The 57,671-nt window shown below is 61.0% G+C and carries 43 protein-coding genes, 2 tRNA genes and 3 rRNA genes (1 of these 48 running past the window's edge); 31 read left to right on the top strand and 17 right to left on the bottom strand.

All coding sequences use genetic code 11. The annotated features are described in order from the left end of the window. From CUJ91_RS24280 to rrf, 7 genes are all read left to right on the top strand, one after another. On the top strand, nucleotides 1-574 hold the 3' portion of the coding sequence (locus tag CUJ91_RS24280; RefSeq protein ID WP_114157352.1) for a magnesium chelatase ATPase subunit I. It extends 539 nt beyond the left edge of the window; only the last 574 of its 1,113 coding nucleotides appear in the window; the start codon falls outside the window, past its left edge; it ends in the stop codon at nucleotides 572-574. Between the two features lie 98 nt (nucleotides 575-672). Continuing rightward, a complete protein-coding gene (locus CUJ91_RS24275) occupies nucleotides 673-1,272 on the top strand; it encodes a vWA domain-containing protein (RefSeq protein WP_044021377.1) in 600 nt (199 codons plus the stop codon). A gap of 448 nt (nucleotides 1,273-1,720) precedes the next feature. After that, nucleotides 1,721-3,253: ribosomal RNA gene (locus CUJ91_RS24270) — 16S ribosomal RNA — on the top strand. Between the two features lie 72 nt (nucleotides 3,254-3,325). Beyond that, nucleotides 3,326-3,402: transfer RNA gene (locus CUJ91_RS24265), tRNA-Ile, on the top strand. A 53-nt stretch (nucleotides 3,403-3,455) separates the two neighbouring features. Beyond that, nucleotides 3,456-3,531: transfer RNA gene (locus tag CUJ91_RS24260), tRNA-Ala, on the top strand. Nucleotides 3,532-3,884: 353 nt separating this feature from the next. Continuing rightward, nucleotides 3,885-6,767: ribosomal RNA gene (locus CUJ91_RS24255) — 23S ribosomal RNA — on the top strand. A 224-nt stretch (nucleotides 6,768-6,991) separates the two neighbouring features. Further along, nucleotides 6,992-7,105, top strand: a 5S ribosomal RNA gene (rrf, locus tag CUJ91_RS24250). The 16S, 23S and 5S rRNA genes sit together here with 2 tRNA genes alongside, the layout of an rRNA operon. A 75-nt stretch (nucleotides 7,106-7,180) precedes the next feature. Here the strand turns inward: rrf and CUJ91_RS24245 are convergent. Genes CUJ91_RS24245 through CUJ91_RS24235 form a run of 3 tightly spaced genes read right to left on the bottom strand, consistent with a single transcriptional unit; the run spans nucleotide 7,181 to nucleotide 11,701 of the window. After that, nucleotides 7,181-8,392, bottom strand: coding sequence for a lipocalin-like domain-containing protein (locus CUJ91_RS24245; RefSeq protein WP_114157351.1), 1,212 nt, complete (start codon nucleotides 8,390-8,392; stop codon nucleotides 7,181-7,183). Continuing rightward, a complete protein-coding gene (locus CUJ91_RS24240) occupies nucleotides 8,392-10,965 on the bottom strand; it encodes an FtsX-like permease family protein (RefSeq protein WP_114157350.1) in 2,574 nt (857 codons plus the stop codon). The genes CUJ91_RS24245 and CUJ91_RS24240 overlap by 1 nt, the downstream gene beginning before the upstream one ends. Further along, entirely contained in the window at nucleotides 10,952-11,701 is a 750-nt protein-coding gene (locus tag CUJ91_RS24235) for an ABC transporter ATP-binding protein (protein ID WP_114157349.1), read from the bottom strand. Before CUJ91_RS24235 ends, CUJ91_RS24240 begins: the two co-directional genes overlap by 14 nt. 599 nt (nucleotides 11,702-12,300) lie before the next feature. Between CUJ91_RS24235 and CUJ91_RS24230 the strand changes: the two genes are divergently transcribed. Together CUJ91_RS24230 and CUJ91_RS24225 are read left to right on the top strand one after the other, a co-directional pair. Further along, a complete protein-coding gene (locus tag CUJ91_RS24230; protein WP_114157348.1) occupies nucleotides 12,301-13,854 on the top strand; it encodes a complex I subunit 4 family protein in 1,554 nt (517 codons plus the stop codon). A 158-nt stretch (nucleotides 13,855-14,012) separates the two neighbouring features. Next, nucleotides 14,013-14,405: a carboxymuconolactone decarboxylase family protein gene (locus CUJ91_RS24225; protein ID WP_087750799.1), complete on the top strand. Its 393-nt coding sequence runs from the start codon at nucleotides 14,013-14,015 to the stop codon at nucleotides 14,403-14,405. A 6-nt stretch (nucleotides 14,406-14,411) separates the two neighbouring features. Here CUJ91_RS24225 and CUJ91_RS24220 read toward each other — a convergent pair whose 3' ends face one another. From CUJ91_RS24220 to CUJ91_RS24210, 3 genes are all read right to left on the bottom strand, one after another. Further along, nucleotides 14,412-15,101 carry an HAD family hydrolase gene (locus tag CUJ91_RS24220; RefSeq protein WP_114157347.1) on the bottom strand — a complete coding sequence of 230 codons (690 nt, stop codon included), beginning with the start codon at nucleotides 15,099-15,101 and terminating at the stop codon, nucleotides 14,412-14,414. 74 nt (nucleotides 15,102-15,175) lie between these two features. After that, nucleotides 15,176-16,684, bottom strand: coding sequence for a cytochrome-c peroxidase (locus CUJ91_RS24215; RefSeq protein WP_374710158.1), 1,509 nt, complete (start codon nucleotides 16,682-16,684; stop codon nucleotides 15,176-15,178). 100 nt (nucleotides 16,685-16,784) lie between these two features. After that, complete coding sequence (locus CUJ91_RS24210) at nucleotides 16,785-18,578, bottom strand: phospholipase C (protein WP_006052204.1); 1,794 nt, start codon at nucleotides 18,576-18,578, stop codon at nucleotides 16,785-16,787. Nucleotides 18,579-18,982: 404 nt separating this feature from the next. On the opposite strand from CUJ91_RS24210, the gene CUJ91_RS24205 reads away from it, so the two are divergent. Next, nucleotides 18,983-19,999: an SDR family oxidoreductase gene (locus CUJ91_RS24205; protein ID WP_114158047.1), complete on the top strand. Its 1,017-nt coding sequence runs from the start codon at nucleotides 18,983-18,985 to the stop codon at nucleotides 19,997-19,999. Between the two features lie 139 nt (nucleotides 20,000-20,138). Here the strand turns inward: CUJ91_RS24205 and CUJ91_RS24200 are convergent, their stop codons facing one another. After that, nucleotides 20,139-20,504 (bottom strand): BON domain-containing protein, encoded by a 366-nt coding sequence (locus tag CUJ91_RS24200; protein ID WP_006052202.1) that lies wholly within the window; start codon nucleotides 20,502-20,504, stop codon nucleotides 20,139-20,141. Nucleotides 20,505-20,840: 336 nt separating this feature from the next. On the opposite strand from CUJ91_RS24200, the gene CUJ91_RS24195 reads away from it, so the two are divergent. The 5 genes from CUJ91_RS24195 (at nucleotide 20,841) to CUJ91_RS24175 (ending at nucleotide 25,836) form a co-directional block, all read left to right on the top strand. Further along, on the top strand, nucleotides 20,841-21,167 hold the full coding sequence (locus tag CUJ91_RS24195; protein WP_006052201.1) for a hypothetical protein: 327 nt from the start codon (nucleotides 20,841-20,843) through the stop codon (nucleotides 21,165-21,167). A 595-nt stretch (nucleotides 21,168-21,762) separates the two neighbouring features. Further along, complete coding sequence (locus tag CUJ91_RS24190; RefSeq protein WP_006052200.1) at nucleotides 21,763-22,944, top strand: quaternary amine ABC transporter ATP-binding protein; 1,182 nt, start codon at nucleotides 21,763-21,765, stop codon at nucleotides 22,942-22,944. Continuing rightward, entirely contained in the window at nucleotides 22,937-23,839 is a 903-nt protein-coding gene (gene choW, locus CUJ91_RS24185; protein WP_006052199.1) for a choline ABC transporter permease subunit, read from the top strand. Before CUJ91_RS24190 ends, choW begins: the two co-directional genes overlap by 8 nt. A gap of 8 nt (nucleotides 23,840-23,847) precedes the next feature. After that, the gene (locus CUJ91_RS24180) at nucleotides 23,848-24,846 is read left to right on the top strand and encodes a GlxA family transcriptional regulator (RefSeq protein ID WP_053860604.1); all 999 of its coding nucleotides are present in this window, start codon (nucleotides 23,848-23,850) and stop codon (nucleotides 24,844-24,846) included. 45 nt (nucleotides 24,847-24,891) lie between these two features. After that, entirely contained in the window at nucleotides 24,892-25,836 is a 945-nt protein-coding gene (locus CUJ91_RS24175; protein WP_114157346.1) for a choline ABC transporter substrate-binding protein, read from the top strand. Between the two features lie 89 nt (nucleotides 25,837-25,925). On the opposite strand, the gene CUJ91_RS24170 is transcribed toward CUJ91_RS24175, so the two are convergent. Continuing rightward, nucleotides 25,926-27,008, bottom strand: a complete 1,083-nt coding sequence (locus CUJ91_RS24170) for a GlxA family transcriptional regulator (protein WP_006052196.1) — start codon at nucleotides 27,006-27,008, stop codon at nucleotides 25,926-25,928. 316 nt (nucleotides 27,009-27,324) lie between these two features. On the opposite strand from CUJ91_RS24170, the gene CUJ91_RS24165 reads away from it, so the two are divergent. From CUJ91_RS24165 to CUJ91_RS24140, 6 genes are all read left to right on the top strand, one after another. Continuing rightward, complete coding sequence (locus CUJ91_RS24165) at nucleotides 27,325-28,719, top strand: L-serine ammonia-lyase (RefSeq protein WP_107710905.1); 1,395 nt, start codon at nucleotides 27,325-27,327, stop codon at nucleotides 28,717-28,719. 66 nt (nucleotides 28,720-28,785) lie between these two features. Next, nucleotides 28,786-30,030, top strand: a complete 1,245-nt coding sequence (locus tag CUJ91_RS24160) for a sarcosine oxidase subunit beta family protein (RefSeq protein ID WP_006052194.1) — start codon at nucleotides 28,786-28,788, stop codon at nucleotides 30,028-30,030. A gap of 44 nt (nucleotides 30,031-30,074) precedes the next feature. Next, nucleotides 30,075-30,389 (top strand): sarcosine oxidase subunit delta, encoded by a 315-nt coding sequence (locus CUJ91_RS24155; protein ID WP_006052193.1) that lies wholly within the window; start codon nucleotides 30,075-30,077, stop codon nucleotides 30,387-30,389. Next, nucleotides 30,386-33,388, top strand: coding sequence for a sarcosine oxidase subunit alpha family protein (locus CUJ91_RS24150; RefSeq protein ID WP_114157345.1), 3,003 nt, complete (start codon nucleotides 30,386-30,388; stop codon nucleotides 33,386-33,388). The genes CUJ91_RS24155 and CUJ91_RS24150 overlap by 4 nt, the downstream gene beginning before the upstream one ends. After that, entirely contained in the window at nucleotides 33,378-34,034 is a 657-nt protein-coding gene (locus CUJ91_RS24145) for a sarcosine oxidase subunit gamma (RefSeq protein ID WP_114157344.1), read from the top strand. The genes CUJ91_RS24150 and CUJ91_RS24145 overlap by 11 nt, the downstream gene beginning before the upstream one ends. Nucleotides 34,035-34,098: 64 nt before the next feature. After that, nucleotides 34,099-34,362, top strand: coding sequence for a hypothetical protein (locus CUJ91_RS24140; protein WP_006052190.1), 264 nt, complete (start codon nucleotides 34,099-34,101; stop codon nucleotides 34,360-34,362). A 112-nt stretch (nucleotides 34,363-34,474) separates the two neighbouring features. Here the strand turns inward: CUJ91_RS24140 and CUJ91_RS24135 are convergent, their stop codons facing one another. Then, nucleotides 34,475-35,404, bottom strand: coding sequence for a LysR family transcriptional regulator (locus tag CUJ91_RS24135; protein ID WP_114157343.1), 930 nt, complete (start codon nucleotides 35,402-35,404; stop codon nucleotides 34,475-34,477). Nucleotides 35,405-35,408: 4 nt separating this feature from the next. On the opposite strand from CUJ91_RS24135, the gene CUJ91_RS34935 reads away from it, so the two are divergent. Both CUJ91_RS34935 and CUJ91_RS34930 read left to right on the top strand, forming a co-directional pair. Continuing rightward, nucleotides 35,409-36,392 (top strand): MBL fold metallo-hydrolase, encoded by a 984-nt coding sequence (locus CUJ91_RS34935; protein WP_244231080.1) that lies wholly within the window; start codon nucleotides 35,409-35,411, stop codon nucleotides 36,390-36,392. Beyond that, nucleotides 36,349-36,825, top strand: a complete 477-nt coding sequence (locus CUJ91_RS34930; protein ID WP_244231079.1) for an alkyl sulfatase dimerization domain-containing protein — start codon at nucleotides 36,349-36,351, stop codon at nucleotides 36,823-36,825. Before CUJ91_RS34935 ends, CUJ91_RS34930 begins: the two co-directional genes overlap by 44 nt. Here the strand turns inward: CUJ91_RS34930 and CUJ91_RS24125 are convergent. Then, nucleotides 36,768-38,285 (bottom strand): winged helix-turn-helix domain-containing protein, encoded by a 1,518-nt coding sequence (locus CUJ91_RS24125; RefSeq protein ID WP_153067646.1) that lies wholly within the window; start codon nucleotides 38,283-38,285, stop codon nucleotides 36,768-36,770. The genes CUJ91_RS34930 and CUJ91_RS24125 overlap by 58 nt on opposite strands. A 316-nt stretch (nucleotides 38,286-38,601) precedes the next feature. Between CUJ91_RS24125 and CUJ91_RS24120 the strand changes: the two genes are divergently transcribed. After that, nucleotides 38,602-40,020, top strand: coding sequence for an MFS transporter (locus tag CUJ91_RS24120; RefSeq protein WP_114157341.1), 1,419 nt, complete (start codon nucleotides 38,602-38,604; stop codon nucleotides 40,018-40,020). 66 nt (nucleotides 40,021-40,086) lie between these two features. On the opposite strand, the gene ampC is transcribed toward CUJ91_RS24120, so the two are convergent. The 5 genes from ampC to betI form a co-directional block, all read right to left on the bottom strand. Beyond that, a complete protein-coding gene (gene ampC / locus CUJ91_RS24115; RefSeq protein WP_114157340.1) occupies nucleotides 40,087-41,265 on the bottom strand; it encodes a class C beta-lactamase in 1,179 nt (392 codons plus the stop codon). 184 nt (nucleotides 41,266-41,449) lie between these two features. Then, nucleotides 41,450-43,426, bottom strand: coding sequence for an alkyl/aryl-sulfatase (locus CUJ91_RS24110; protein ID WP_114157339.1), 1,977 nt, complete (start codon nucleotides 43,424-43,426; stop codon nucleotides 41,450-41,452). 200 nt (nucleotides 43,427-43,626) lie between these two features. Then, on the bottom strand, nucleotides 43,627-45,312 hold the full coding sequence (gene betA, locus CUJ91_RS24105; protein WP_114157338.1) for a choline dehydrogenase: 1,686 nt from the start codon (nucleotides 45,310-45,312) through the stop codon (nucleotides 43,627-43,629). Nucleotides 45,313-45,322: 10 nt separating this feature from the next. Then, entirely contained in the window at nucleotides 45,323-46,792 is a 1,470-nt protein-coding gene (betB, locus tag CUJ91_RS24100; protein WP_114157337.1) for a betaine-aldehyde dehydrogenase, read from the bottom strand. 41 nt (nucleotides 46,793-46,833) lie between these two features. Then, a complete protein-coding gene (gene betI / locus CUJ91_RS24095; RefSeq protein ID WP_006052183.1) occupies nucleotides 46,834-47,421 on the bottom strand; it encodes a transcriptional regulator BetI in 588 nt (195 codons plus the stop codon). Between the two features lie 241 nt (nucleotides 47,422-47,662). Between betI and fdhA the strand changes: the two genes are divergently transcribed. The 4 genes from fdhA to CUJ91_RS24070 all read left to right on the top strand — a co-directional run bounded on the left by fdhA (nucleotide 47,663) and on the right by CUJ91_RS24070 (nucleotide 51,214). Further along, entirely contained in the window at nucleotides 47,663-48,862 is a 1,200-nt protein-coding gene (fdhA, locus tag CUJ91_RS24090; protein WP_029971749.1) for a formaldehyde dehydrogenase, glutathione-independent, read from the top strand. Nucleotides 48,863-49,022: 160 nt separating this feature from the next. Beyond that, on the top strand, nucleotides 49,023-50,243 hold the full coding sequence (locus tag CUJ91_RS35275; protein ID WP_374710159.1) for a hypothetical protein: 1,221 nt from the start codon (nucleotides 49,023-49,025) through the stop codon (nucleotides 50,241-50,243). 286 nt (nucleotides 50,244-50,529) lie between these two features. Then, nucleotides 50,530-50,697, top strand: coding sequence for a hypothetical protein (locus tag CUJ91_RS35220; RefSeq protein ID WP_310400418.1), 168 nt, complete (start codon nucleotides 50,530-50,532; stop codon nucleotides 50,695-50,697). Between the two features lie 70 nt (nucleotides 50,698-50,767). Continuing rightward, nucleotides 50,768-51,214 carry a DUF4279 domain-containing protein gene (locus CUJ91_RS24070; protein WP_114157336.1) on the top strand — a complete coding sequence of 149 codons (447 nt, stop codon included), beginning with the start codon at nucleotides 50,768-50,770 and terminating at the stop codon, nucleotides 51,212-51,214. Between the two features lie 70 nt (nucleotides 51,215-51,284). Here the strand turns inward: CUJ91_RS24070 and CUJ91_RS24065 are convergent, their stop codons facing one another. Next, complete coding sequence (locus tag CUJ91_RS24065; protein ID WP_029971746.1) at nucleotides 51,285-51,632, bottom strand: hypothetical protein; 348 nt, start codon at nucleotides 51,630-51,632, stop codon at nucleotides 51,285-51,287. Between the two features lie 278 nt (nucleotides 51,633-51,910). Here CUJ91_RS24065 and CUJ91_RS24060 point away from each other — a divergent pair, with 278 nt between their 5' ends. From CUJ91_RS24060 to CUJ91_RS24050, 3 genes are read left to right on the top strand one after another with little or no spacing between them, the layout of a single operon-like run. Beyond that, nucleotides 51,911-54,733: a xanthine dehydrogenase family protein molybdopterin-binding subunit gene (locus CUJ91_RS24060; protein ID WP_114157335.1), complete on the top strand. Its 2,823-nt coding sequence runs from the start codon at nucleotides 51,911-51,913 to the stop codon at nucleotides 54,731-54,733. Beyond that, on the top strand, nucleotides 54,730-55,353 hold the full coding sequence (locus tag CUJ91_RS24055) for a (2Fe-2S)-binding protein (RefSeq protein WP_208716198.1): 624 nt from the start codon (nucleotides 54,730-54,732) through the stop codon (nucleotides 55,351-55,353). The genes CUJ91_RS24060 and CUJ91_RS24055 overlap by 4 nt, the downstream gene beginning before the upstream one ends. Nucleotides 55,354-55,355: 2 nt before the next feature. Then, on the top strand, nucleotides 55,356-56,618 hold the full coding sequence (locus CUJ91_RS24050; RefSeq protein WP_114157334.1) for a c-type cytochrome: 1,263 nt from the start codon (nucleotides 55,356-55,358) through the stop codon (nucleotides 56,616-56,618). Between the two features lie 54 nt (nucleotides 56,619-56,672). On the opposite strand, the gene CUJ91_RS24045 is transcribed toward CUJ91_RS24050, so the two are convergent. Next, complete coding sequence (locus CUJ91_RS24045; protein ID WP_006052173.1) at nucleotides 56,673-57,668, bottom strand: GlxA family transcriptional regulator; 996 nt, start codon at nucleotides 57,666-57,668, stop codon at nucleotides 56,673-56,675. Nucleotides 57,669-57,671 lie beyond the last annotated feature (3 nt).

Below are 57,671 nucleotides of genomic sequence, written 5' to 3'. Positions count from 1 at the left end.
CCTGATGGTGGAGTTGCAAAACTGTTTCGAGCCGCGCGTGCGTGAGCAGATCGTGAAGGCACGGCTCGCGTTCGATCTGGATGCTGCTGGTTTTCGTGCGGCTTATGCGCAAGAGCAGGCGCGGTACATCGAGCGGATTCATGCGGCGCGCGAGGCGCTGCCGCAGCTTTCTTTCGACGACGCAGTGCACGCGCACGTCAGTGCGTTGTGTATCGACGCTGCCGTGGACGGCTTGCGCGCCGATCTCGTGATGCTTCGCGCGGCGCGTGCGCTCGCAGCGTTCGAACTCGCGGATGCGGTGACGCCGCAGCATGTCGATCGCGTTGCCGATGCGGTGCTGATGCATCGGCGGCGTGAGCGGGGGGCATCATCTGCGAGTAGTGCGCGGGATAGCGAAACGGAGTCCTCGCGTGAGTCGCAGCGGGGCTCGACTGCGCATTCGCCTTCGTCTTCGTCTTCACCTTCGCCAGACGAGGCCGCTGGCGGCGAAGGCGATTGGGGTTATCTGCCACCGCAGCCGGCCGCGACGACGCACGTCAAAGGCGTTATCCCGCTCAACGTAAAAAAACGCTGAGCCATCGGAAGGGCGCCGCCGCTGAGTTGGACAGCGGTTTTCGATGGCGGCAAAAGGCGGATGCGGTCTTGCGTTCACGTGGCGATGCGCGTCTTGAGATGCGTGGTAATTCGAGCCGGCGTATCGCATGGCCGCAGACATTCGCCGCGATGGGGAAACAACGGCGGCGCGCGCTGAGTGCCGAAGATCTGCGCTTCATGCGTGATGTACCGCGCGGCGGTGTGCTGCATTGCTTCGTGCTGGACTGTTCGGGCTCGATGCTGGCCGGAGAGCGTCTCGCGCTTGCCAAGGGTTTGCTGATTGCGCTGTTCGACCGCGCGAGCGCGATGCGTGCGGAGGCTGCGCTAGTCTGCTTCGGCGGAGCGGGTGCGGATTTGCGTTTCGGTCCCGCCGTGCCGCGCTGGTGGAACGAGCGATGGCTCGAGCCAGTCGGCGGTGGCGGCGGTACGCCGTTCGCAGCGGGCGTTCAGTGCGCCACGCAACTGCTGGAGCGCAGCGCGCGGCGCAAGCCCGCGCAGCAGCGCTGGGTGTGGATACTCACCGATGGACGCACAACAGATGAGGCGGCACGGCCTCCTCACGCGGACGAGATCGTATTCGTCGACTTCGAGCACGGCACGATACGGCTTGGCCGCTGCGAGAGACTGGCTACCGCCTGGGGCGCGCGGCACCTGACGCCGGAAGAACTGATCGGCTGAAGGGCGAGAAGATCTGCCGACGACGAGGCGGCTATTCAGTGACAAGTATTTTCATTGGATAACTAACTATTCTATTCGCCGGAGAAGAGTGCGGCTTGTTGCCGCTTTTTCTTGCACTTCTGAACTTTTCGAAAATAATTGCAGAGAAGGGGTTGACGGGTTGCGGACCGCATCGCATAATTCGCCTCCCGTTTGATGACGGACGCGAAGAAAGCAGAGCTTCTGAGCGAATGATCTTTAAAAACTAACAGCCGATAAGTGTGGGCGCTTGATGCGCGACGCGCGCCGGGTTGCGGGGTTTAACTCCGGAATCTGGCGGTAAAGCGAAAGTATCAAGTCTCACACAGTAATGAAAGGAAGGTTTGGCCATCGAGAGATGGTTAGACACTTCGTCAGTACGTTGAGTGAGCGACCGGGTTCGAAAGAGCCCGAAAACAGTAACAGGTTTGAACTGAAGAGTTTGATCCTGGCTCAGATTGAACGCTGGCGGCATGCCTTACACATGCAAGTCGAACGGCAGCACGGGAGCAATCCTGGTGGCGAGTGGCGAACGGGTGAGTAATACATCGGAACGTGTCCTGTAGTGGGGGATAGCCCGGCGAAAGCCGGATTAATACCGCATACGCTCTGCGGAGGAAAGCGGGGGATCCTTCGGGACCTCGCGCTACAGGGGCGGCCGATGGCAGATTAGCTAGTTGGTGGGGTAAAGGCCTACCAAGGCGACGATCTGTAGCTGGTCTGAGAGGACGACCAGCCACACTGGGACTGAGACACGGCCCAGACTCCTACGGGAGGCAGCAGTGGGGAATTTTGGACAATGGGCGCAAGCCTGATCCAGCAATGCCGCGTGTGTGAAGAAGGCCTTCGGGTTGTAAAGCACTTTTGTCCGGAAAGAAAACCGCCTGGCTAATATCCGGGCGGGATGACGGTACCGGAAGAATAAGCACCGGCTAACTACGTGCCAGCAGCCGCGGTAATACGTAGGGTGCAAGCGTTAATCGGAATTACTGGGCGTAAAGCGTGCGCAGGCGGTTCGCTAAGACAGATGTGAAATCCCCGGGCTTAACCTGGGAACTGCATTTGTGACTGGCGGGCTAGAGTATGGCAGAGGGGGGTAGAATTCCACGTGTAGCAGTGAAATGCGTAGAGATGTGGAGGAATACCGATGGCGAAGGCAGCCCCCTGGGCCAATACTGACGCTCATGCACGAAAGCGTGGGGAGCAAACAGGATTAGATACCCTGGTAGTCCACGCCCTAAACGATGTCAACTGGTTGTCGGGCCTTCATTGGCTTGGTAACGTAGCTAACGCGTGAAGTTGACCGCCTGGGGAGTACGGTCGCAAGATTAAAACTCAAAGGAATTGACGGGGACCCGCACAAGCGGTGGATGATGTGGATTAATTCGATGCAACGCGAAAAACCTTACCTACCCTTGACATGTACGGAAGTCCGCTGAGAGGTGGATGTGCCCGAAAGGGAGCCGTAACACAGGTGCTGCATGGCTGTCGTCAGCTCGTGTCGTGAGATGTTGGGTTAAGTCCCGCAACGAGCGCAACCCTTGTCCCTAGTTGCTACGCAAGAGCACTCCAGGGAGACTGCCGGTGACAAACCGGAGGAAGGTGGGGATGACGTCAAGTCCTCATGGCCCTTATGGGTAGGGCTTCACACGTCATACAATGGTCGGAACAGAGGGTCGCCAAGCCGCGAGGTGGAGCCAATCCCAGAAAACCGATCGTAGTCCGGATCGCACTCTGCAACTCGAGTGCGTGAAGCTGGAATCGCTAGTAATCGCGGATCAGCATGCCGCGGTGAATACGTTCCCGGGTCTTGTACACACCGCCCGTCACACCATGGGAGTGGGTTTTACCAGAAGTGGCTAGTCTAACCGCAAGGAGGACGGTCACCACGGTAGGATTCATGACTGGGGTGAAGTCGTAACAAGGTAGCCGTATCGGAAGGTGCGGCTGGATCACCTCCTTTCCAGAGCTGAACGTGTCAAACGTTGAGCGCTCACGCTTATCGGCTGTAGTGAAGAAACGCAGACAGACTCAGGGGTCTGTAGCTCAGTCGGTTAGAGCACCGTCTTGATAAGGCGGGGGTCGATGGTTCGAATCCATCCAGACCCACCATGTCATGTCTGGTGAGCTGGTCGGCTGTGACTCCTGCGATCTCTGTATGACCGGGGGGATTAGCTCAGCTGGGAGAGCACCTGCTTTGCAAGCAGGGGGTCGTCGGTTCGATCCCGTCATCCTCCACCAATCCTCAATGCGTAGCGTTCTGTGAAACAGGCAGAGCGTTGTGCATTGGCGATTGAGCCAGTCAGCAAGTGATATGAAGCAGAGCTTTATATCGGCTGTCGTTCTTTAACAATCAGGAAGAAGTAGTAAAGAGATTCACGAAAGCATACTTAGAGATGGGTGTGCGAGTAGGTGAATCAGGGTTGTGATTGTATCGATGTATTTTAAAGGTAATCGAAAGATTGCTCTTGGAATACGGCGCAACACGAATACTCAACCTGTAGCGAGTGATCGGATCGCTGGTCCCCTTCGGGGATCGGGCCAGAGTAAGTGCTAAAGCACTAACACTGGCCGAGAAGACACACCCGTTATAGGGTCAAGCGAACAAGTGCATGTGGTGGATGCCTTGGCGATCACAGGCGATGAAGGACGCGGTAGCCTGCGAAAAGCTACGGGGAGCTGGCAAACGAGCTTTGATCCGTAGATGTCCGAATGGGGAAACCCACCTCTTTTGAGGTATCCGTGGCTGAATACATAGGCCATGCGAAGCGAACGCGGTGAACTGAAACATCTAAGTAACCGCAGGAAAAGAAATCAACCGAGATTCCCAGAGTAGTGGCGAGCGAAATGGGACCAGCCTGTACTCTTTATCTTCATTGTTAGTCGAAGGCTCTGGAAAGTGCCGCCATAGCAGGTGATAGCCCTGTAGACGAAAACAGCGAGGAAGAACTAGGTGTACGACAAGTAGGGCGGGACACGTGAAATCCTGTCTGAAGATGGGGGGACCATCCTCCAAGGCTAAATACTCGTGATCGACCGATAGTGAACCAGTACCGTGAGGGAAAGGCGAAAAGAACCCCGGGAGGGGAGTGAAACAGATCCTGAAACCGCATGCATACAAACAGTCGGAGCCTTCGCAAGAGGGTGACGGCGTACCTTTTGTATAATGGGTCAGCGACTTACATTCAGTGGCAAGCTTAACCGATTAGGGCAGGCGTAGCGAAAGCGAGTCCGAACAGGGCGTTCAGTCGCTGGGTGTAGACCCGAAACCAGGTGATCTATCCATGGCCAGGATGAAGGTGCGGTAACACGTACTGGAGGTCCGAACCCACTAACGTTGAAAAGTTAGGGGATGAGCTGTGGATAGGGGTGAAAGGCTAAACAAACCTGGAAATAGCTGGTTCTCTCCGAAAACTATTTAGGTAGTGCCTCGTGTATCACCTTCGGGGGTAGAGCACTGTCATGGTTGTGGGGTCCATTGCGGATTACTACGCCATAGCAAACTCCGAATACCGAAGAGTGCAATCACGGGAGACAGACATCGGGTGCTAACGTCCGGTGTCAAGAGGGAAACAACCCAGACCGCCAGCTAAGGTCCCCAAATATGGCTAAGTGGGAAACGAAGTGGGAAGGCTAAAACAGTCAGGAGGTTGGCTTAGAAGCAGCCATCCTTTAAAGAAAGCGTAATAGCTCACTGATCGAGTCGTCCTGCGCGGAAGATGTAACGGGGCTAAGCCATATACCGAAGCTGCGGATGCACATTTATGTGCATGGTAGGAGAGCGTTCCGTAAGCCTGCGAAGGTGCACTGGAAAGTGTGCTGGAGGTATCGGAAGTGCGAATGCTGACATGAGTAGCGATAAAGGGGGTGAAAGGCCCCCTCGCCGTAAGCCCAAGGTTTCCTACGCAACGTTCATCGGCGTAGGGTGAGTCGGCCCCTAAGGCGAGGCAGAAATGCGTAGCTGATGGGAAGCAGGTTAATATTCCTGCACCAGTGTTGAATGCGATGGGGGGACGGATCGCGGAAGGTTGTCCGGGTGTTGGAAGTCCCGGTCCTTGCATTGGAGAAGGCGCTTTGGCAAATCCGGGCGCGGAATTCAAGGGTGCGAGGCCAGTCTCTTCGGAGACGAAGCAATCGGAAGTGGTTCCAGGAAAAGCCTCTAAGCTTCAGTTCAACAGTGACCGTACCGCAAACCGACACAGGTGGGCGAGATGAGTATTCTAAGGCGCTTGAGAGAACTCGGGAGAAGGAACTCGGCAAATTGGTACCGTAACTTCGGGATAAGGTACGCCCCTGTAGCCTGACTGGCCTGCGCCAGAAGGGTGAAGGGGTTGCAATAAACTGGTGGCTGCGACTGTTTAATAAAAACACAGCACTCTGCAAACACGAAAGTGGACGTATAGGGTGTGACGCCTGCCCGGTGCCGGAAGATTAAATGATGGGGTGCAAGCTCCTGATTGAAGTCCCGGTAAACGGCGGCCGTAACTATAACGGTCCTAAGGTAGCGAAATTCCTTGTCGGGTAAGTTCCGACCTGCACGAATGGCGTAACGATGGCCACACTGTCTCCTCCCGAGACTCAGCGAAGTTGAAGTGTTTGTGATGATGCAATCTCCCCGCGGCTAGACGGAAAGACCCCATGAACCTTTACTGTAGCTTTGCATTGGACTTTGAACCGGTCTGTGTAGGATAGGTGGGAGGCTGTGAAGCGTGAACGCCAGTTTGCGTGGAGCCATCCTTGAAATACCACCCTGATCTGTTTGAGGTTCTAACCCTGGTCCGTGAATCCGGATCGGGGACAGTGCATGGTAGGCAGTTTGACTGGGGCGGTCTCCTCCCAAAGTGTAACGGAGGAGTACGAAGGTACGCTAGGTACGGTCGGAAATCGTGCTGATAGTGCAATGGCATAAGCGTGCTTAACTGCGAGACCGACAAGTCGAGCAGGTGCGAAAGCAGGTCATAGTGATCCGGTGGTTCTGTATGGAAGGGCCATCGCTCAACGGATAAAAGGTACTCTGGGGATAACAGGCTGATACCGCCCAAGAGTTCATATCGACGGCGGTGTTTGGCACCTCGATGTCGGCTCATCTCATCCTGGGGCTGTAGCCGGTCCCAAGGGTATGGCTGTTCGCCATTTAAAGAGGTACGTGAGCTGGGTTTAAAACGTCGTGAGACAGTTTGGTCCCTATCTGCCGTGGGCGCTGGATATTTGAAGGGGGCTGCTCCTAGTACGAGAGGACCGGAGTGGACGAACCTCTGGTGTACCGGTTGTCACGCCAGTGGCATCGCCGGGTAGCTATGTTCGGAAGAGATAACCGCTGAAAGCATCTAAGCGGGAAACTCGCCTTAAGATGAGATATCCCCGGGGCTTTAAGCCCCTTGAAGGGTCGTTCAAGACCAGGACGTTGATAGGTCAGGTGTGTAAGCGCAGTAATGCGTTCAGCTAACTGATACTAATTGCCCGTAAGGCTTGATCCTATAACAGGTGTGTGTCGGCAGCCGTTAGTGCTTCAGCACTTATGGATGCCCCACCCTGCGCCACGCGCAGGGTCTTATGCAGACCACACACGGTTGAGTGATCGATGTTGTGCCAGAAACAGCACAGCCCGCACGCATAGACGTGCAAAACGAGAGGCATCCTCTCAGCTACTTCTTCCCGATTGGCTGTACTGCTCCCTGAGCGCTACAGCAACCCGTCAAAGCCTGATGACCATAGCGAGTCGGTCCCACCCCTTCCCATCCCGAACAGGACCGTGAAACGACTCCACGCCGATGATAGTGCGGATTACCCGTGTGAAAGTAGGTAATCGTCAGGCTCCCCAGCAGTGTCAGAAACCCCACCCCACAAAGGTGGGGTTTCTGCGTTTACGGCGCTGGAAAATACGGCGCCGTCACGGCCCGCCCATGCGCATCGCGCCCGCATAGCCGGTCAGTTCCAGATACGCCCGCCCGAGCTCCGCGCCATTGCGGCTCACCCGTGCCGCGCCTTCCCAGTACACCGCGCCGGTGGACTGCCGCGAGTCCAGTTCCTGATCGTCCATCAGCGGATCGAGCTGCCAGGTCAGCGCGTCGGTCCTCACCGTCATCGCGACCGGATACGGCGTGTTCGTGCGCGGTGAACGCCATGTGCGGCGCGGCGTGAACTCGACCTCGTTCGGGGCGAAAGTCGTGACATGTCCATCCCGATCGCGCATTGCAGCGTGCGCCCAAATAGCGTGTCCGTCGCGGCCGCGCACCTTGAAGGCCATTAAAGCCGATCCGTCGAACAGATTAGCGCCCAACCAGTCCCATCCCACTGCATTCGCATCGAGCAGGGTGCTCGACCATTCGTGATCGAGCCATGCAACGCCTGTTACCGCAGTGACGGATTGCGATGAACCGCCTCCAGTGACAGGCCTTGTGACGCTGCCCGACACACGCAGTTGCGGCTCGCTGTAGTAGTAGCTCGCCTGTTCCGGTCGCGGGCCCTTGCGAGAGTAGCCGCGCTCGCCTTGAATCAACGGTGCCTGTGTCGGTGTTAGCGTGAGATGCAACGTGAATTCGCCGGCCTCGACGGCGACATCGTAGCGGCCATCCGCGGCACGGACGATTTTCCATGCATCGAGCTTTACGTCGGTGTTGGCGGGCTTCGCATACGCAAGCCCGAACCCCTGGCGCGCAATCCGTTGATCGTGCACGAGATGACCCAGTGCCGGATCGCTCAGCGCCGCGTGCGCAATGATCAATTGAGAAGGCGCAAAAGTACTCGGGTCCGCGGCATCGTGGCCCGTTGCGGACCGGAAGAAAGTGATCTGGAAACCAAGCGGCTTGTTGTCCGGCGTGTTGAGCCAGCCCGTCGCGTACCACCACTCGGTGCGAAAATCGGCGTGAGCGCCAGTGTCCATCGGCAGCACGATGGGACGTTCTTTCGTGACGACGGCAAACTCCGGCGCTGCGCCGAATGCTGGCGAAACAGTGAGTACGGTAGAAAGGAACAAGACAGAAACTCGCGGACGTACACGCCAAAACCGCGCAATGCGAAGCCTGATCTCAACCGCAAGGCGAAGAACCGCCGCGCGCCGCACGAGTCCGCACGTCGACGAGAAGCGCAGCCGCGTTCGCATCACCAGTCCTCCTTGACGGCGCGCAGCGCATCGACGGAAACCGCGCCGCGTCCCGCGAGCACGGCCGTCGAGCACGACGACGCCAGCATCACCAGTGCAACGGTGCCGAGAATAATCCACGGAACATGCAGCGACATGCTCCAATGAAACGATTGCGGATTGACGACGAATACAAGAATGAGGCTGATCGCAAATCCGAGAACGAAGCCCATTGCAATGCCGCATGCCGTGAGCAGACCGCCCTCGAGTGCGAGTACTGCGAGGATCTGCGAGCGCGTTACACCGACATGCCGCAGCATGCCGAACTCACGAGCGCGCGCGAGCGTCTGTGCGGAGAACGTTGCGGCCACACCGAACAAGCCGATAACAATCGCGACCGCCTCGAGAAGATAGGTGACCGCAAAGCTCCGGTCGAAAATCACGAGCGTGCGCGCACGAATGTCGCCGGGCTGCACGATCTGCAACATCGCGCCGAAAGGTAGTGCGCGCAATCCGGCTATTACGCTTTCGACGCTCGCGCCTCGTTCGACGCTTACCGCGACATCGGTCGCACTCATGTCGGTGGTGAGCCGGCGATAATCGGCGAGCCGTATCTGAATGGCACCGCTTTGCCGCACATAGTCGCGCCACACGCCGGCCACGACGAACGCGTGTCCGCGCTCGCCAATCGGCAAGTGAACACGCTGTCCGAGCTTATAGCCGTATAGATCGATCATTGCTTCGGATACCCAAACAGGTGTTTCGTCGCCGTGCAGATCACGAATACCGAGTACAGGTCCCGTCATTTGCAGATTCTCGCCAGGATCGGCCACATCGATTTCGCGAGCGAGTATCGCGATGTCGGGCCGCGCGGGGTCGAGTGTGATATGCGACGCGCGCGTAAAGGCCGCTCTCGCAACGCCTGGGACGCTTGCAAGCCGGCGCTGCTCATCGGCGCTGAGGCCGCCGGTGTCGCCGTTCTGTGCGACCCGTACATAGAGATCGGCCGATAGCAGATGCACGAGCCAATCTTCGACGGACACACGAAAGCTCGCTACCATGATCGCCATCGCCACAATCAGCGCGAAGCTCGACAACACGCCGCCCATTGCAATCGACGCATGGCCCGGCGCATTCGCAAGGCGTGCGAGCGCAAGCGTACTCGCGACGCCGCTGCGCGGCCGCATTGCCAAACCGCGGCTCGTTGCACCGAACACAAGGGCGGTCACGCGCGGCATCAATGCAATGCCGCCGATAAGTAACAACGCGACGGCCACATAACCGCCAATGGGCGCGTCGAACCAGGGCGGCGCTTGCGTCAGCAGCGCCGCGATCAGCAGGCATAGCAATGCAGGCCACGGCGTGGCGAGCCGCGCGAGCGCGCCTTCTTCGGCGCCTGCCTTCAGTGCCGACGCGGGCCGTGCGCGTGCCGCCTCGAGTGCCGGCGCGAGACTGCCGAGAACAGCCACCGCGATGCCGAGCGTCAAAAAGAGTGCGCTTGCAAGCGGTTCGAAGCCGACCTGCGGTTGCACGCCGGGAAAATAGCCGCCACCGAGATCGCTGCCAAAAAAGCGCAACGCGCCCGCAGCAAGCGCATAACCCAGCGCAAGGCCGCATAGCGAACCGAGCAAGCCGAGCAGCGCGCCCTCGAAGAGAATCTGACGCAATAGCTGGCCGCATGTCAGTCCGAGTACGCGCAACATCGCAAACTGCGCACGACGACGCACGACACTCAATGCCTGCGTCGAAAAAACGAGAAACGCACCGGTAAAAAGCGCGACGAGTGCGAGCACGTTCATGTTGATTCGATAGGCACGCGAGAGTCTGTCAGTGCGGCTTTCGACGTCGCGCGTTTGCGCAATGATCCATTGACTACCTAGCTCTTTCTGCAGATCGCGCTTGAAGCGCTCGCGATCAACGCCACGTTTGAGCTGCACGTCGATGCGCGACAGTTTGCCGACCTTGCCGAATTTCCACTGAACGGCCGCGATATCCATGATGGCGAGCCGTTGCCCTGGCCGTGTTCTGGCGATGCCGCCGGCCACGCGCAAATGCACGAGCGCGGTGCCGTTTTGCAGCACGACCTGATCGCCCGTCTTCACATGCAGCCATTGCTGCGCGGCGGTGGAGAGAAACACGGCGTCGGAGGCGAGCGTGTCGAGCGGCTGCGCGGCTGACGGAACGCCGATCAGATCCGGCGCAATGCGGCTCGCCCTGAACACGTCGATGCCGAGCACCGGCAACGCGGCGTTATATTCATGCACGCTGACGTCGAGCGCCAGTACGGGGCTCGCGAGTGCGACGCCCGCTCTTGTGGCCACGCGCGGATAAATGGACTCGTCGAATAGAGGTTGTGCGCCGCGTACTTGCAAATCTGCCTGGCCCGAAAGACTGCGCGCCGCAGCGGAGAACTCGTTGAAGGCTGCACTGTTGATGAGTTGCACTGCATAGCCAAGCGCCACGCCGAGCGCGATCGTTGCAATTGCAACGAGTGCCCGTCCGCGATGACTGCGCCATTCGGCGCCGAGCAGCCAGCGCGTGAGAGTGCGATGCCCGCGCGTGCGCGCGGGGCGGTACGAATCAGCGGGCGTCATCGACTGAACGCGCTGCAGGTTGCGAGCCGTATTCCGCGCCTGAACGCGCCTGCGCTTGCGATGCGGGATGCAAGGCGCCGTCGCTGAGAATCAGGATGCGATCGGCAATCGCGGCCGCAGCCTGCGAGTGTGTGACCATCATCGTGGCCGCGCCGGTCGCCTTGCTTTGCGCGCGAAATAACGCGAGCACGCCATGTGCGGTGTCGGGGTCGAGGTTGCCCGTCGGCTCGTCGGCGAGAATCAAAGTAGGGCGATGCACGAGGGCTCGCGCGATGGCAACGCGTTGCAGTTCGCCGCCCGACAGTTGCCGCGGAAAATCGTCGCCACGGCCTTCGAGCCCGACTGCCGCGAGCATGTCGAGCGCGGCGGAAACGGGCAGTTCGTTTAACAGCAGCGGCAATGCGACGTTCTGCGCAAGCGTCAGATGTGGCAGCACGTGAAAGGCCTGAAAGACAAAGCCGAGTTTCTGGCGACGCAAACGCGTCGCGGCATTGTCATCCAGACGCGAAACGGCAGCACCGCCGATCATCACCTCGCCGCTGTCCGCCTGATCGAGGCCGGCGATCAGATTGAGCAGCGTCGATTTGCCGACGCCCGAGTCGCCCATGATCGCCACGAATTCGCCGGGCGCGAGCGTGAAATCCAGATTGGCGAGTACGACTCGACCGCTGCCGTACTTCTTGCTCAGCCCGCGGCACTCGAGCGCGGGTATCGCATCTTCGTCACGAAACTGCATGCATGGTCCGCAAAGTACTGTTGATCGCTGAGTATATTCGGCTTCTGTAAGGTGCGTCGGCGCATCGGCTTATTAGTGTCGCGCGGCGCCCTGCGCGAAAGTTGGCTGACGCTCGCCTTCTTTCGGGCGCGCGACAGAACAAAAATTTTTCGCGCTTTATAAAAAAGCTCTGCGCTACAGGCCGAAAAAGAGCAATCGGGGAATGCCGTATGACGAGTGCCGCGAGTGCCTTGCGTGCGGAGCCTTGAGCGACCCAAAAAAGTTCTCCCAAAGAGCCGGCAAAAGTCCGCTTCCTTCAGCAACTGCGCGACGTCGCCACCAGGTTTCGTGGGATTGTGCAAACGCACATTTTAATTCGTTGCGCAAGAGGCCACGCGCGCAACAATCCATTGTCTACGGCATCGGCGCATTGTTGCGATGCAAAATTATTCTTATCTTGGTAACCTTCCACCCTTGTCATTCGACTGCGGGTAAACGTGAACTCCGGTAGTACCGATTCACGCAAGTCCCGATCAAGAGAAGCCTACATTTTCGCTTCAATACTTTCCAAATAGAAAGCATTGCGGCGGCGTTTTGTACTCCAAGTTTCGATAGAGCACATGCCATTGCCTCTTCTTAGTCTACTTATCTGGATCCCTATCGTCGCCGGCCTGGTGCTTCTGCGCTCGGGCTCCGACGCCGCGCGCGGCCGCACGCGCTGGCTCGCATTGATCGGCGCCGTTGCGGGTTTCGTGCCGGTGATTCCGCTCGTCGCGACCTTCCACAATGACGTCACGTCGATGCAATTTGTCGAGAACTTCCGATGGTCGCCGACGTTCGACATCGCGTGGCATGTCGGCGTCGACGGTATTTCGCTGTGGCTCGTCGCCTTGACTGCGCTGACGACGATCATCATCGTGGTCGCTTCATGGGAGTCGATCACCGAGCGAACCGCGCAGTACTACGGCGCCTTTCTGATGTTGTCCGGCTTTATGCAGGGCGTATTCACGTCGCTCGACGGCATGATGTTCTTTATCTCGTTCGAAGCCACGTTGATTCCGCTTTATCTGTTGATCGGCACATGGGGACATTCCAATCGCTCGTATGCCGCGGTGAAGTTCTTTTTCGTGTCGTTCCTCGGCTCGCTGATGATGCTGATGTCGATGCTGTATCTGTACAGCCAGACGCACAGTTTCGATCTCGCGCTGTGGCGCGAAACGCGGCTTGGCACGATGCCGCAAGTACTCATTTTCCTCGGCTTTCTCGCGGCATTCGGCGTGAAAGTGCCGATGTGGCCGTTGCATACCTGGTTGCCCGACGTGCACCTCGACGGCCCCACCGGCGCGGCGGTGATGATCGGCATGCTGAAACTTGGCGGCTATGGTCTGCTGCGCTTCGCATTGCCGATCGCACCGCAGGCCAGCCATTTTTTCGCGCCGATGATGATCACGCTCTCGCTCGTCGCCGTGATCTACGCAAGCCTTCTCGCGCTCGTGCAGACCGACATGCGCCGACTGCTCGCGTATTCGACCGTGGCCCATATGGGACTCGTTACGCTGGGTCTTTTCGTGTTCAACCGCATCGGTCAGGCCGGCGCGATTGTGCAGATGCTGTCGTATGGCTTGGTGTCCGGCGCGATGTTGTTGTGCACGGGCATGCTTTACGATCGCACGAAAACTGCCGCCATTGACGAGTACGGCGGCGTTGCGAATACCATGCCGCGCTTCGCTGCTTTTGTGATGTTGTTCTCGATGGCGAATATCGGTCTGCCGGGTACTTCCGGTTTTGTCGGCGAATTCATGGTGCTGATGGGCGCGATTCGCTTTAACTTCTGGATCGGCGCAATGGCGGCGTCCACGCTGATTCTGAGCGCGGCTTACACGTTGTGGATGTACAAGCGCGTGATTTTCGGCGCGATCGCAAATGCGCGAGTCGCGGGATTGAAAGATCTCGGTAAGCGCGAGTTTGTATTGCTCGGCGCAATGGCGTTGCTGGTGCTCGCAATCGGACTGGATCCGAAGCCTTTCACCGATGCAATCGATCCGTCTGTCGGTACGTTGCTGGCGCAATCGGAGCGCTCCACGCGTCCGGAGCCGACGCGTCGCGATGGCGGCGAACACCTGCAAGCAGCGGCGCCGGCGGCGGTTGTTGCGGTGACGCGCACGCCAGGGTGATAGGGTAGTGTAAGGCCGGAATAGTCGATTCCTGTTCGGCAAAATGCGCGCACAATAGACGCGGACGCAGACGCAATATGCGGCATAGGCCGCATATGTCGCATCTGCCGAACCGAGCACGAATCGCACTTTTCATGCAGTCAAACACAGGAGAGCCCATGAGTCAGCAGAAAGCCGTGGAGTATTCCGCAGCGTCACCCGAAGTCAAAGCCGTGTACGACGATATCAAGGAGACGCGTCAGGTCGACGACGTCAACAACTTCTGGAAGTACATCGCGCAGCATCCGCCGACTCTCGCGCGCACATGGGACAGTCTGAAAGACGTGATGAAGCCCGGCGCGCTCGATCCGCTAATGAAAGAGCTGCTCTACGTGGCCGTGAGCGTGACGAACAACTGCGGTTATTGCGTTGCGAGTCACACGGCCGCCGCTCGCCGTGCGGGTATGACCGACGAGATGTTCGGCGAACTGCTCGCGGTAGTTGGCATGGCTAACGAAACAAACCGCCTCGCGGTGGGATACCGCGTGCCGATCGACGCAGCGTTCGAGTAGCCCGATTCACGCCTTGCCGCGCCACGCGGCAAGCAAGCCGGGCAAGTCGCTCATGTCCCGAAACACCTGCACGACGCCGGCCGCGCGCAACGCGGCTGCGCTGCTGTGCCCGAATTCATTCGGGCAGTAGCCGAACACCGTCGCGCCCGCCGCGACGCCGGCAGTCGCGCCTGTCACCGTATCTTCGACGATCGCGCAGCGCGCCGGGTCCACGTTCAGCGCCGCCGCCGCTGCCAGATAAACATCGGGAAACGGCTTGCTGCGGGGCGTTTCGTGACCGCTAAAGATGCGGCCCTCGAAGCACTCTAGAATGCCCGCCTTCGTCAATTGCAATTCGACTTTCACGCGGTCCGCGCCGGACGCAACGGCAATGCGTCCATTCAACGCTGCATGAATAGCGCGAACCGCTGTGACAGCGCCCGGAATGGCGGCCAGTTCTTTATCGAGCGCTGCGTTGCGGCGCGCGCGGAATTGCATTAGCCAGTCGGTGGTGATCGCCACGCCGGTCCGCGCTTCGATCAACGGCGCTTCATCCTTCACGGCCTTGCCGACGAAAATCCGCATTGTCTCTTCGATGCTCAATTGCCAGCCTAATTCGCGGAGCATTTCGGTGAGCACGCGGTTCGTAATCGGTTCTGAATCGACGAGCACACCGTCGCAATCGAAGAGTACGGCGTCGAAGGGGAAATCGGCCATCGGTTGGAGTAGGGCAAGAGTCTGGGAACCGCAAAGAATACCTCAACGGCCCGCGAGGCGCTGCGCAGCCTCACTCATGAGCCGCCCTCGCGATACCCATCGCTCAGCGTCTTCATAAACGCGATGATGTCCTGCATGTCCTCCTCGCTCATCGCGGGCTGGTCGCCCGGTTTGCGGTCGAAAGGCGCGTCGGAAACATCCACGTTCGCGTGATATTGCGCGGGCAAATCGTTGTACTTCTGTACGTGGCCCGATGCATCGCGAGGATAGATTTTTTCCGGCGACGTGTTACGCAGATTGTAGAAGTCCATCACCTGCTTCAGGTCGTGATAGACGCCGTTATGAAAGAACACCTTGCGGTTCGCGACATTGCGCAGCGTCGGCGTGAGGAACATGCCGCAGTATTGCGTCTGTTTCGCGAGATCATCACGAAACGGCCCACATACCCCCATATCGAAGAACTTCGGGTCCCTGTTCGCGGGAATCGCGGGATTGCGCGGCACGCCAAGCGCTTCATATTGCGTGTCGGTGAACACGGGCGGCAGGCCGTCCCTGGTCGGCTGACTCAGGTGGCAGCCCGCGCAGTTGGCCTTGTCCTTATCGTTGAACAATTGCAGGCCGTGCAGTTCGGCATGCGTGAGCCGCGCTTTGCCTTCGAGCCAATAATCGTACTTGCTCGTGAATGCGTGAAACGACGGATCTTCGATCTGATAGCGGCCCACTGCGAACATCGCCTCGGAGATCAGCAGGCTCGGGTTCGCGGCAATCGCCGGCCCGAAGATCTGTTTGAACTGGTCGATGTACTTTGTCTGTAGCAACTTGTGCGCAACGTCTTCCGGCGTCTTGTTGGCCATTTCCACTGGATTCGTCAGCGGGCCAATTGCCTGGTCCTGCAAAGTATCGGCGCGACCGTCCCAGAAGAGGCCGCCTTGCGGCACCATCGCCGGAGCGGCGGGCGCGGCGAGGGCGGTCTTCTGTGCGCGCTGCACGCCGGCGGCTCGCGAAGCGAGTTGCGTGAGATCGACCGGCGCGTCGGTGTCGCCCTGATCGGGGCCAATGCTGAACGGCGCCTGCCGATACAGATAAGTGAGCGACGGTGGCGGACGATAACCCGCTTCATTCATGTGCGCGCCACCGAGCTGAACCGGAAATGCGTTGTCCGGTGAATATGAATTCTTTGGCGAGTGGCACGACGCGCACGATTGCGTGCCCGAAGCCGACAGCGACGGGTCGAAAAAAATCTGCTTGCCGAGCAATGCGACGGCGCTCAACGGCGCGCGAGCCGGTCGCATTAGATGCACGGGTTGCGGATTCGCGCCGGTGATCTCTTCAACGATTGCGCCGACAGAAGCCGGCATGCGCTCGGGATAAACCAGTGCATACGCGCCAAGCGTAACGGCCGCAATCACGCTGCACACAGCGCCCCATGCAGCGAGTTTCAGCAGCGAGCGGCGCGTGACAATGGGACCCGGTTCGCCGCCGGCGGGAAGGGTCGGCGGCAGGGCGGCGTCTGAAGATCGGTTCATGGCGATGATGACGAATAGTGCTTCGTATACGATGAAAAAAGCGAATCGAGCCAGCATGCAGGGGCTGGCTCGACGCCTGATTACGCTTCTACCGTGAGTTGCGCGCGGCCGTCGAAAGACGGCAAGGTTCGCGCACAACCCAGGCTCACGCTTACGCTCAGATTGCCGGCGCGGTCGCGAGCTTGGTGCCGAGGTTCTGATCGAGATACAACGGCGGATTGTTGCCCGAGCCCGCGAAGTCGAACATGTTCATGATGCTGCCCGCGGTCGCATCGAACGAACCGCCGCCAATGCGTTGCCCACCCAGCCAGTTGTCCTCGATGAACTTCACGACCGATGCCTGCGTGATCGCCGTGTCGTCGACGAAATTGGCCTTCGCCCACGGCGACACCACGACAAACGGCGTGCGCGTGCCCGGACCGCAACGGCCGTTCACCGCGCCGCCGTTCACGCCTTGCGGCTGCACCGCGCCGGCTGCCGTGCATTGGCCCGCCGCGCTCAGGTTGTCGCTGCCCGCCACCGTCTTGCCGCCCGCCGATTGCGCGGTCGTCGAGTCGAACGACGAACTCGTCGGCGCCTTGTAGCGATGGTCGTACCAGCCGTCCGAATCGTCATAGGCGATGATCACTGCCGTGTTCTTCCAGTCAGGCTGCTGTTGCAGGAAGTTGACGACCTTCGTGACGAATGCCTGTTCGTCGATCGGGTCCGAGTTGCCCGGATGGCCGTCCTCGACAGCCGGCGCCTTCAGGAAGCTGACCGACGGGTAGTTGCCCGCCTTCACCGCGGCAAAGAAATCATCGGTGTCGTACTGGTGATGAACCGGCGTTGCCGTGTTATCCAGCGGATCGGTCGCGCCGATCACCGCCGTCGACGAAGGACGCGTATGCGCGAGGTTCGCCGTGCTCGCGTAGTACTGGAACCACGCATGGTGCTGCACGTAGTCGGTCTTCGTCGCGTTGAGCACCTGCGAGAACGTCGAGCGCGCGCAGCCGGTTGTGCCGTTTGCGTTGACCGTCTGCAGATTGAAGCCGCCCATGAAGCCGCCCCACGTGATGTTCTTCGCGTTGAGCAGGTCGCCGATATTCTTGTTGTTCGACGACATCGTGCCCGTCACGGCGCTGTTCGCCGCGAGCGTGCAGACGTCGCCCGTGGGGTCCAGGTCGCCGACCATCGTGAAGCCGCCGGCCGAATCCGGAATCGCGTTGCCCGACGTGCCGCCCGCCACGATCACGCCGTTGTTCTGCCCGGACACGACTGCGAGCGCGCCCGGTGTCGACGGACCATACGTGTCGGTGTACGCGTTCTGGTTCATGGCGAAGTGCTGCGCGTAGTTCCATAGCGCCGTGACCGTGTTGCCGTCGAAGTAGCCGAGCACCTGGCCCTTGGTCGCAAACGCGCCGGTGCTGCCGGCGATGGTGGAACCGGCCGCCGTGAAGAGCGGGAACGAGTCCATCGCGCCGTTGTTGTACGCGAGCTGTTCCGCGGCGTACGCGTGGTTCTGGCTCGACGTGTTCGCCTGCGAGCGGTCGAGGCGAAACGGCAGCAGATCCGCGGCGGGAAGGCCGAGACCGGCAATCGTCACGGCACCGACCGTGCGGCCCGCCGTATTCGGCGACGTGGAAAGCGCATTCGGATTCGTCGCGATCAGATTGTTGTTCGCGAGGTTGTTGACCGCCGGTGTGCCCGCGGCTGCCGTGAACTGCGGCTCGCCCACGGGATTCGCCGCTTGCGGATAAGTGGCGAAGTAGTGATCGAACGACACGTTCTCGCCGAAGATCACGACGACGTGCTTGATCGGCGTCGCGGTCGCCACGGCGTCCTGCGCGGTCACCGTGGGCGCCGGCGACGAAGCCGGCGTCGACGACGCAGTCGAATTGACGCTGTGATCGCTGCACGCGGCGAGCGTCAGCAACGCGGCAAACGGGATGGGTAACAGGGTTCTGCGCAACATGTGACAGGCTCCAGATTCGACTTCGCCGTTCAGCGCTTCCATTGATGCACGTGTGGAGTCCGCTGAAGATCTTGTTTATTGGAAATGGTGCTGTGCCTGTCGACGTGCGCGCGGCAGCCCCGACAGGCTGCGCGCATTGAAGCATTCGATGATTAAGATTTAAGGGCGCGCATATTACGCTGGCTCTCGATCGCCATTCATTTGCATAACGCTTGCTGACGGTCTGCTGTCATGCTGTGCCGCGAGCCGCGCGGCAATTGGCGGGCGCGGGGCGCCGCGCGCGGGATTTGCCCGAAAAACACGAGTCGGCACGCGAGATGCTGCAACACGCGAACCCGGCTCGCGCAGTGCGCCGTCTCCACGGTTCGCTGCCGCCATTCGTTACTTCTTTCGAGGACTTTGCCATGACAGTGAGGCTCAAACCCGTCTCCCAGCAGGTCATCGTCATTACAGGCGCGACGAGCGGCATCGGTCTTGCGACCGCGCGTCTTGCCGCCAGCAGGGGAGCGCGCCTGATGCTGATCGCGCGCGACGAGGAAGCGCTCCGCACGCTCGCCACCCAACTCGGCGATCAGGGGGCGCTTGTCGAATACGCGGTCGCCGACGTGAGCAACCAGGCGCAATTGCAGGCCGCCGCGGACAAGGCCATCGCGCGCTTCGGCGGATTCGACACCTGGGTGAACAACGCGGGTGGCTCGATTTTCGGACGCTGCGCCGATGTCCCCATCGACGAGCAGAAGGAATTGTTCGAGACCAACTTCTGGGGCGTCGTGCAGGGATCGATGATTGCGCTTGCGCACCTGAAGCAGCGCGGCGGTGCACTCATCAACCTGGGAAGCGAGCTATCCGATATTGCATTGCCGCTGCAAGCCGCTTACGTTGCGTCCAAACATGCAGTGAAGGGATACACCGACACGCTGCGCATGGAGTTGATCGAAGAGCGCGCGCCCGTTTCCGTCACGCTGATCAAACCATCGGGCATTCATACGCAGTTCGTCGAGCACGCGCGCAATCATCTCGACGTGCAGCCGAAGTTGCCGCCGCCGGTCTATGCACCGGACATCGTCGCCAAGGCGATTCTGCATGCGGCGTGCACGCCGGTTCGCGATCTGTATGTGGGCGGCGCATCGGCGGCGATGGTGACGTTCGCTCGTCGCGCGCCGAATCTGTACGACCGTGTGATGAGCCGCATCGGCATTGCTTCGCAACGTACGCAGGAACCGCCGCGCACGCCGGCCGGCAATCATGGCGACGACGGCGCGTTGCGCGAGCGTTCGGGACAGAAGCGCAGGGTGCTGGAGTCGAGCCTGTACACGCAGGCGTCGATGCATCCGCGGCAAACCGTCATGCTCGCTGCCGGTGCGGCCGCGGTGTGGATGCTCGCGCGTTATGCGAGGTCGTCGCATGCGGGGCGCGTGTGAGCGGCGCGCCGTTGGACTTGTGATTCACATACCGGGACAAAGGGTAGCGCCGTATGCGCGTAACGCAGTGCGAGGCGCAACCCTTCGTCGTCCGATCCAATCCGGCAGGACGCCGTTGATCATGTGAAGCCAGAGGCGCTTAACCTCCGCCGTTCGGCGTGGCTACGGTCAGCTTGTTGGACACCGATTTCACACCGGCGACATTCTTCGCCACGTCCTCGGCTTGCGGAATCTGCGCACCGTCAGGCACCGATCCGGTCAGCGTGACCGCGCCGCCGCGAGCCCGAACGTATACGTTCGACACGTCGAAGCCTTGTGCCTTGGACAACGCCTTGCGCACGTCGAGGCCGAGCTTGCGGTCCGTCTTTTTCACCGCTTTTGTGCGCGCAGTCGACGATGCGGTCGTGTCGGCCATTGCCGCATCGCTCGCTTGCGCATACGCGCTCGACGCCGTGGCGACGCACAATGCAATGCCGAGCGCCTTCAAAAGATTGACTGTTTTCACGTTTTCTCCATCCTCGAAAAGTTAATGTCGCTTCGTTGCATGCAAAAAAACACACGCCTGTGAGCGGTTTTCTTCTCACTGGGAGCGTCCTGTTTTGTTCAAGCGTGCCGCGGCGGCGCTCCCGGCGCGCTTAAACAATAGCTCAGCACGCGCGCTCATGCAGAAAAAAACTGGCCGTGGCGCGAACTGCCGAGGTGCTGGCAACCACACGCGCGATGCGGTTTGGCATTAAGCTCTGACTGCGGCCGTGCATGGCATCATCGCGCGGTATCCGCGGCAGTGAACGATGCGTTCTGAACAAACTGAATGCAATTGCCAACTTGAGAGGAGTTAGCCATGAAGACCATTGCCATCAAACAGATGATGCTCGGCCTCGCAGTATCCGCGCTCGTAGCAGGCGGCATGCCGCTTGCCGCCGCGCAAACCACAACCGACACGAATGCGCAGACCGCCCAACCTGGCGCGACCGGCGCGAGCAGCACCGCCAAGCCGACCAAGGCGGAGCGCAAAGCGGCACGCAAACAGGCTCGCGCAAAGAAGAATGCCGAGTTGAAGAAGCTCGAGGATGCGGGCTATCAGCCGTCGCGCAACGACCCCAACTATCCGGACGATCTGCAGAAGGCGCAGAAAAAAGCGGGCATCGGTACGGGCGCGAGTCAGTAGGTCTTCATCCGCAATCATTGCAGTCGTGCGGCGCGATGCTCGTGCTGCACGCGTAAAAACGCGTGATAAGGCGCTGACCTCGGCAGCCTTCGCAGGCGGCTGCTGCAATGGCTCGCCGCTCGTTGAGAGCCCTTAGCGGACGCGTTGTCTCCTGGTGTTTCGCGTGTCATCTGCGTTTCGCCAGACGATTCCCGACGCGAGTTGGCGTTGACCACCAACGTCTGTTGCGCCGCGACACCCCCGCATTGCGTATTTCCTCGCCGTTTTTTGCTCCAAAAAAGCCTTCATTTGGCTTGGAACGACATCTTCGGCGCACTTCGTCGATATGCGTCAAACCCTTGCGCAGCAAGGCTTCCACGCTGGCGCGACAGCAACCACGCGACATAGGTGTCGTATTTCCACATGTGGTTGTCGCAAATAGTCGGCTAGTCGCACTTTTTTCTGGCAACTATGTATGCACAGCGCGGACGGACGTCCGCCACAGCTTTGCATGGGACCAGAGTAAGGTGCTAAAGCACCAACTCTGCCCGACAGCTTTGCATGGGACCAGAGTAAGTGCTTTGCACCAACTCCGGCCCACATAGGAGAGCATTCAATGAATTCCCCCAAGGTCGTGGTCGAAGGGCTGTGCAAGGTGTTCGGCACCAACCCGAAACAGGCGCTCGGCATGCTGGCAGGAGGCGCGACGAAAGAAGAAGTGTTCGCGCGCACCGGTCAGATCGTCGGCGTTCACAACGTATCGTTCGAGGTCAAGGAAGGCGAGATCTTCGTGCTCATGGGCCTGTCCGGCTCCGGCAAGTCGACGCTGATTCGCCTGATCAACCGGCTCGTCGAGCCGTCGGCAGGCAAGGTGCTGATCGACGGGCGCGATGTGGCAAGCGTGCCGCGCGGCGAACTGACCGCGCTGCGCCGCAAGGACATGAGCATGGTGTTCCAGTCCTTCGCGCTGATGCCGCAACGCACGGTGCTCTCGAACGCGGCGTTCGGGCTCGAGGTGGCGGGCATCGGCCGCAAGGAACGCGAAGCGCGCGCGATGACGGTGCTCGAGCAGGTCGGCCTCGCGCCGTTCGCGCAGAAGCTGCCCGCGCAACTCTCGGGCGGCATGCAGCAGCGTGTGGGTCTCGCCCGGGCGCTGGCCGTGAACCCGTCGCTGATGATCATGGACGAAGCGTTCTCCGCGCTCGATCCGCTCAAGCGCAAGGAAATGCAGAACGTGCTGCTCGATCTGCAACGCGAGCAGCAACGCACGATTCTGTTCGTGTCACACGATCTCGAGGAAGCGATGCGCATCGGCACACGCATCGCCATCATGGAAGGCGGCAAAGTGGTGCAGATCGGCACGCCGCAGGAGATCATCACCAATCCCGCCGACGACTATGTGCGCGCGTTCTTCGAAGGCATCGACACGAGCCGCTATCTGACGGCCGGCGATCTGATGCAGACCGACGCTGTGCCGCTGATGCATGCGCACTCGCCGCAGATCGACGTGTCGAGCGTGGCCGCCACGCTGAACGGCAGCGCCGATTACGCCTTCGTGCTCGACAGCGAGCGCAAGATTCGCGGCTTCGTGTGCCGCGACGAAACGGGCAACGCGTCCGCGAAGCTGAACTACGTCGAATGCATCCGACGCACGACGCCACTCGACGATGTGGTCCAGCGCGTCGTCGCGAGCCGCGCGCCCCTGCCGGTCGTCGAAGCAGACGGCTCCTACTGTGGTTCGGTCAACAAGACGAACGTGCTGCACGTTCTCACGCGCCATCGAGGTTCCCATGTCTGAAATCATTCCACTTGGCGCCTGGGTCGATCACGGCGTTCACTATCTGCTCGACCACGACGCAAAGACTTTCGATTCCATCGGCAAGGTCATCGAGAGCTTTGCGGCGATCGTTGAACACGGTCTGCAAGCGGTGCCCATGTGGGCGCTGATGGCGTTTTTCGTGGGCATCGGTTTGTGGCGGGTGGGCTGGCGTTTCGCGCTCTTCACGTTGCTCGCGATGCTGCTGATCTACGGCACCGGCTTCTGGGATCAGATGGTGATCACGCTCGGCCTCACGCTGTCGTCCACCTTCATTAGCCTCGTGCTCGGCGTGCCGCTCGGCATCTGGACCGCGAAGAGCCGCACCGTCGAGATGATGGTGCGCCCCGTGCTCGATCTGATGCAGACCATGCCCGCGTTCGTCTATCTGATTCCGGCCGCGATGCTGTTCGGTCTTGGCCGCGTGCCCGGCATTCTGTCCACCGTGATCTTCGCGATGCCGCCCGCAGTGCGTCTCACGTCGCTCGGCATCAAGCACGTGAACCGCGAAATCGTCGAAGCGGGGCAGGCGTTCGGTTGCACGCCGTGGCAGTTGCTCTACAAGGTGCAGTTTCCGAACGCGCTGCCGTCGATCATGACGGGCGTGAACCAGACCATCATGATGGCGTTGTCGATGGTGATCATCGCGTCGATGGTCGGCGCAGGCGGTCTCGGCAACGACGTGCTCGCCAGTATTCAACGGCTCGACATCGGGCTCGGTTTCGAGAGCGGACTGTCGGTCGTGATGCTCGCGATCATTCTCGACCGCATCACGGAGAGCTTTGGCCGCTCGCCCGGCATGGCACGCGCGCCGCTGCTTTCGGGTGTGCGCAATCTGATGAAGGTGCGCCGGGCGCCGGCGGCGCAGCATAGCTGAGCCGCCCCATGAAGCGCGACGCGATCACTCCGATAGAAGCCCCGTCCGGGTCGCCGCTTTCCCGACTCGCGCACGTCGGCTTCCTGACGCTGCCGAATTTTTCGATGATCGCGTTCACGAGCGCGGTCGAAGTGCTACGGATGGCTAACTATGTCGGCCGCGCGGAGCACTACAGGTGGTCGGTCATCACGCCGGACGGCGAGCCGGCGCGAGCCAGCAACGGCATCACCGTCAAGCCGACCACCACGCTCGAACAGGCCGGCATGCCCGACGTGCTGATTGTCTGCGCCGGATGGCACGTGCGCGATTACGTGGACGACACGGTGATCGCGCTGCTGCGCGACGTGGCCGCGCAAGGCATTCCGCTCGGCGGCATCTGCACGGGACCGTATGCGTTGCTCGCGGCGGGTCTGCTCGACGGTTATCGCTGCACCGTGCATTGGGAAGATATGTCGCCGCTGCACAAGAGCTTCCCGCATGTGCGTTTCGCCGACGAGCTGTTCGTGATCGACCGCGACCGCATGACGTGCACGGGCGGCACGGCGCCGCTCGATCTGATGCTGAACCTGGTCGGCATGCGTCTTGGTCACTCGGTGGCGGCGCAGGTGTCCGAGCAGTTCATCGTGGAAAGGATTCGCGGCTCGACCGACTACCAGCACATTCCCGTCGATGCGCGCGTCGGCTTCACGCGCGCCGAACTGATCGAAGTCGTGCGGCTGATGGAGGCGAACATCGAGGAGCCTCTGTCGCTCGACGAACTCGCGCGGCTCGTGCGTTTGTCGCAGCGTCACTTGCAGCGCATGTTCAAGATGTTCCTGAGCGTATCGCCGACGCACTATTACCTGACGCTGCGCCTGCGCCGCGCGCGTGAACTGCTGCGTAACACCGACGCGTCGATCGCGCGCGTGACGGCGGTCTGCGGGTTCCATTCGCCGTGCCATTTCAGCAAGGCGTATCGCGCGCAATTCGGTCATGCGCCGAGCGTGGAGCGGCGGCTGTCGGCATAAAGAAGCAGTCAAGCATTCATCACCCTGAGACCCTGAGGAACCGCCATGAAACGTTTGTGGGCTGCGTCGTTGTGCGCGCTGTCTGTGTCGTCCGTCACTTCCGCTACTGCCGCCGAACCTGCCGCGTGCCGCGACGTGCGCTTTGCCGACGTCGGCTGGTCCGACATTGCGGCGACGACCGGGCTTGCATCGACGGTGCTCGAGGGACTCGGCTACAAGCCGACCAAAACGATCGCTTCGGTGCCGATCACGTTTGCCGGCGTGAAGAGCAAACAGATCGACGTGTTCCTCGGTTACTGGTCGCCGACGATGGACCCGATGATCGATCCGTTCAAGAAAGCCGGGCAGGTGAATGTACTGCCGACGCCCAATCTGACCGGCGCGAAGTACACGCTGGCGGTGCCGGATTACGCGTATCAGGCGGGCATCAAGTCGTTCGCCGACATCGCGAAGAATTACGACAAGCTCGGCGGCAAGATCTACGGCATCGAGCCGGGTAACGACGGCAATGCGCTCATCAAGAAGATGATCGACAGCAATCAGTATGGGCTCGGCAAGTTCAAGCTCGTGGAGTCGAGCGAGGCGGGCATGCTGGTCGAGGTGAACCGCTCGATTCGCGACAAGAAACCGATTGTGTTTCTCGGCTGGGAACCGCACCCGATGAATGTGCAGATGAAGATCGATTATCTGTCCGGTGGCGACGACGTGTTCGGTCCGAATTACGGCGAAGCAAAAGTGATGACGGTGACGCCGACCGACTATGCGACGCGTTGCCCGAACGTCGCGAAGCTGGTGTCGAATCTGCATTTCACGACCGACATCGAGAACCACGTGATGATGCCGATCATGAATAAGGTCGATCCGAACAAGGCCGCGCGCGAGTGGCTGAAGGCGAATCCGGCGGTGCTGGATCAGTGGCTTGCCGGGGTGAAGACGTTTGATGGGAAGGATGGGTTGCCGGCGGTTAAGGCGTTTGTGGCGGGGAAGTGAACGTTTGAGTTTTCGCGCCGCGTTGTATGCGGCGCGAAAATTGGTGCCGCGCGATTTGAGGCCACGAATAAGGGCCTCAAATCAAGGCTTCAAATCGCCTGCGCCCGCCCCGGAAACGTCTCATCATAATCACCGCTATCTTCCGCCTCCGCCGCGGTGCCGCGCTGCTCGCGGTACATCATCGGCGGCAAACCGAATTGCTTGCGAAATTCGCGGCCCAGATGCGATGCATCGGAAAAGCCGCAACTCGAAGCAATGTCAGCCACAGTTTTATCCGAACTCGTCAACAACCACGCAGCCGTGCGCAACCGCACCTGCTTCGCGTAAGCCTGCGGCGCCTTGCCGGTTTGCGCCTTGAAAAGCCGCTCCAATTGACGCGGCGACAAGTCCAGCTTGCGCGCCAGTTCGTCGAGCGATAACGAACGGCCCACGTGCTGTTCCATCAGCAGAATCGCACGCTTCACCTTCGGATGCGCAGCAGGCGCAAGTCCCGGCGGATGCGGCTGCGGCGCGTTGCCTTTTTGCATGTCGTCGACGAGCAGAATACGCAGCGCCTTCTGCACCGTCGCCGTTTCGAAGTGGCGCAACAGAATGGCTGCGGCCACGTCGATGGACGCGCGTCCGCCCGAACACGTAATACGCCGCCGATCGATAACAAATAGCCGGTCGGCCACCAGCGCCTCTTCATTGACCGACGGAAATCGCTCGATGAAGTCCCAGTAGTGAAACCAGCTCACGCAAATGCGATAGCCGTCGAGCACGCCCGCGCGCATCAGCGAGAACACGCCCGTGCACATGCCGACGAGCGTGGCATCGGCGGCAGCGGCGCGTCGAATGAAGGCGAGTGTCGCGTCGCTCGCAGCCGGTCCCGAATGCAGCAGGCCGCCCACCACGACCACGTAATCGAATGGCTCGGCGCCGTCGAACGTTTCCCACGGCGTGATCTGGATGCCGCAGCTCGCGCGCACCGGAGCAAGGGTTTCCCCTATCACGCTCCACGAGCAACGCACGGGTTTACTGAAGTCGCCCTCGTCCGCGGACAGACGCAGCAGGTCGACGAAACCCGAGAACGCCGTCAGCGTGAAGTTCGGCAGAAGAATAATGCCGAAGCGGATGCGCTGCTTCGGCGCACCGTCGATAGATTGAAGGGGAAGCGGTTCAGCGGAGTTCATGCAATGCAGCCGGAGCGAAAGAAGAGTTGAGCCAAGCATAGCACCGCGATGCGGCGCGGCATGCATCGTAATGCGGCGGAGGCGGCAACGGCAATCGCCATCGGGCCGGGCCAATGCAGCGCCAATGCAGCGCCTGTCGAAAATACGTCAGAAGCCTTCGTAAATACGCCGCGACGCTTGGCGCGCAAGGCGCTTGACGCCACTATCCCACTGTCATGCCGTTTTTATTCTATCGGTTCAATTTGACGTGCGGTGCAATAGGGCCTGTTTCAACGGATATCCCGCCAAACCGGCATTGCAACGCACAAGGAACGCCATGAACGTCAGCGTCTTCGATCTCTTCAAGATCGGCATCGGTCCCTCAAGCTCGCACACGGTCGGGCCGATGATCGCTGCTTGCCGCTTCGCGTCGCATATCGAAGATGCCAATCTGCTAGCCTTCGTGCGCCGCGTGAAGGTCGAGCTGTTCGGCTCGCTCGGCGCGACCGGCAAGGGGCACGGCACGGACAAGGCGGTGTTGCTCGGACTCGAAGGCAACCTGCCGGAACTGATCGACCCCGACACGATCGAGCCGCGTTTGCAGGCCATCCGCGAGACGAAGCAGCTTGCGTTGCTCGGCAAGCACACGGTGAAATTCGACGAGCGGGAACACATCGGCTTTTTCCGCAAGCTGATGCCGGGCGCGCCCGGTTCGAGCATCGTGCATCCGAACGGCATGCGCTTTCAGGCATTCGACGAAAACGGGCAACTGCTCGTAGAAAAAGAGTATTACTCGATTGGCGGCGGCTTCGTGGTGAATCGCGAAGGCGATCGCGTGAACGGCGTGCGCGCCGGCGCGGAAGTGCCGCATCCGTTTCGCACCGGCGATGATCTGATGCGCGTGTGCCGCGAAACCGGCCTGTCGATCGCGCAAATCACGCTGAAAAACGAATGCGCGGCGCGCCCGGAACAGGAAGTACGCGACGGCCTGCTCGCGATCTGGCGCGCGATGTCGGCTTGCGTCGAACGCGGCTGCAAGGTGCGCGGCGAATTGCCCGGACCGATGCATGTGAAGCGCCGCGCCGCCGACCTCTGCGCTCAATTACGCTCGCGTTCGGAAGAGTCGCTGCGCGATCCGCTTTCGATGCTCGACTGGGTCAATCTCTACGCAATGGCCGTCAACGAAGAAAACGCCGCGGGCGGCCGCGTCGTGACCGCGCCGACCAATGGCGCAGCCGGCGTGATTCCCGCCGTGCTGCACTACTACGTGAAGTTCATGCATGCGTCGAACGACGAGGGCATCGTCGACTTCCTGCTGACCGCTGCCGCTATCGGCATCATCTACAAGGAAACCGCGTCGATCTCGGGTGCCGAAGTGGGCTGCCAGGGCGAAGTCGGCGTGGCCTGTTCGATGGCCGCCGCGGCGCTCGCCGCCGTGATGGGCGGCACCCCGACGCAAGTGGAAAACGCCGCGGAAATCGGCATGGAACACAACCTCGGCATGACCTGCGATCCAGTCGGCGGACTCGTGCAGATTCCGTGCATCGAACGCAATGCAATGGGCGCGATCAAGGCGCTCAACGCCGCGCGCATGGCGATGAAGGGCGACGGCCAGCACTACGTGTCGCTCGATAACGTCATCAAGACGATGCGCGAAACCGGCGCGGACATGAAGACGAAATACAAGGAGACGTCGCGCGGCGGCTTGGCCGTGAACGTCATCGAATGTTGAAGCACGCTTTGCATATTTCATGAAGCATCAGGCAGCAAGCACCGACAGTACCCACAAGGATCAATGATGAGCCGCTATTCGATATTCAGCCTATTGCGCAACGGGATGTCGTATCACGAGAACTGGGAACGACAGTGGAAGAGTCCCGAGCCCAAACGCGAGTACGACGTGGTGATCGTCGGCGGCGGCGGGCATGGTCTCGCCACGGCCTATTACCTCGCGAAGGAACACGGCGTGCGCAATGTCGCCGTGCTCGAAAAAGGCTGGATCGGCGGCGGCAATACGGCGCGCAATACGACCATCGTGCGCTCGAATTATCTGTGGGACGAGTCGGCCGCGCTTTACGAAAAGGCCATGAAACTGTGGGAAGGACTCTCGCAGGATCTGAACTACAACGTGATGTTCAGCCAGCGCGGCGTGATGAATCTCGCGCATACGCTGCAGGACGTGCGCGACACCGAGCGCCGTGTGAATGCGAACCGGCTGAACGGCGTCGATGCCGAATTCCTCACGCCCGCGCAGATCAAGGAAATCGAGCCGACCATCAATCTGAATAGCCGCTATCCGGTGCTCGGTGCGTCGATTCAGCGGCGCGGCGGCGTCGCGCGTCACGATGCGGTGGCCTGGGGCTTCGCACGCGGCGCGGATCAGGCCGGCGTCGATATCGTGCAGAACTGCCAGGTCACGGGCATTCGCCGCAACGGCAGCCAGGTGACGGGCGTGGATACCACGAAGGGTTTCATCAAGGCGAAGAAAGTCGCGATCGTGGCCGCGGGCAATACGTCGACGCTCGCGGACATGGCCGGCGTGCGCTTGCCGCTCGAAAGCCATCCGTTGCAGGCGCTCGTGTCGGAACCGATCAAGCCGGTGGTGAATACGGTCGTGATGTCGAACGCGGTGCACGCGTATATCAGCCAGTCCGACAAGGGCGATCTGGTGATCGGTGCGGGCGTCGATCAGTACACGGGCTTCGGTCAGCGCGGCAGTTTCCAGATTATCGAAGGGACGCTCGAAGCCATCGTCGAAATGTTCCCGGTGTTCTCGCGCGTGCGGATGAATCGTCAGTGGGGCGGCATTGTCGATGTGTCGCCGGACGCCTGCCCGATTATCAGCAAGACCGACGTAAAGGGCCTTTACTTCAATTGCGGCTGGGGCACGGGCGGCTTCAAGGCGACGCCGGGTTCGGGCTGGGCGTACGCGCACACCATCGCGAAAGACGAGCCGCATGAACTGAATGCGCCGTTCTCGCTGGACCGCTTCTATACGGGCCATCTTATCGACGAACACGGCGCCGCCGCCGTCGCCCACTAACGCACTCAGGCACTCACGCACTTGAGCCAGATAGAGAGACAACCATGCTGCTGATCGAATGCCCCTGGTGCGGGCCACGCGCCGAAACCGAATTTTCCTGCGGCGGCGAAGCGGACATCATGCGTCCGCTCGACACCGAAAAACTCACCGACAAGGAATGGGGCGACTACCTGTTCATGCGCAAGAATTCGCGCGGCGTGCATCGTGAGCAATGGATGCATGCGCAAGGCTGCCGCCGCTGGTTCAAGGCGCAGCGCGACACGGTGAGCTATGAGATTCAGGGCTATGAAACGTTCGACCGTCCGCTGCTGAAGATGGACAGCAACGACGGCAACGCACAAGAGGGCAAGACGCAATGAGCCAGAAAGACCGACTCCCGAATGGCGGGCGCATCAACCGCGCATTGCCGCTCACGTTCACCTTCAACGGACGCCAGTATCAGGGCTATCAGGGCGACACGCTTGCTTCCGCGTTGCTCGCGAACGGCCTGCATTTCGTCGCGCGTAGCTGGAAGTATCACCGGCCGCGCGGCATCGTGACCGCGGGCGTGGAAGAACCGAATGCCGTCGTGCAACTCGAAACGGGCGCGTACACGGTGCCGAATGCGCGTGCCACTGAAGTCGAGCTGTATCAGGGGCTCGTCGCGAATAGCGTGAACGCGAAGCCGAGCATCGAGAAGGATCGCATGGCGGTCAATCAGAAGATCGCGCGCTTTATTCCGGCGGGCTTCTACTACAAGACCTTCATGTGGCCGCGCAAGTTCTGGCCGAAGTACGAAGAAGTGATTCGCGACGCGGCGGGTCTCGGCAAGGCGCCGGAGCAACTCGACGCCGATCGCTACGACAAGTGCTTCGCGCATTGCGACGTGCTGGTGGTCGGCGGCGGGCCGACGGGTCTCGCGGCCGCGCATGCAGCGGCGTTGTCGGGCGCGCGCGTGACGCTCGTCGACGATCAGCCGGAACTCGGCGGCTCGCTGCTGTCGTGCCGCGCGGAGATCGACGGCAAGCCGGCTTTGCAATGGGTTCACAAGATCGAAGACGAATTGCGGCAAATGCCCGGCGTGAAGATTCTGTCGCGCAGCACGGCGTTCGGCTATCAGGACCACAATCTCGTCACCGTTACTCAGCGTCTGACCGATCATCTGCCGGTGTCGCAACGCAAGGGCACGCGCGAACTGATGTGGAAAATCCGCGCGAAACGCGTGATTCTCGCGACCGGCGCGCATGAACGGCCCATCGTGTTCGGCAACAACGATCTGCCTGGCGTGATGCTCGCGTCGGCGGTGTCGACGTATCTGCATCGCTATGCCGTGCTGCCGGGCCGCGACGCGATCGTCTTCACGAATAACGACGACGGCTATCAATGCGCGCTCGATCTGAAAGCAGCCGGCGCGCAAGTCACGGTGATCGACCCACGCGCGGGCGAATCGAAGGGAACGTTGCCTGCGCTCGCACGCCGCTATGGCGTGAAGGTGATCAACGGTGCGGTGATCACGGCGGCGCACGGCAAATTGCGCGTGGCTTCCGTCGATGTCGCTTCGTACGCGAATGGTCAGGTGGGCGCCAAGCAGGGCGAATTGCCGTGCGATCTGCTCGCGATGTCGGGCGGCTGGAGTCCCGTGCTGCATCTGTTCGCGCAATCGGGCGGCAAGGCGCACTGGCATGACGACAAAGCCTGCTTCGTGCCCGGCAAGGCGATGCAGCCGGAAACGAGCGTGGGCGCCTGCAATGGCGACTTCACGCTAGGCCAGGGCATTCGTTTCGCCGTCGATGCCGGCGTCGAAGCGGCGCGCGCCGCGGGCTATATCGTCAAGCGGCCGAACACCGTGCAAGTCGCCGAGATCACCGAAGCGAAGATGCAGCCGCTGTGGCTCGTCGGCGGACGCGAACTCGCCACGCGTGGGCCGAAGCAGTTCGTCGACTTCCAGAACGACGTATCGGCCGCGGATATTTTCCTTGCCGCGCGCGAAGGCTTCGAGTCGGTCGAACACGTGAAGCGTTATACCGCGATGGGCTTCGGCACCGATCAGGGCAAGCTCGGCAACATCAACGGCATGGCGATTCTCGCGCAGGCGCTCGGCAAGACGATTCCGGAAACCGGCACGACGACGTTCCGCCCGAACTACACGCCGGTCACGTTCGGCACGTTCGCGGGGCGCGAGCTCGGCGAGTTTCTCGATCCCGTGCGCAAGACGGCGGTGCACGAATGGCACGTCGAAAACGGCGCGGAATTCGAGGACGTCGGCAACTGGAAGCGCCCCTGGTACTTTCCGAAGAAGGGCGAAGACCTGCATGCGGCCGTCGCGCGCGAATCGCTCGCGGTGCGAACGAGCGTCGGCATTCTCGATGCGTCCACGCTCGGCAAGATCGACATTCAGGGCCCCGATTCGGCGAAGCTGCTGAACTGGGTCTATACGAATCCGTGGAGCAAGCTCGAAGTCGGCAAGTGCCGCTACGGTCTGATGCTCGACGAAAACGGCATGATCTTCGACGACGGCGTGACCGTGCGCCTCGCCGACCAGCACTACATGATGACGACCACGACCGGCGGCGCCGCACGCGTGCTGACGTGGCTCGAACGCTGGCTGCAAACCGAGTGGCCCGACATGCGCGTGCGCCTCGCGTCGGTCACGGATCACTGGGCGACCTTCGCCGTGGTCGGCCCGAATAGCCGCAAGGTCTTGCAAAAGGTTTGCCACGACATCGACTTCGCGAACGCGGCGTTTCCGTTCATGAGCTATCGCGAAGGCACGGTCGCGGGCGCGGCGTCGCGCGTGATGCGCATCAGCTTCTCGGGCGAACTCGCGTATGAAGTGAACGTGCCGGCGAACGTCGGACGCGCAGTGTGGGAAGCGTTGATGGCCGCGGGCGCCGAATTCGACATCACGCCGTACGGCACGGAAACGATGCACGTGTTGCGCGCGGAGAAGGGCTACATCATCGTCGGTCAGGATACCGATGGTTCGATGACGCCGTATGACGTCGGCATGGGCGGGCTCGTCGCGAAGTCGAAGGACTTTCTCGGCAAGCGTTCGCTCACGCGCTCGGACACGGCGAAGGCGGGGCGAAAGCAACTGGTCGGACTGCTCGCGGACGATCCGTCGTTCGTGATACCCGAAGGCTCGCAGATCGTCGCGGGTCCGTTCCAGGGCGAGACCGCGCCGATGCTCGGGCACGTCACGTCGAGCTATTACAGCCCGATTCTGAAGCGCTCGATCGCGATGGCGGTCGTGAAGGGCGGCCTCGACAAGATCGGCGAGACGGTCACGGTCCCGCTTTCGAGCGGCAAACAGATTGCAGCGAAGATCACCAGCTCGGTGTTCTACGACAGCGAAGGAGCGCGTCAACATGTGGAATGAAACGAAAACGGCGGCGTCGGTGGTGGATCGCGCCGTCGGCAAGCAGACCGGCGTATGGCAGGAGTCGCCGCTCGTGGGCGTGGATGCGCTTCTGAAGAAGCATCAGGCTTCGGCGACCGCGGCATTCAGGCTGACCGAGCGGCCGTTTCTTCAGATCGTGAATGTGCGCGGCGATACGCGCGACGCCGCGTTCGTGCAGGCAGTCGAACAGGTGCTCGGCTGCAAGCCGCCGGAGACACCCAACACGATCGCGCGCGGCAACGGCTACGACATGCTGTGGCTCGGCCCGGACGAGTGGCTCGTGCGCTCGGCGATGACGCACGACGCGACGCGCACCGCGCCGTTGCAAGCGGCGCTCGGCACTGCGTTTGCAGGGGTATTCGCGTCGGCGGTGGACATCGGCAGCGGCTATACGGTGCTCGAAATCAGCGGCACGCGCACGCGTGAAGTGCTGTCGCGCGGCTGTCCGCTCGATCTTCATCCGAAGCTGTTCGGCGAAGGGCAGTGCGCGCAAAGCCATTATTTCAAGGCGTCGATCACGCTCGTGCCGACCGGCGCGGACAGCTTCGACATCGTCGTGCGCCGCAGCTTCGCGGATTACTTCCTGAAGATCATGCTCGACGCAGCCGAGCCGCTGATGTCGTGACCGCCGTCACGCCGCGAGCGCTGCTCTCACGCGCCGCTCGCGGTTTTCCCGTTGCGGGACTCACATGACGTCGACCCGTGTCGTCACCGCGCGACTCACCGAGCGCGCGTGCCACCAAGGCGATGCCGATGCCGCGCTCGCGCTGCTCGATCAAAGCATGCTGCTGCGGCACCGGCGCATTGCGCTGATCCGCTATCTGCTCGCGCAGCAACTCGGCGCGCCGTTGCAGGCGCGGCATCATGACTATGTGCGAAAAGTCGCCGCGCGTTTGAGTGCGGAAACGCTCGCGCGCATTGCGGGCGCGGCGCGGGCGCGCATGCGTTCGTAGGCGTGGGCTTTCGATTCGGCGTTGTGATGTGTTGGCCGCGCTGCTACCGGGCACTGACCACGCACCTCTTTTTGGTCCTGGCGAGACGCATCCGCGAGCGAGTGCATTCAGCCTACGCGGGCTGCTCTGGAAATGACGCGCTTGCTGTCGAACCACTCGCGGCCTCGATCGCGACAATCGCCCGTTGCGCGGACGGCGACAGCGCGCGCTGCGTCAGGCTGACCACGGCGAATTGCGCGGAAAGGTTGAATATCGCCGGTACGGTCAACTGCACGAGGTTGCCGGTCTGCAATTCGTTCTGCACCGCGCGCGTCGGCGACAGCAGGACGAGATCCGAGCGACGCGTGACATGAACCAGCGCATGAAAATCGTTGGTGACGACCTGAAAGCGCAGGTTCTCGCCCGGCAGACAACCGAGAACCTCACGCATCCTTTGCTGCGCACTATGCGGCGCGCGCACACAAGCGAGCGCGGCTTGCCGCAGACGTTCCACTGTCATCTCGCCCGCCAGCAACGGATGCTGCGGACGAACGAAACAGCCGGCAGGCTCCACAGGCAAGCGGTGAATTTTCAGTTCCGCGGAGAGCGGGGCGTAACGATGTTCGACCACGACGAAGTCGAGCCGCTCCGTGCGCAGCGATTCGACCAGCGCTTCTCCTTCATTGACTTCCGCGTTCACGCGCAGCCCAGGCCAATCGCGATTGAGCGTGCAGAGCACATCGGGCAGCATGATCGCGGCCGGCAGCGGCCCAAGCCCGAAGTCCACGCTGCCCACTTCATGCTGCTGTAGAAGAACCAGATCGCGGGCGAGGCTGTTGGTCTCGAACAGAATTCGCCTTGCCCGTTCGGCCACCATCTGTCCCGCGGCGTTCAGTTTGACGCCGCGCGGGCCTCGCTCGCACAGCGGCAAGCCGGCTTGTGCCTCGAGCGCCTGGATGCTGCGCGTCAACGCGGGTTGCGACAGGTGAACGCGCCGCGCCGCGGCGGCGAGCGACCCCGCTTCCACGACAGCGATCAGATGTTCAAGCCGTTTCAGGTTCAAAGCTATGCGTCCTTTGCAGCGTTGCGATGACAAACTTGCAATTGAATTATATGTGTGGCCAGGCTCCAATAGGGCACGCTTTTTTGTCCCGGCACTTCCGACAAACCGGGCTGGCCATGTGGCCGCGTGCGTACTGTCGATTGTCTTAACGCCTTTGGAATCCACCATGTCGTCTGTTCAATCATCGGAAGCCCCGGCGCAGCCTGCCGTGCCGCTCGCCGCCACCGCGGCCACCATCGCGGCCCAACAGCAGGCGCGGCGTGAGTTGCCCGTCGAGGACCATCTCGACGAAGAAGAAGCACGGCGCGGCTTCATTGCGACGATTCCGAATGCGGAAGTGCGCGACGCCTATGGTCGCCTGGTGTGGACGCTTGCCGACTACGATTTTCTCGACGATCCCGAGGCGCCGGCAACCGCGCATCCCGCGTTATGGCGTCAGGCTCGGCTCAACGCGATCCACGGCCTGTTCAAGGCGACTGAGCGCATCTATCAGGTGCGCGGCTTCGACTTGTCGAACGTGACTATCGTCGAAGGCGATACGGGGCTGATCATCATCGATCCGCTGTCGACACAGGAAACCGCACAGGCCGCGTTTGCGCTGTATCTCGCGCATCGTCCGGCGCGGCCGGTCGTGGCGGTGATCTACAGCCACAGCCACGCGGATCACTTCGGCGGCGTGAAGGGCATCGTCACCGAGGCGGACGTGCGCGACGGCAAGGTCGCCGTGATTGCACCGAACGGCTTCATGGAAGAGGCCGTCGCCGAAAACGTCCTTGCGGGAACGGTGATGATCCGCCATCCGCCGCGCGCAATTCCAGTTCGGGCATACGCTCGCACGCAGCGCCTGCTGCCAGATCGATTCGGGCCTCGGCAAAAATGGGCCGCGCGGCACGCTGACACTGATCGAGCCTACGCAACTGATTTGCGAGGAGACCGAGACGCATGTGATCGATGGCGTGGAAATCGTGTTTCAGTTGACGCCCGATAGCGAAGCGCCGGCGGAGATGCACTTTTTCTTTCCGCAACTGCGCGCGCTCAATCTCGCGGAGAACGGCACGCGCACCATGCACAACCTGTGTCCGTTGCGCGGCGCGCAGGTTCGCAACGCGCTGTTGTGGTCGCGCTATCTGTCGCGCTCGCTCGAGCGCTACGCGCCGCATGCCGATGTGGTGTTCGCCCAGCATCACTGGCCGACGTGGGGCAGTGCGCGCATGACGAGCTTTCTTGAGCAGCAGCGCGACCTGTACAAGTTCCTGCACGACCAGACCGTGCGCATGATGAATCACGGCATGACCGCGCTCGAGATAGCGGAGTGCATGCGGCTTCCGGAGAGCCTGAGCGCGGAGTGGCACGCGCACGGCTACTACGGAACCGTCTCGCACAACGTCAAGGCGACGCACATTTCCGCGACCAGCAGATAGCGCAGGAACGGGTTGTCGATGCTCACATCGCGAAGCGGCTCGAGCAGTTCCAGCATCCGCGGCATGTCGTCGTTCTGAAATGCGATGGCCGCGTGGATCAACGGGATGCATGTCGTGAGCGCACGGTCTCGCGTTATATCGCCGGACTCCAGCCGCGTGAGCCACGCCGCCGCTTTGCCGGGGCGCGTCGTCAGCGCGACGGTCAGGCAAGCGATAAACAGCAGCCGTTGATGTTGAACCAGCGTCGCTTCGGGAAGCCGCTCGAGCAGATGCAGCATCGGGCTCAGGTATTCGAGGCTCCATGTCGCCGGCTCCGCGCTTTCGATAACCGTGGCCGCGAACTCGTGATCGCCGCCGGCGCTGGCATGGCGCACGGCCACGGCGAGGTAGCCATGTTCGGCGAACCAGCGGCTCGCGCGCAGATGAAACCCTTGAGCGCCGGATGGATCGGCAGCGACAAGCCGAGCCGCGAGAAAGTCGCCGAACAGAGGATGAAAGCGATACCAGGCCAGACGTTCGTCGCAATCGATGCGGTTGATCAGCAGGTTCTCGTCCTCCATGCGCTTCAGCAGGTCGCGCGCATTGGCGTTACCCGTGACATGCCGCGCGAGCGGCGCGCTGAAGCGGCGGAACAACGACAACGCTCCGGCGAACGCGACCAGCTCAGCAGGCAGGTTCGCCATCACCTCTTCGCTGAGATACGTCTGCAAATCGCCGTGACGCCAGGCCAGATCGCGCAGTGTGCCGAGCGATGCCGGCCGGTTCTTCAGCATGATGACGATCAACTGCACGCACGACGGCCAGCCGCCCGTGACGTCCTGAATCAGACGGAGATCGTCCGCGTGCAGTGTGCCCGTTCCCAGATTCTCTTCGACGAAGCTCCGGGTTTCGGCCATGCCAAGAGGCAAAGCCGTGCTGTCGAGTTCGGCGAGCTGATTTGTCATTCGAAGCCGGCTGAGCGCAAGCGGCGGCGCGACGCGCGAGGCGATCACCACATGCAGCGTGCCCGGCGCCTGATCGAGTAGCTTCTGCATGAAGCGGTGCACGGGCGGGGCATCGACGAGATGATAGTCGTCAATGAACACGTAGATGTCTTTCGACAGGTCGAGCACGCCGTCCACGAGCATCGCGACGAGCGCGTCCATGCCGGCAGGGTTTGCGTCTTCGAACAGCAGTTCGGGCTCGGCGCGCAGGCCGACGCGTTGCATCGCCATGAACAGCGTCGCGCAGAACGCGGCGTAATCGGCTTCGTCCGCGCTCAGCGATAACCACGCGACGTCCGCGCCCGCCTTCACGCATCGCTCGCGCCATTGGGCGAGGAGGGTGGTCTTGCCGTAGCCCGCGCTCCCGGTGACGAGCGCAAGCGTGGCGTGCCGCATGCGCTCGAGATGCGTAAGCAGGTCGGCGCGGCGGACCGTTTTCGAGCCGATGCGCGGCGGTGAAAACCGCGTGGATGCCACTTGTCTGGTGAATGCGGTCGTCAAATCGTTACCCGAATCAGTGCCCAGTCCGAACAGCCATTGTCCACAGAAAATCGCGCGCGCCGCAATCCGAGCCAACGTCAGGAGGCAACGTCAGGACCGTGCCCTCGCGCAATAAAACCCGCAACAAGCCGCAAGAAAAAAGGAGGCGATCAACTTAACACAACGTCCTCACGACGCCCTTGTTCCATCCGGATGACGTATTTCTTCTATGTAGCCGATTTATGTCGGCGTCTACTGAAAACGCTGCTCGAAACATCACTCGCGGCCGTCGCCGCATCATTCAGGGGATGCCATGCCTACCGCTTCTCAGCCTCGCGCAACTGCCGCCGCGCGACTCGAACGGCTGCCGTTCTCCGGTTATCACCGGACCATCTTCATCATCATCGCGATTGCGTTCTTTTTCGATTCCGTCGATCTCGGCACGATGACCTTCGTGCTCGGTTCGATCAAGACCGAATTCGGCTTGTCGACGGCAACCGCGGGGCTCGTCGCGAGCGCGAGCTTCTTTGGCATGGTGGGCGGTGCGGCGGTGGCGGGACTGCTGGCCGATCGCTTCGGACGCCGGCCGGTTTTTCAGTGGAGCATGGTGCTGTGGGGCCTCGCCTCGTATCTCTGTTCGACGGCGCAAAGCGTCGAAGCGCTGATTTTCTATCGCGTGCTGCTCGGTTTCGGCATGGGCATGGAGTTTCCGATTGCGCAAACGCTGCTGTCGGAATTTGTTCCCGCTTCGTCGCGCGGACGCCTGATTGCGTTGATGGACGGCTTCTGGCCGCTCGGTTTCATCACGGCGGGCGTGGTGTCGTACTTCGTGCTGCCCGCCTATGGCTGGCGCACGGAGTTCGCGTTGCTCGCGATTCCGGCCGTGTTTGTGCTGATCGTGCGCCGTGTCGTGCCCGAGTCGCCGCGTTGGCTCGAACATCGTGGACGTCGCGGCGAGGCCGATAAAATCCTCGCCGACATCGAGGTCAAGGTGATGAAGGCCGCGGGCCTGAGCCGCTTGCGCGAGCCGGTCATGCTCGTCGAACCGGTGGCCGCCAAAGGCGCGGGCGCGTTTCGCGAGATCTGGAGCGCGGCTTACCGGCGTCGCACGATCATGGTGTGGACGTTGTGGTTCTTCGCGCTGCTCGGCTTTTACGGATTGACTTCGTGGCTCGGCGCGTTGATGCAGCAGGCCGGCTTCGCGGTGACGAAGTCGGTGCTGTACACGGTGCTGATTTCGCTCGGCGGCATTCCCGGGTTTATCTGCGCGGCGTGGCTGGTCGAGCGTTGGGGACGCAAGCCGACATGTATCGCGTCGCTCGCGGGCAGCGCGGTGATGGCCTACATCTATGGACAAACCGCGCTGCATGCGCAAACGCCCACGCTTCTGATTTGCGCCGGTCTCGCGATGCAGTTTTTCCTGTTCGCGATGTGGGCGGTGCTCTACACCTACACGCCCGAGCTGTACGGCACCGGCGCGCGCGCGACGGGTTCCGGTTTCGCGTCGGCAATCGGCCGCGTGGGCTCGCTGATCGGGCCGTACGTGGTCGGCGTCGTGCTGCCGATGTTCGGACAGGGCGGCGTGTTCTCGCTTGGCGCAATGTGTTTCGTGATCGCGGCCGCGGCTGTGTGGATACTCGGCATCGAAACACGCGGACTCGCGCTGGAGACGCTCGTCTCGGAAGCGGTGGAGACCGACGCGCACGGCGTGCTGAGTCCGGTGCGCGATTGACGACCCACCCGCGAAGAGCGCAGTCGTTGTCGGTTGTGCTCTTCACCGCTAACCGGGCATCGGCGCTTACTGGTTGCTCGCCACCAGTGCCGACACGATCCGATACGCAGCGCTCACGCGGTCCTCGATCGGGAAATTCCTGTTGGCAAGCAAAACGACGCCGACGTGTTTCTGCGGAATGAAGGCAACGTAGGTGCCGAACCCATTCGTCGAACCGGTCTTGTTGATCCACACATTCTGCTGCGGCGGCAAGGGCGGCTCGATTGCGATGACCGGCGTCGCCGTGGTGGCCATCGCGGGCGCATTGCCTTCGTGCAAGGTCGTCAACGTGACGGGATACGCGTACTGCTCCCATATCAGGTCCTGCGTCAGCATGCCGGCCTTGAAGTAACCCGTGTGTGTCGCCGTGATAGCGCGCTGAAGCTGGCTGTCGACGTCGATCAGGTTCATGTTCGCTTGCACGAAACGCAGCATGTCGGCGGCGGTGGTCCTCACGCCATACGCTTCGTCGGCGAGCACGCCGCCTTTCATGCGGATCGGCGCGCCGTCCTTCGTGTAGCCCTGCGCGTAGTCGGACATTTTCGTTGGCGGAACATGGATGTAGCTGCTCGTCATGCCGAGCGCCGGAAACAGGCGCCGCTCCATCAGCGACGCAAAGTCCTGATTCATGCTTTTCGCCGTGATCAGACCGAGCGTGCCGATCCCCGGATTCGCGTAGGTACGATACGTGCCCGGCGCGTAGGCCGGTTTCCATGTGCTGAAGTACTGCAACAACTGCGCGTTGTCGTGGATCTCGTCGGGCACCTGGAGCGGCAGACCGCCGGGCGTGTGCGTGCCGAGATTCAGCAGGCTAACCTTGCCGAATGCGCTGCCTCGCAAGGACGGCAAGTATGTTTGCGTCGGGTCCGACAGCCTCAGATGGCCGCTCAACTGCGCATATTCGGCAAGCGTCGCGGTGAATGTCTTGCTCACGGAGCCGATTTCAAAGAGCGTGCGCTGCGTGACCGGCTTGCCGGTTTCCGCCGATGCCACGCCGTAGTCGAAGACGAATGTTTTGCCATTGGCGACGATGCCGACCGCCATCCCAGGCACATGATGTTTCGCCATCAGCGGCTCGATGGCGGAGTCCACTACGGATTTCACCTGGCCTTCGGCCTCGCCTTCGCTTGCCGCGCGGCTTGCCTGCGCGGGCGCGCCCAGCGCAAACAGCAGGGTGACCATCAGGCTCACGGCTTTTAGCTTCATGTGCAATGCTTCCTCGAACGGTTATCGACGGGTGTCCAGACGCAGCACTATCCCGCTTTGGGAAAGTGCTGACAATCGACGATAACTTATGCGAGGGTCAAGAAAAACTGAGGGCGTGCAGTTGCAGTTCGCGGTGAGCGCAATACGGTCTCCTCGCAACCGTAATCGCGCCGTTGGAAAATGCTTACGGTTCCGCGATAGAAAACCAGTAATCGAACTTATCGAACATTCCGAGCATTTCCCGGAACTTCGCTTTATCGCCGTCGAACTTCACCTTACCCGTCTCGGACAATTGCTGCAGCTTCACGTTGCCGAGCGCGATGTCGTCCAGGGTCGACTTGTCGAACGTGATCGTTCCGTCGGCATGCTCCAATGGACGGCCTTCCACATAGTTCATCACACCGTTGCGCACGGTAAGCGCAAATTGCTTCTTCACGTCGGGCAGGATCAGATTGAACGCATAGCTTTTATTCGCCGCGCGCGGGCCGTTCAGGTGGATCGCCAGGAAGTCGAGGAACATTTCCGGCGACATGGCCGTGATGATGTCAGGCGCAGCCGTGTTCACGCCGGCCATCTTCTTCACGCCACCGCGCAACTCGTGAGCGCCGCTCAGATAAACATTGCGGACGGTGCCCGATTCCGACTGATAGCCCAACTGTTCAAGTGCATCGGCTTCGAGACGCCGCGCGGCCTGATTATCAGGTTGAGCGAATACGAGCTTGTTGGTGATGGTGGCGACCCATCGGTACTCGCCTTTGCTATAGGCGTCACGCGCGTTCGCCATGATCTTGTCGGCGCCGATAAGCTCGACGTATTTCTTCGCTTCGTCGGCGGGGGGAAGCGGATCGAGGTTCGCGGGATTGGCATCCCACCAGCCCAGGTAGAGTTGATAAGTCGATCTCACATCGTGTTTCAGATTGCCGTAATAGCCACGGTTATAAAACTCCTTGGCGAGCGAATCGGGAAGCACGAACTGTTCGGCGATTTCATGCATGGTCAAGCCTTCGTTGGCCATGCGCAGTGTCTGATCGTTGATGTACTTGTACAGGTCCCGCTGTTTCGACAAATGCTCGACGACGCGTTCGTTTCCCCACTGCGGCCAATGGTGGCTTCCGAAAGACACTTGAGCGTCGTTGCCGAACATGGCAATGGTTTGATCGAGCGCCGCAGCCCACTTCTGCGCGCTTCTCGCCTTCGCGCCTCTGAGCGTCAGAATGTTATGCAACGAATGATTCGCGTCTTCGGCGAGATCGAGCGCCTTGAACTGCGGGAAGTAGAACAGCATCTCGGCGGGCGCTTCGGTGCCTGGCGCCATCTGAAAGACGACGTCGACGCCGTCCACCGTCAGCTTCTCGCCCGTCTTCTTGATGAGGCGGTTCGGTTGAAGCAGCGTGAGCGTGCCGGTCGCATTGACCAGGCCGAGGCCGCTGCCGACCGTACCTTTCGGGTCCTTCTCGAGAAGATCGCCGTACATGTACGACGCGCGGCGGCTCATTGCGTTTCCAGCGAAAATGTTCTCGCTGATTGCTTCTTCCATGAAGCCTTCCGGCGCGATCAATGGAACCTTGCCCGAGGCCACGTCTTTTTCGTCGACCACGCCTCTGATGCCGCTGAAATGGTCGACATGGCTATGCGTGATGATGACGGCGCTAACCGGCCGGCGTTCGACCTTTTCGTTGACCAGTTCCAACGCGGCCTTGGCTGTCTCGGCTGAACTTCCGGTATCGACGACGATCCAGCCGGTCGCCCCTCGAATAAACGTGATGTTGGCCAGGTCGATATTGCGCACCTGATAGATGCCGTCGACCACCTTGAACAGGCCGTTCATCGTCAGTATCTGCTCCTGACGCCACAGGCTTGGATTGACCGTTGGCGGAGCTTCGGTTCCGGGACGCAGGAAAGCATAGCGTGTGAGGTCGACCACCGTACGGCCCGACGCGGTGGTCAGAACTGGTTGCGGCAGGGACGATATGAAGCCGCGTCCGGCATCCTCGAAATCCCGCTTGTCTGCGAGATTCAGGTAACTCGCGATCTGCTGGTTCACCTGCCTGGTCTGTGTCGTTGCGTCGTTTCTCGCGGGACTGTTCGCGCCTGCTTCGTTCGATTGTGCATATGCCTGCGCACCTATGCTTAACGGCAACACCCATGCTAACCATTTCATCTTGCCTCCGGGCCTACGCTAGCGGTTCGCCAACAACATCCATCTGCGGACAACGAGTCCTCAGAGAGCTTTCAATACTCCTGATCTAATCTGGATGTTGGGTAGGAGGAAGTCAAGAACGAGATGCGTGACCGCCTGACGGCCTCACGGCATCATGATTCGCAAACAGAATCGGGCGGCTGACGCAATGCGCTAAACGGTCACACGGTCACACGTTCACGCTTTCTGAAGGGCGCACCGTTCGCGACGAAGTAGGGCGTGTCCACGCGCGCCAATGCCTCGCGTCCACGAATCCGGTCGGCGATCTTCTCGGCCAGCATGATGGTCGGCGCGTTCAGATTGCCCGTGGTGATAAGCGGCATGATCGACGCATCGACCACGCGCAGCCCCTCCATGCCATGCACGCGTCCTTCGTTGTCGACCACGGCCATGTCGTCGTAGCCCATCTTGCACGAGCACGAAGGATGAAACGCCGTCTCGGCGCGTGCCCGCACGAAAGCGTCGAGTTGCGCGTCGGTAGTCAGCTCGGCGCCGGGATTCAGCTCGCGTCCGCGATAACGGTCCAGCGCCGGTTGCCGCATGATCTCGCGCGTGATGCGAATGCCGTCGCGGAACTCGCGCCAGTCGAGCGGATCGGCCATGTAGTTGAATAGGATGCTTGGATGCGCCGCCGGATCGCGCGACGTGAGCTTCACGCGTCCGCGGCTTGGCGAACGCATCGAACCGACATGTGCCTGAAAGCCATGCATCTTGATCGCGTTCGAGCCGTTGTAATTAATCGCGACCGGCAGAAAATGATACTGAATGTTCGGCCACGAGTCGTCGTCGCGTGTACGGATAAAGCCGCCCGCTTCGAACTGATTGCTCGCGCCGATGCCGGTGCCGTTCACCATCCATTCGAGTCCAATAGCCGGCTGATTCCACCACTGCAACGCAGGGTAGAGCGAGACCGGCTCCTTACATTCGTACTGGATATACATCTCCAGATGGTCCTGCAAATTTTCGCCGACGCCCGGCAAGTCGTGGACGAGCGGAATGTCCAGTTCGCGCAGCCACGTCGAGCGGCCCACGCCGGAGCGTTGCAGCAATTGCGGCGATGCAATCGCGCCGCTGCACACCAGCACTTCGCGGCGCGCATGCGCGTTGACGGCCGCGCCATGCTGCAGATACGCGACGCCGACCGCGCGCTTGCCGGAGAACAGCACGCGATCGGTTAGCGCGTGCGTGACGATGGTCAGGTTCGAACGCGCCTTCGCGCGATCCAGATAGCCGCGCGCCGTGCTCGCGCGCCGGCCTTTGGGCGTGACCGTGCGATCCATCGGACCGAAGCCTTCCTGCTGATAGCCGTTCAGATCGTCGGTGCGCGGAAAGCCGGCCTGCACACCGGCTTCGACCATCGCCGCAAACAGCGGATTGTTGCCAGGCTTGCTGGTGGTCACATGCACCGGACCGTCGCCGCCGTGATACGCGTTCGGACCCACGTCGCGCGTTTCGGCTTTACGGAAGTACGGCAGGCAGTCGAGATACGTCCAGTTTTCGAGGCCTGGGCGCTGAGCCCAGCCGTCGTAATCGAGCGCGTTGCCGCGGATATAGCACATGCCGTTGATTAGCGACGACCCGCCGAGTCCCTTGCCGCGCCCGCATTCCATGCGACGGTTGTCCATATGCGGCTCGGGGTCGGTCTCGTACGCCCAGTTATAGCGGCGCCCTTGCAGCGGATAGGCGAGGGCGGCGGGCATCTGCGTGCGGAAATCGAAGCGGTAATCGGGGCCGCCCGCTTCGAGCAGCAGCACGGTGACGTCGGCGTCTTCGGTGAGACGCGAGGCCAGCACGTTGCCCGCCGAACCCGCGCCGACGATGATGTAGTCGTATTCGTTGGAACTCATGGCAGCGCTCTCAGAACACCGGTTGATAAGGGCCCAGCTCGACCTGCACGGACTTGATGCGCGTGTAGTGCTCGAGTGTCGTGATGCCGTTTTCGCGGCCCACGCCGGATTGCTTATAGCCGCCCACGGGCATTTCGGCGGGCGACTCGCCCCACGTGTTGATCCAGCAAATGCCCGCTTCCAGCCGATGAATCACCCGATGCGCACGCGCCAGGTTTTCCGTGACGACGCCGGCGGCGAGGCCATACGCGGTGCGATTCGCGCGCTCGATGGCTTCGTCTTCTTCGTCGAATACGAGAATGCTCATGACCGGCCCGAAGATTTCCTCACGCACGATTCGCATGTCGTCGTGGCAACCGGTGAAGATAGTTGGCTCTACGTATTGACCTTGCGCATAATGATTTTCTGTCAAACGCTTGCCGCCCGCGATCAAACGCGCGCCTTCCTTAACACCGCTTTCTATATAGCCGAGCACCTTTTGCAATTGCGCGGCGCTCACGAGCGGGCCGAAGTTGGTGGACGCCTCGGTCGGCGCACCGACGCGAATACGCTTCACGCGTTCGAGCAGCAATGCCTCGAAGCGCTCGATCACATTGCGCTGCACGAACACGCGCGTGCCGTTCGTGCAGACCTGGCCCGAGCTGAAGAAGTTGGCGCTCATCGCGATGTCGGCGGCGCGTTCGAGATTCGCGTCGTCGAACACGAGCAACGGGGACTTGCCGCCGAGTTCCATCGTCACTTCTTTCAACGACGACGCGCCCGCCATCGACATCACCTTCTTGCCCGTTTCCACTCCGCCCGTGAACGAAATCTTTTCGATGTCCGGATGCGCGGCCAGCATCGCGCCTACGCGGCCGTCGCCTTGCACGACGTTGAACACGCCAGGCGGCACGCCGGCTTCGGTGTAGATTTCCGCGAGTTTCAACGCAGTAAGCGGCGTGACCTCGCTCGGCTTGAAGATCATTGCGTTGCCTGCGGCAAGCGCGGGCGCGGACTTCCAGCACGCAATCTGAATCGGATAATTCCATGCGCCGATGCCCGCGCAAACGCCGAGCGGTTCGCGCCGCGTGTACACGAACGACGACGGCCGCAGCGGAATCTGCTGCCCTTCGATAGCCGTTGCGAGTCCCGCGTAATACTCGATCACGTCCGCGCCGGTGACGATGTCCACCGCCTGCGTTTCCGCGATCGGCTTGCCGGTGTCGCGCGTTTCGAGCAGCGCGAGTTCGTCGTTGCGCTCGCGCAGAATCTCGACCGCGCGGCGCAGGATGCGCGAGCGCTGCATTGCCGTGAGCGCGGCCCACTCGCGCTGACCGTCGCGCGCGGATTGCACTGCGCGATCGACGTCCGCGGCACTCGCCTGCTGCACGGTCGCGAGCGTTTCGCCGGTGGCGGGGTCGACGGTGTCGAAGGTTTCACCGCTGGTCGCGTCGACGTAAGCGCCGCCAATGTACAGACGTTGCGTTGCGAATACCGCCATCATGTGCTCCTTGGTAGAGATGTCGCCGGCTGCTGCGCGCGCTATTCGCGCGCAGCCAGGACCAGGTCGATGTATTCGTTGGCGACGCGCAGCGCCGCTTTGGTGTCGAACGGTTCGCCCGACAAGGCGCCGCGCAGCCACAATCCGTCGATCAATGCCGCGAGACCGCTGGCCGCGCGCCGCGCCGCCGCACGCGGCAGCGCTTTAGAAAAATCCGCGCACAGATTGGAGTTCAAGCGGCGCGTGTTGACATACTGCAGACGCCGCAATTGCGGCTTGTGCATGCTCTCGGACCAGAACGCAAGCCAGGTCTTCATGACGGGCGCGCTGGTTTGCTCGGCATCGAAATTGGCGGCGACGACCGCACGCAGTTTCGAGCGCGGGTCCGTTTTTGCCGCGCGACGGCGGCGGGACGTGGCCTGCCACAAATCGCGCAACACATGGCGCATGGTGGCTTCGAGAAGACCGTCCTTGTCGCCGAAATAGTGGCTCACGATGCCGGTGGAAATGCTCGCGCGCTGCGCGACCGACGCGAGCGTGGCGCCCGCGAGGCCGGTCTGGTCGATGGTGAGCAGCGTCGCGTCGATCAACTGCGCGCGGCGAATTTCGCGCATTCCGAGCTTGGGCATGGCGTGACTGTAAAGATCAGACGGTTCGGTGCCGGCACTTTGCCCGCAGGTTCGATCGACGCATGGTAGTTTTTTTATATTGAACGGTCAATCAATAAAAACCTGCGAAGAAGGGGCATGTCGGTTTCGGCCAAACTCGTGTCGGGTTCGGTGCAGGTGGTTGACCGCGGCGGGCGCTACGCTCGTTGAACGGCGTGCGGCGCACAGGCCGCGCACCGCTCACAAGACATGGAGACATTCAATGAGCAGCAATCGCGGCGTCGTCTATCTGGGGCAGGGCAAGGTTGAAGTGCAATCGATCGACTATCCGAAGATGGTCGACCCACGTGGCCGCGCGATCGGTCACGGTGTGATTCTGAAGGTAGTCAGCACGAATATTTGCGGCTCCGACCAGCACATGGTGCGGGGCCGCACGACCGCGGAAGTCGGCCTCGTGCTCGGCCACGAGATTACCGGCGAAGTGATCGAGGTCGGCCGCGACGTCGAGACGCTGAGCGTTGGCGATCTCGTCTCCGTGCCGTTCAACGTCGCATGCGGACGGTGCCCGACCTGCAAGTCGCAGCATACCGGCGTGTGCCTGAACGTGAACCCGTCGCGTGCGGGCGGCGCTTACGGATATGTGGACATGGGCGGCTGGATCGGCGGCCAGGCCGAGTACGTGATGGTGCCGTATGCCGACTTCAATCTGCTGAAGTTTCCCGACCGCGCGCAGGCGATGTCGAAGATTCGCGACCTGACGTGCCTGTCCGACATTCTGCCGACGGGTTATCACGGCGCGGTCATGGCAGGCGTGAAGCCGGGCGCGACGGTTTATATCGCAGGCGCCGGGCCGGTGGGCATGGCGGCGGCTGCGTCGGCGCGTCTGTTGGGCGCGGCGTGTACGATCGTCGGCGACATGAACGAGGAGCGCCTTGCGCATGCTCGCAAGATGGGATTTGAGACCGTCGATCTGTCGAAGGATGCGACGCTCGGCGAACAGATCGAGCAGATTCTGGGTAAGCCGGAAGTGGATTGCGCGGTGGACTGCGTGGGCTTCGAGGCGCACGGCCACGGCAGCAGCGGCTCGCACGAGGAAGCACCCGCCACTGTGCTGAACTCGCTGATGGAAATCACGCGTGCCGCAGGCGCGATCGGTATTCCGGGCCTGTACGTGACCGACGATCCGGGCGCCGCGGACGCTGCCGCACGCAAGGGAAGTCTTAGCATCCGCTTCGGGCTCGGCTGGGCGAAGTCGCATTCGTTCCACACGGGCCAGACGCCGGTGATGAAGTACAACCACAATCTGATGCAGGCGATTCTTTGGGACCGTCTGCCGATTGCGGACATCGTGAACGTGACGGTGGTGTCGCTCGATCAGGCGCCGGACGGTTATCGCCAGTTCGACGGCGGTGCGCCGCGCAAGTTCGTGATCGATCCGCATGGGCTGTTGAAGGCGGCCTGAGCTTCGGACGAAGTTTCAGACGAAGTTAGAAGCCTGTAGTAAGGAAACGCGTTGAACGTGCTTACGTTCAACGCGTTTTTTGCTTGTGACGAGCGATCCCAAAAACATGGGAGTCGGGCGATCTGCTAGGGTTACGCCGTCATAAGCGACGAGGCTCGCGATGGGTGGAACCGAACTGAAGACGGATTCGTTTCAACGGTGGGTGATGTACCGTAAGGATGCCTATGGAAGTGGGCGTATCTTTGTTTCTACGGAGCAGAAAGAGGCGGTTGAAGAGGGCAAGAAGTTCTCACAACGTGCATATGCCGATGTGTGGGCTAAAGACTCCGCGCTGGTTCGGCGGGTCCGCGCGTTTCTCGGGACGAATTTCTATTGGCACGAGCGGTTGGCAAAGAATGGCGCTGACGTTGAGGTCATAGAGACGTTGCAGTCGATGATCCGTGGCGAGAGTGTTGTGCTGATTGCCGAGCAATCGCGGACGGGAGGCGCGATGGGAAATCCGGTGCCTAAGCCGGAGAGGCTCCCGAGCTTCCGCAGCTCGTTAATGAACGATTGCGGAATGTCCTACGATGCCGCGACGGCATACATTGACCGCTATAACGACATTGTGGACCGGGCGAATGCGGTTGCAGATCGCTATGCGAATGCTGAGTCTTCGTCACTGGCCGACGCCGCGAGTGATTTAACCGAAACTGCTACGCCGCTTGGCGATGCGCAGCCGTTCGATTACGCGCCAGATCCGGTGAGCGGCGACACAGAGGAACTGGCGGCTAGTACGAATAATCCGGACTTTGCTGCAAAAATGCTCGGGTACGAACGCAAGACGTTTGGCGACATGATCCACGCGATGAAGTATGAAAACCATTTGAGAGGTGACGATAACGTCATCTGGCACGACAACGGCGACGTGTATTTCGATGGTCTGAAAATCGACAACATGCACAGTTACTGCAACGGGAAAGATATGGATTCGCACCAACTTGCACATGCGTCATTCTCCGTTTCAGGCGACGACGTTTCGCCAACATTCTGGACAGAGTATTTCGGCGTTGTCCCTGATGTCGCGCACCGCAAAGGCGATGCAATCGTCGACCGTGACGGGCAACCACGGGGTATAGCCAGGCGGACAGGAGTGTGGGGTGTCCGCAGCAAATCGGTGGTCAAGAGCGATCTCCTTGAGCCGCATTTGCGCTATCTCGTCGAGCATCTTCGCTTGCCGCGCGCAGACTTGCCCGAGCTACTTAGGCGCGGGAACGTGCGGATGCGCTTCTTCTGCTATTGGGACAACGAGGCTGGAAATCGCGTGCCCGACGTTCCCGACGACATTCGGTCAATGATGGAGGCGATGGGGGGAATAGTCGAGGTTGACGAATATCGGTAGGTGGCTGTTTCTCGCGTCACATAACCAGAAGCCAATCGATATGCGTCACTCACTTGCCCATGCCACGTTCATCATTTCCGGCGATTCGGTCAACCCCGAGTTTTGGACCTCGTATTTCGGCGTGCAGCCTAGTCGCGTGATCACGAAAGGACAACGTTTCCAGCTCCCGTCCGGGAAGCTGACTCCTCGTGCCGGTAAGCTCGGCCTATGGGCTCTTGAAAGCAAGGCTGCGGTACACAGCGATTGCCTTGGCCCGCATTTGGAATACATCACGAATTAGCTGGGCTTGCCCCGCGCCGATTTGCATGAACTGGTGCGGCGACAAGGAGGCAAGATGGCCATGTGCTGCTATTGGATGAATGAAGCGGGCGACCGCGTGCCCGATGTGCCCGACGACATCCGCGCGATGATGGAAGCGATGGGCGGAACAATCGAAATTGACGAATATCGGTAACTCGCTGTTTATTCGCGCTTAGCAGTGCAACAAAGCCAGGGGAGAATATTTGAGGACAGCATTCACGACTATGCACCATAACCAGTCTTCAACATCAAATGCGAGCGCGGACGCCGGAGCCTACGCGTCTTTCCTGATAACCGGCGACGCCGTATCGCCGGAATTCTGGACGCAGTACTTTCAGATAGCCCCTGACACCGCGATCGTCAAAGGAAAGTCATTTGCCCTTCCTTCCGGAAAGTCCAGTAAAGCTTTGGGGAAAACGGGCCTGTGGGGAGTAAGCAGCGAATCGGCGGTAGAAAGCGATTTGCTGGAACCGCATTTGCGGTATCTCATAGCGCGCCTTGGTTTGCCCCGCGAGGGTTTGAAGGAAATCGTGCAACAGAACGGTGCGAAGGTTGGGTTCTCCTGCTTCTGGTTCAACCCCTCAGGAAACCGCGTGCCCGACGTACCCGACGACATCCGCTCAATAATCGAAGCAATGCGCGGAACGATCGAAATCGACGAATATCGGTAGGATCGGACCCACTTCGCTCAAGCGTTGCAGCGCGCTGCATATCCCCCGGCAGCGCCACACCCGCCACCCCCTAATGCGAAAACTCACTACCCGGCGGCTGCAGCCGTGCACGTTCCCCAACGTGAAGCGACCACGAGTAGTACGTCGAATGCGAATGCGTCTGCAGTTCCGGGTGTTCCGCCAGCATTTCGCCCATACTTTTCTGGTCATCGCTCAACGCGCCGACGCGAGACCAATGGTGCAGCATTCGTCTCGGCGCCGCGGTGACAGTCGTGGGCATATCGACAGTGGGCGTTACTTCGAGCGGCAACGTCGGCTCTGCAATGCCTGGGCTGTCCTGCGCATACGCAAGGTGAGCCACAAGGCTTCCCCCAACGAACCACAGCGTGCTCTTCTGCATCAACGTTTTCTTTTTCATTCTCAAAGTGGAAACGGGTGTCATCGGGACCGCAACGATGCACAACCAGAGCGGAACCTGAAATAGGACTCTTCCGATTCACGCCATCGCGTCTCAGTTCCCGATGACGGGAACCCAACTCACTGCAAGCTGACAACGCTTTACGTCCAACGCCGATATTTTGCAAATATCAACATATAACCGCATGGGCCAGTGCCATAATTCGGCCCCCTAAACGCTGCGGGCAAAAATTTGCCGGCTCGATCGACGCGCGCAGTCATATATTTCAGGAGTAGTAGATGGCCGGCCTTCCACGCCGTAGCTTTCTGAAGGCCAGCGTCATCGCCGGCATTTCCGTGTATCTCGCGCCCGTCGGTGGGCGTGCCTTTGCCGCGTTGTTCGAAGAACGCATACTGACGCCGGTCAATTGGGACCCGGCGAGCGGTCAGCCCAAATTCCGCATCGACGGCATCGCCAAAGTCACGGGTGAAAAAGTGTTCGCTCGCGATATGCGTGCATCGGATATGCCGCATTGGCCGCAGCAGCAATCACACGCGCTGATCTTGCGCGCGACGCGTGCAGACTGCCTGTACGAAGGCTTCAATCTCGCGGGACTGGGCGACGACCTGATGCCGGACCGCCTCGTGACCGCCGACGACCTCACGCGCGACGGTCTGCAATTTCCCGCGTTCTACGGCAGCGACATGCTGCTGCCGAAGGGCAACACGCCTGCTTATCTCGGCCATGCCGTTGCAATTCTGATCTTCCACGACTTCGCGCGCTTTCGCCTCGCGAAGGACTATCTGAAGTTCCGCGACGACGTCATCCAGTACGGCCGGCAAACGGGACCGCTCGAACGTGATCCGTGGGGCACGTTCCGGTTCATTCGTGTAGGCGGCAAGACTCCGTATGACGACGACGTCTTTTCAAGCCTGAAGAACGCGCCGTTGTTTCCCAGCTCGATGCGCAAGCATCAACCGGTATGGCCGGATGGCGTCGAGCACGGATCGCTCGGCGAACAAGGCATTTTCTTCGCAGACGGCATCGCCGAAGAACTCGCACATCCGCCTGCGGACTGGCTGGTGATGGAGCGCGACTACAGCACGCAGTCGATCGATACCGCCGCACTCGAGCCGGACAATGCGAACTGTTGGTATGACGCCGACTCGCACGCGCTTCACATGATCGTGCCGACGCAAGGCCCCGCGGAAGTGGCGCAAAGCGTGGCGGAAATGGTCGCGAAGTGCCGCTTCGCGGTGAAGAGTGTGTTCCTTCACCCATGCTACACGGTCGGTTATGGATCGAAAGATCACTACAACATGCCGTTCTATGGTCTTGTTGCTGCGATGTATGGCGATGGCCGACCGGTGCGCCTCGCTAACGATCGCTACGAGCAGTTTCAAAGCGCGCTCAAACGCCACGCGTTCAACATGAAGTACCGCATTGCGGTCGACAGAAAGACGGGACTGCTTCAGTCGTTCAAAGGCGATCTCGAAGCGAATGGCGGCGGGCGCATGAACTTTTCGCCGTCTGTGGCGATGGTCGGTGCGACGGCCGCGCAATCGATCTACTACTTTCCGAAGAGCGATCTCACTGCAACCGCCATTGCGTCGCGCGCAGTCGATGCCGGCTCCGCGCGCGGCTACAGCACGCTGCAAAGCATGGCCGCAACCGAGATGATGATCGACGAAATCGCCGAACAACTGAAGCTCGACCCAATCGATTTCCGTCTCACGAACGCATTGCGGTCGGGAATGAAGAATACGCAGGGCGCGATACCGGCTGGCGCTGTTCGCGTCGATGAAGTTCTGCAAAAGGCAAAGTCGCATCCATTGTGGAAGAACCGCGCGCAGAAGAAAGCGAAGTACGAAGCGGAGCATCCCGGCAAACGCTATGGCGTGGGCTTTGCGTGCGTGCAAAAAGACTTCGGCACAGGCGCCGAATGTTCTTTCGCCAAAGTCGAGATGAGTGAAGACGGCAAGATTACGCTGCATCATTCGGGCTCGGAAATCGGCACGGGTATGTCGACATCGCAAGCCATTGCCGTGGCGAAATGGCTCGGCGTGCCGGCGTCGACCGTGCATTTCGCGTTGGCCGACTGGCCCGATCTTCCGGTAATCACGAGCGGCGATCCTTACCTGATGTCGCAGGCCGATCAGGATCGCCTTTCGAGGAATCCGCGTTGGTCGCCCGGCTTTATGTCGCCGTCGAGTGCGACTAACTCGGCCTATTACTTCACGCACAGTACTCGCGAAGCAGCGCGCGTTCTTTTTGTGCACGGCTTATGGCCGGCGGCAATGTCGATCTGGTCGAGCGGCGCGGGCGGCGGCCAGGCCGCATCGCTTGTCGTGCGCATAGAAGACGCGCGCTGGGTGAACGGCAAGCTGTCGGCGGATGGACTCGAAGCATTGCCGTTCGAGCAGATTGCTAAAAAGGCGCACGAACTCGGACTCGTGACGGGCGCCACCGTGCATGTATTCAATCGCTGGCAATGGGCCGAGGCCGAGTTCGAAGTCGGCGGCAAGATAGAGCGCCTGCCAATCGACGGACTGTCGCTTCGCTACGGCAACGGCGCAATGCCGAACGGTCAGAAGTCCGCGACGACGTCCAACAGCTACCGTGTGCTCGACCGAAAGCGCGTGTTTATTCCGCCCGTGCAGCGCAATAACGCAATGGTCACGTACTACAGCGCGGTCGGTACGCTCGTCGAACTTGCAGTGAATGAGTCGAGCGGCGAGGTCGAAATATTGACGCATCACTCGATTCTCGAATGCGGCAACCAGTTGTCGCCTCAACTAGTTTCGGGCCAGTTGCAGGGCGGTCTTGCGATGGGCATCGGTCATGCGCTGCATGAGTATCTGCCGCTCTACGAAGACGGCCCCGGCAACGGCACATGGAATTTCAACCGCTATCGTTTGCCACGTTCGACGGACGTTGCCGTATGGAGCCAGACGAGTGAAGTACTGCCTCCGCTAACAGAAACCGACCCGCCAAAAGGCATTGCCGAAGTGGTGATGATTCCGGTCGTTGGCGCCATCGTGAACGGCATCGCGCATGCGGTTGGACATCGTTTCCGCGACCTTCCCGTTACGCCACAAAAAATTCAGGAGGTGCTCGCATGACACTGCCCAAATCCGATTCCACCGAAGCAGCTTCCGCAATCGCAATCGCAAGCGTTGCCGAAAAGCCGTTGACGCGTTACGCCATGCAACCGGTGTCGATGACGGTCAATGGCCGACCCGTCGGGCCGATCCGCGTAGCGGAGCAGCTCATGCTGATCGACTTTCTGCATGAGTACCTCGGGCTGACAGGCTCGCGCCTGGGGTGCGGCCAAGGCGTGTGCCACGCATGCGTCGTCATTCTCGATAACGCCGATGGCAGCAGTGAAGAAGTGCGATCGTGCATTACCGGCGCGAGCTTTTTCGACGGCAAAAAAATCCGCACGGTCGAAGCTCACGCGACGTGTGACGAGAGCGGCAAGCCTGTCGCACTCTCGCCGGTCCAGCAGAAGTTTCTCGAACACTTCAGCTTCCAGTGCGGGGGTTGCACGCCGGGATTCGTCAATGCGACGACGGTGCTGATCGAGCGCCTCAAGCGTCAGCCCATTGAACGCAGCAAGGTCGAAGAGACGATCACCGAGGCGCTCAACGCGCATATTTGCCGCTGCACGGGCTATGTACGCTATTACGAAGCGGTGAAGGACCTCGTACTGAACACAGCCGGACTGGTGAGGAACGTCTAAAGATGATTTCCCACACGAGTACCTTTTCGTTGTTTCGCGCGGCGTTGGTGACACTCGCCGCGGCGATGTTGACAGCCTGCGGCAACGCACCTGATGCTGCCGCCCAGCGCACCGCGACTACACAAGATACGCACGACGCCGCCTTGATCGCCCGCGGCCGTTATCTAGCCAAAGCAGCGGATTGCGCGGCATGCCACACGTCGCCCGATAGCGCGCCATTCGCAGGAGGCGTTAAGCTGGCCTCGCCGTTCGGTACGTTCTATGGATCGAACATCACGCCGGACAAGCAGCACGGCATCGGACAATGGAGCGCCGACGAGTTCTACACTGCGCTTCACGACGGCAAATCGCCCAATGGTCAACTGTATCCGGCGATGCCGTATACGTCGTATCGCCAGATGTCTCGCGAGGATAGCGATGCGATCTACGCATACCTGATGTCGCAAAAGCCGGCGGCCGTCGTAAGCCGCGAGGCCGATCTGTCGTTCCCGTTCAATGTGCGTTTCGCCGTGCGCTTCTGGAAAACGCTGTTTCTCGAAGACACGTTGCCGGATGCATCGCAGGGTCATTCGGCGGACTGGACTCGTGGACGTTATGTCGTGAACGCGCTCGGACACTGTACCGAATGCCATACGCCGCGCGGCCGCTTCGGGCAACTCGACCTCACCGCGCCGTTTGCAGGCGGCACGCTCGGCCGGGTCATCGCGCCGAGCCTCACACCGCAAGGGCTCGCCGAGCGCGGATGGTCCGCGGCTGATCTCACGACGTATCTCGCAACGGGCATCGCGTCGCAAGGCTCGGCGTTTGGCGAGATGCATTCCGTCGTGCATCTGAGCAGTCAGTACATGACGCCGGACGATTTGCGCGCGGTTTCGACGTACCTGCTCGGTGATCGTCCGAGTGAGCCTGTGCGGGTGCAAGCTCAGGCGGTCGATGCTACTCAACTCGCGCCGGGCCGCCGCCTCTATCTGTCTCTATGCGCAGGCTGTCATGGCGCGGATGGAGAAGGCGTGCCTCACGTAGCCGTACCGATGCTTGGAAACTCCACTGTTCGTCAAAGCAATCCGCACAATCTGATCGTGTCGATGCTTGATGGCATCGACGAACAAAGCTTCCCCGGACTCGAACGCATGCAGGCCATGCCCGGCTCTGCGAGCAAGCTGAGCGACGACGAACTGGCGCAACTCGCGAACTATTTGCGGGCGACATGGGGCGCGCAACCGGCCGACGTAAGCGCGGATTCGGCACGCGGACTAAGGCATTAATCCGCGTGAAGCGATCAAAGGCGGTATAAACCTTGGGGAGTGCTGAGGCGCTTCTCAGGCCGCCATCACCGGCGGCGAAGAAAGCGACGGTGCCTGCTTGCGACGCTCGCGCGTAGGCGCGGTGCCGAATGCATCGCGATAGCTCTTCGAAAAGTGGCAGGCCGACTGGAAGCCGCACGCCATCGTGATGTTCATGATCGACATGTCGGTTTGCAGCAGCAGTTCGCGCGCGCGCCGCAAACGCAGCGTCAGATAGTAATGCGTCGGGGTCATCCCGAGATGCTCGCGGAAGAGGCGCTGCAATTGCCGTTGCGACATGCCGGCAAGCCGCGCGAGTTCCTCGCGCGATAGCGGCTCTTCGATGTTGTTCTCCATCAGCGAGATCACTTCGAAGAGCGACTTGTTGGCCGAGCCGAGCCGCGCGACGAGCGGCATCTTCTGTTGCGCGCTGGTATCGCGCACATGCTCGACGATGAACTGCTCGGCGATCTGCGTGACGCGTGCAGTGCCCACACGCGGTGCGATCAGGTTGAGCATCATATCGAGGGGCGCGACGCCGCCCGTGCACGTCACGCGATCGCGATCTATCACGAAGAGTTCTTTCAGAAAGCGCGTGTCGGGAAACTCTTCTTTTAGCGCCGACATGTTCTCCCAATGAATCGCGCACGCATAGCCCGCTAATAGTCCGGCGCGCGCGAGCGCATACGTCCCGGTGCACAGGCTGCCGAGCACGCAACCCATGCGCGCGAAGCGGCGCAATGCCGACAGATGCGCGGGCGTGGTCGCGCGCTGCACGTCGATGCCGCCGATCACGAACACGATATCCGGTTGGCCGACGCATTCGACCGGACCCGTATCGACCGACAACCCATTGCTTGCAGTCACCGGCCCGCCTTCGGGACTCACGATCGACCAGCGGTAAAGCGTTTGCCCTGTCAGGTAATTCGCCATGCGCAGCACTTCGATCGCGTTGGTGAATGCGATCATCGTGAAGTTCGGGACGGGCATGAAGGCGAAATGCGACAGTGACGCCGTGCGATCGGTGGACATGAT

This window comes from Paraburkholderia graminis (assembly GCF_003330785.1).
Taxonomy (GTDB): Bacteria; Pseudomonadota; Gammaproteobacteria; order Burkholderiales; family Burkholderiaceae; genus Paraburkholderia; species Paraburkholderia graminis.
This window is presented reverse-complemented; position numbering and strand designations above follow the sequence as displayed.

What these genes read in the sequence shown, in the direction of transcription:
- CUJ91_RS24275 (WP_044021377.1), top strand. Translation starts at nt 673, where the DNA reads ATGCGTGGTAATTCGAGCCGGCGTATCGCATGGCCGCAGACATTCGCC.
- CUJ91_RS24245 (WP_114157351.1), bottom strand. Translation starts at nt 8,392, where the DNA reads ATGCGAACGCGGCTGCGCTTCTCGTCGACGTGCGGACTCGTGCGGCGC.
- CUJ91_RS24240 (WP_114157350.1), bottom strand. Translation starts at nt 10,965, where the DNA reads ATGACGCCCGCTGATTCGTACCGCCCCGCGCGCACGCGCGGGCATCGC.
- CUJ91_RS24235 (WP_114157349.1), bottom strand. Translation starts at nt 11,701, where the DNA reads ATGCAGTTTCGTGACGAAGATGCGATACCCGCGCTCGAGTGCCGCGGG.
- CUJ91_RS24230 (WP_114157348.1), top strand. Translation starts at nt 12,301, where the DNA reads ATGCCATTGCCTCTTCTTAGTCTACTTATCTGGATCCCTATCGTCGCC.
- CUJ91_RS24225 (WP_087750799.1), top strand. Translation starts at nt 14,013, where the DNA reads ATGAGTCAGCAGAAAGCCGTGGAGTATTCCGCAGCGTCACCCGAAGTC.
- CUJ91_RS24220 (WP_114157347.1), bottom strand. Translation starts at nt 15,101, where the DNA reads ATGGCCGATTTCCCCTTCGACGCCGTACTCTTCGATTGCGACGGTGTG.
- CUJ91_RS24215 (WP_374710158.1), bottom strand. Translation starts at nt 16,684, where the DNA reads ATGCTGGCTCGATTCGCTTTTTTCATCGTATACGAAGCACTATTCGTC.
- CUJ91_RS24210 (WP_006052204.1), bottom strand. Translation starts at nt 18,578, where the DNA reads ATGTTGCGCAGAACCCTGTTACCCATCCCGTTTGCCGCGTTGCTGACG.
- CUJ91_RS24205 (WP_114158047.1), top strand. Translation starts at nt 18,983, where the DNA reads ATGACAGTGAGGCTCAAACCCGTCTCCCAGCAGGTCATCGTCATTACA.
- CUJ91_RS24195 (WP_006052201.1), top strand. Translation starts at nt 20,841, where the DNA reads ATGAAGACCATTGCCATCAAACAGATGATGCTCGGCCTCGCAGTATCC.
- CUJ91_RS24190 (WP_006052200.1), top strand. Translation starts at nt 21,763, where the DNA reads ATGAATTCCCCCAAGGTCGTGGTCGAAGGGCTGTGCAAGGTGTTCGGC.
- choW (WP_006052199.1), top strand. Translation starts at nt 22,937, where the DNA reads ATGTCTGAAATCATTCCACTTGGCGCCTGGGTCGATCACGGCGTTCAC.
- CUJ91_RS24180 (WP_053860604.1), top strand. Translation starts at nt 23,848, where the DNA reads ATGAAGCGCGACGCGATCACTCCGATAGAAGCCCCGTCCGGGTCGCCG.
- CUJ91_RS24175 (WP_114157346.1), top strand. Translation starts at nt 24,892, where the DNA reads ATGAAACGTTTGTGGGCTGCGTCGTTGTGCGCGCTGTCTGTGTCGTCC.
- CUJ91_RS24170 (WP_006052196.1), bottom strand. Translation starts at nt 27,008, where the DNA reads ATGAACTCCGCTGAACCGCTTCCCCTTCAATCTATCGACGGTGCGCCG.
- CUJ91_RS24165 (WP_107710905.1), top strand. Translation starts at nt 27,325, where the DNA reads ATGAACGTCAGCGTCTTCGATCTCTTCAAGATCGGCATCGGTCCCTCA.
- CUJ91_RS24160 (WP_006052194.1), top strand. Translation starts at nt 28,786, where the DNA reads ATGAGCCGCTATTCGATATTCAGCCTATTGCGCAACGGGATGTCGTAT.
- CUJ91_RS24155 (WP_006052193.1), top strand. Translation starts at nt 30,075, where the DNA reads ATGCTGCTGATCGAATGCCCCTGGTGCGGGCCACGCGCCGAAACCGAA.
- CUJ91_RS24150 (WP_114157345.1), top strand. Translation starts at nt 30,386, where the DNA reads ATGAGCCAGAAAGACCGACTCCCGAATGGCGGGCGCATCAACCGCGCA.
- CUJ91_RS24145 (WP_114157344.1), top strand. Translation starts at nt 33,378, where the DNA reads ATGTGGAATGAAACGAAAACGGCGGCGTCGGTGGTGGATCGCGCCGTC.
- CUJ91_RS24140 (WP_006052190.1), top strand. Translation starts at nt 34,099, where the DNA reads ATGACGTCGACCCGTGTCGTCACCGCGCGACTCACCGAGCGCGCGTGC.
- CUJ91_RS34935 (WP_244231080.1), top strand. Translation starts at nt 35,409, where the DNA reads ATGCGTCCTTTGCAGCGTTGCGATGACAAACTTGCAATTGAATTATAT.
- CUJ91_RS24120 (WP_114157341.1), top strand. Translation starts at nt 38,602, where the DNA reads ATGCCTACCGCTTCTCAGCCTCGCGCAACTGCCGCCGCGCGACTCGAA.
- ampC (WP_114157340.1), bottom strand. Translation starts at nt 41,265, where the DNA reads ATGAAGCTAAAAGCCGTGAGCCTGATGGTCACCCTGCTGTTTGCGCTG.
- CUJ91_RS24110 (WP_114157339.1), bottom strand. Translation starts at nt 43,426, where the DNA reads ATGAAATGGTTAGCATGGGTGTTGCCGTTAAGCATAGGTGCGCAGGCA.
- betA (WP_114157338.1), bottom strand. Translation starts at nt 45,312, where the DNA reads ATGAGTTCCAACGAATACGACTACATCATCGTCGGCGCGGGTTCGGCG.
- betB (WP_114157337.1), bottom strand. Translation starts at nt 46,792, where the DNA reads ATGGCGGTATTCGCAACGCAACGTCTGTACATTGGCGGCGCTTACGTC.
- betI (WP_006052183.1), bottom strand. Translation starts at nt 47,421, where the DNA reads ATGCCCAAGCTCGGAATGCGCGAAATTCGCCGCGCGCAGTTGATCGAC.
- fdhA (WP_029971749.1), top strand. Translation starts at nt 47,663, where the DNA reads ATGAGCAGCAATCGCGGCGTCGTCTATCTGGGGCAGGGCAAGGTTGAA.
- CUJ91_RS35275 (WP_374710159.1), top strand. Translation starts at nt 49,023, where the DNA reads ATGGGTGGAACCGAACTGAAGACGGATTCGTTTCAACGGTGGGTGATG.
- CUJ91_RS24070 (WP_114157336.1), top strand. Translation starts at nt 50,768, where the DNA reads ATGCACCATAACCAGTCTTCAACATCAAATGCGAGCGCGGACGCCGGA.
- CUJ91_RS24065 (WP_029971746.1), bottom strand. Translation starts at nt 51,632, where the DNA reads ATGAAAAAGAAAACGTTGATGCAGAAGAGCACGCTGTGGTTCGTTGGG.
- CUJ91_RS24060 (WP_114157335.1), top strand. Translation starts at nt 51,911, where the DNA reads ATGGCCGGCCTTCCACGCCGTAGCTTTCTGAAGGCCAGCGTCATCGCC.
- CUJ91_RS24055 (WP_208716198.1), top strand. Translation starts at nt 54,730, where the DNA reads ATGACACTGCCCAAATCCGATTCCACCGAAGCAGCTTCCGCAATCGCA.
- CUJ91_RS24050 (WP_114157334.1), top strand. Translation starts at nt 55,356, where the DNA reads ATGATTTCCCACACGAGTACCTTTTCGTTGTTTCGCGCGGCGTTGGTG.
- CUJ91_RS24045 (WP_006052173.1), bottom strand. Translation starts at nt 57,668, where the DNA reads ATGTCCACCGATCGCACGGCGTCACTGTCGCATTTCGCCTTCATGCCC.